The sequence below is a fragment of the Sulfitobacter sp. AS92 genome (assembly GCF_038900015.1).
GTDB lineage: Bacteria > Pseudomonadota > Alphaproteobacteria > Rhodobacterales > Rhodobacteraceae > Sulfitobacter.
This window is the reverse complement of record NZ_JBBMQL010000003.1, coordinates 1-55,298: the sequence shown is the minus strand read 5'-3', so window position 1 is coordinate 55,298 and position 55,298 is coordinate 1. Positions and strand designations below refer to the sequence as shown.

The following is a 55,298-nucleotide window of genomic DNA, read 5'->3' as shown; positions in this document are numbered from 1 at the left end:
ACTGGGGGCGCGGACGCTTTGAAGAGAGAGCCGATCGGAACCACGGAAAAGGCCGGAGATGCCGATAGCGCGGGGCAACATGAGGCCATAAGGGTTACTGACCTGCACAAGTCCTTCGGCACGCTGGAGGTTCTTAAAGGCGTCTCTCTCACGGCGCAAAAGGGCGATGTTGTTGCTATTATCGGCGGCAGCGGCTCGGGGAAATCGACCTTCCTGCGGTGTATCAATTTTCTAGAAACCCCAAGCGCGGGTCAGATCGTCGTCAACGGCGAAGAGATCAAGATGCGCCAAGACGGCACACCCGTCGACCGACGACAGATCGAACGCATCCGAACCCGCCTTGGCATGGTATTCCAAGCCTTCAACCTTTGGACCCACCGCACCCTGCTAGAGAACGTCATAGAGGTGCCGGTCTATGTGCTTAAGGTGCCACGGAGTGAAGCGATCAAGCGCGCGCGGGTGCTGCTTGAGCGGGTCGGTCTGGGCGACAAGGCGGATACCTTTCCAGCGTTTCTATCCGGCGGCCAGCAGCAGCGCGCGGCCATTGCCCGCGCCCTCGCGGTGGAACCCAGTGTGATGCTCTTTGACGAGCCGACCAGCGCGCTCGACCCCGAGTTGGTGGGCGAAGTGCTCACGGTCATCCGTGATCTGGCCGCCGAAGGGCGCACCATGCTGCTTGTGACCCATGAGATGAAATTCGCCCGCGAGGTGGCGACCCACGTCGTCTACCTTTTCGAGGGCCGCATCGAAGAACAGGGGCCGCCGGAAGAGCTTTTCGGCAACCCTCAATCCGCCCGGCTTCAGCAGTTTTTGCAGACAGTCGGTTAAACCACCAAAAACAAAACAGGGAGACTAATCATGACACTCAAGAAACTTATGACGACCGCACTCGCGACAGCAATCGTCAGCGCAGGTGCCGTGGCCGCCGAAGAGGTGAAGATCGGCATCGCCGCAGAGCCATATCCCCCCTTTGCCTCCCTCAACGCTTCTGGCGAATGGGAAGGTTGGGAAGTTGAGGTTATCAACGCGGTTTGCGCCGCGGCCGAACTGGATTGCGTGATCACGCCCGTCGCATGGGATGGCATCATCCCCTCGCTGACTGGCCAGCAGGTCGATGCAATCATGGCCTCCATGTCGATCACCGAAGAGCGCCAGCAGACGATCGATTTCTCCGATCCCTACTACAATACGCCTGCAGTGATCGTGGCGGATAAGTCGATGGACATTGAGCCTACGCCCGAGTCCCTCGCGGGCAAGATCGTCGGTATCCAAGCCTCAACAATTCACCAAGCCTATGCCAACGAATATTTCGGCGATGCGGCAGAGATCCGGGTGTATCAGACGCAGGACGAAGCCAATCAGGATCTCGTCTCGGGTCGGATCGACGCCACACAGGCCGACAGCATCGCGATGGCGGATTTCGTCAACTCCGACATCGGCACCTGCTGCGAGATCAAGGGGCCAGTAAAGAATGACGAGGCCATCTTGGGCAAAGGTGTCGGCGCCGGGGTGCGCAAAGGCGATGATGCGCTGCGCGAAAGCTTGAACAAGGGCATCGCGAAAATCCTCGAAGATGGCACCCACGAAGAGATCACCGGGCGCTATTTCGATACAAGCATCTACGCTGAGTAAGCCTGTATCGTGGAGTTCTTCTTCGAAACGCTCGGTCTGACCGAAAGTGCGAAACTCTTGTCCCTCAGCCCGCCGGGCTGGGGAGGCAACCTTCTGCGCGGGCTCGCGAACTCTTTGCAGATCGCGTTTGGCGCCTTCGGCTTTGGTCTGCTGATCGGGCTCTTTGGAGCATACGGCAAGCTCTATGGCGGGGTGGTCCTGCGCGACCTCCTCGCTGTCTACACGACTGTGATCCGGGCGGTGCCTGAACTGGTGCTGATCCTAATCCTCTATTACGTCGGTACCGACCTTATCAATCAGCTCTCGCAGGCGATGGGCTATGGTCGGGTTGAGATCAGCGGTGTCGTCGCCGGTATCTGGGTGCTCGGCGTGGTACAGGGTGCCTATGCCACCGAGGTGTTGCGCGGCGCGATCCAAGCCATTCCACCGGGCCAGATTGAGGCGGCGCGCGCTTATGGTATGCCGCCGCTGATGCTGATGCGCCGGGTTACGATCCCCGCGATGATGTCTTTTGCCACGCCGGGGCTGGCGAACCTTTGGCTTATTGCGACCAAGGATACCGCATTGCTGGCCATCGTCGGCTTTAGCGAGCTGACCCTCGAAACCCGACAGGCCGCTGCCAGCACCCGCGCCTATTTCACCTTCTTTCTCGCCGCGGGCGCGCTCTATCTAATTGTGACGCTTTGTTCGGGTGTGGTCTTTGCCCGGATCGAAAAATGGGCGCGGCGCGGCCAGCCGTCGCTGAAAGGAGCGAGCCGATGATCTCTTTTCGCGCTCTGATGCAGCCCCATCGCATTGTCATGTTGGCGCTTTTGCTGGGCGCGGTGATCTGGTGCGCCGTGGCGCTGCGGTGGGATTGGATACCGGAATACGCCCCACTGGCGTTGGAAGGCCTTTGGCGCACGATCTGGATTTTGGTCGTGACCTGTGTGCTGGGGTTTCTTTTGGCGATCCCGCTGGGCCTCGCGCAGGCCATCGGGCCTTGGTACCTATCCGTCCCTGCGCGGGTATTCTGCACCGTCATCCGTGGCACGCCACTGCTCTTGCAGATCTGGCTGCTCTACTACGGCCTCGGCTCGCTTTTCCCGCAAATCCCTTGGATTCGCGGCAGTGAACTATGGCCCTACCTGCGCCAAGCTTGGCCCTACGCGGTGCTGGCGCTGACGCTGTCTTATGCGGGCTACGAAGGCGAGGTCATGCGCGGCGCGTTCTCCAGTGTGAACAAGGGGCAGCTTGAGGCCGCAAACGCATTCGGGATGCCGCGTTTCACCATGTTCCGCCGCATCTGGCTGCCGCAGGCAATTCGCAACGTCCTGCCGACACTGGGCGGTGAAACCATTCTGCAACTCAAGGCCACACCTCTGGTCGCGACCATCACGGTTGTTGAGCTCTATGCCGTGTCTTCGCGCGTCCGGTCGGATACGTTTATCGTCTATGAGCCGCTGATCTTGCTGGCTGTGTTTTATATGATCATCGCCGGGGTTATCGCATTGATGTTTCGGCGGTTCGAAAACCGGGTGCCGGGATAAGAGACCGGGAGTTACCAATCAGTCAGCTCTCATATCCATTGGCGTCGTGCCAAACTGGGTCTTAAAAGCCCGTGTCATCGAACTTGCGTTTTCGTAACCGCATCGCGCGGCAATCTCCGCAATGGAAAGATCGGTGCTTTCGACCAAGCTTCTGACAGCGATCAGGCGTCTATGCCGATAGATTTGGCCCGGCGTCGCGTTCAAGCTGCGTGCGAACCGTCTTTGGAGGCTTTTCAGCGAACACCCTAAGTGACGTGCAATTGTCGGGATTGGCACAGGCGTTTCGATATTCTCATCCATAAGGACAAGGGCACGAGAAACCAGTTTGGAACGCACAGATTTTTTGTCCGCATCCCTAAACGGCTGTTCGGTTTCATGCAGAAACAGCGCTGCAACATCGAGACGTATGATCTCGCCACAGTGCGCCCCAATCAGGGTAAGCACCAAGTCGAAGGACGCCATGGCACCACCGCAGGTGATCCGGTTGCCATCTATCACAAACCGTTCTTGCTGGGCATCTACCTGCGTAAACGTCTCTGAAAAGCTTTCGAACAGATGCCCATGGATTGTCGCAGGCCTGTCGTTCAACTGCCCTGCCGCCGCCAACAGCCAAGCCCCCGTATCGAGCCCCACCAGACACTTTGCGTTTGCGCAAAGGGACCGGAGGGCGGTCAGGACCTGACTGCTACACAGTGCGAGGTGGCCATAGCTGGCTGTCACCATGAGGTAATCGCACGGCGGCTTCATCGCTGTGGCCATCTCGGTTTGAACCAGCATCCCACTTGAAGACCGCACAAGGCCGCCTTCGAGTGAAAGCAGTCGCCATTCATAGCGCGCTTGCCCGGTCATGGTGTTTGCAGCGCGAAACGGTTCCAGCGTGTTGGCCAGGCAATGGTTGGAAAATCCATCGAAAAGCAGCACGTCGATTTTTAAGGTTTCGAACGGCGATTTTGTCATTTCATGCATGGTTATGTCTAACACTGCACAGTCAATCTGATCAATCTGTGTAGTGTTCAGGTGAAATCTAAGAGGAAACCAAGATGCCCCTGCACATGACCCGTGATGTTTTCATCACCTGCGCCGTGACCGGATCAGGCAGCAGCCAAGATCGGTCGCCCCATGTTCCCCGCAGCCCCGAGCAGATTGCCAATTCGGCCATCGCCGCTGCCAAAGCGGGTGCCGCGATTGTGCATTGCCATGTACGCGACCCCGAAACCGGCGTTCCCTCACGTGATCCAAAACTCTACCGCGAAGTGACCGACCGCATCCGCGATGCCGAAGTCGACGTGGTGCTGAACCTGACCGCAGGCATGGGCGGCGACATGGTGTTTGGCCCGCCGTCCGCGCCGCTGCCGCTGAATGATGCCACCGATATGGTCAGCGCCGAAGAACGGCTGGCGCATATCGAAGACTGCCTTCCCGAGATTTGCACTCTCGACTGCGGCACGATGAACTTTGCCGAAGCCGATTATGTGATGACAAACACGCCCGGCATGCTGACGACAATGGGCGCGCGTATGGAAGCGCTTGGCGTTAAGCCGGAGATCGAGGCCTTTGATACCGGCCACCTTTGGTATGCGAAACAACTGGTTAAGGATGGCGTGCTGTCTTCGCCCGCGCTGGTGCAGCTGTGCATGGGCATTCCGTGGGGCGCACCCAATGACCTGAACACCTTTATGGCGATGGTTAACAATGTGCCTGACGACTGGAACTGGTCCGCGTTTTCAATCGGCCGTGACGAGATGCCCTATGTGGCCGCATCGGTCTTGGCAGGGGGCCATGTCCGCGTCGGGCTTGAAGACAACCTGTGGCTCAGCAAGGGCGAGCTTGCCACCAATGGGGCGCTTGTTTCGCGTGCCGTGTCGATCATCGAAAACATGGGGGCAACCATCATGGGCCCTGATGCCGTGCGCCAAAAACTTGGCCTGACAAAGCAGGCGCCACGATGACTAAAACAGCAGCAATCATCGGCGGTGGCGTCATTGGCGGCGGCTGGGCCGCGCGGTTTGCCTTGTCTGGATGGGACGTCGCGATTTTCGACCCTGATCCCGAAGCCGAACGCAAAATCAGCGAAGTCATGGCGAACGCGCGCCGGTCCTTGCCCGCCTTGTCCGAGGTCGCGTTGCCGCCCGAGGGGCAGGTTAAGATCGTCCCCACAATTGCCGAAGCCGTCGCAGGCGCAGACTGGATTCAGGAAAGCGCGCCGGAACGGCTTGAGATGAAGCACAAGATCTTCAACGACATTCAGACCCATTGCAGAGAAGACGCGCTGATCGGGTCTTCGACCTCGGGGTTCAAACCGTCCGAGCTTCAGCAAGGGGCGCTGCGCCCCAACCAGATTTTCGTCGCGCATCCGTTCAACCCGGTCTATTTGCTGCCGCTTATCGAACTGGTCGGTGACGACGCCACGACCACACGCGCACATGCGGTGCTCGCTGAAATCGGCATGAAGCCATTGAAAGTGCGCAAAGAAATCGACGCACATGTTGCCGATCGCTTTCTCGAAGCTGTCTGGCGCGAGGCGCTTTGGCTGATCAAGGACGGGATCGCCACAACCGAAGAAATTGATGACGCGATCCGGTTCGGCTTTGGGCTGCGTTGGGGGCAGATGGGCCTGTTCGAAACCTACCGCGTTGCGGGGGGTGAAGCCGGTATGGCCCATTTCATCGAACAGTTCGGGCCTTGCCTGCAATGGCCTTGGACCAAATTGATGGATGTGCCTGAACTGACCGACGAGTTGGTACAGATGATCGCCAGTCAATCGGACGCGCAATCAGGTGCACATACGATCCGCGAGCTTGAACGCATTCGCGACGACAATCTGGTGTCGATGATGCGATCCCTGAAAGGCCGCGACTGGGGTGCAGGTGCGTTGCTAAATGCACATGACGCCCGCCTCGAAGCCAAAGCCGAACCCGACTTCACCAAACCCATCATCACTGTCGCCCGCGCCATCCCGATTGATTGGACGGATTACAACGGGCACATGAACGAAAGCCGCTATGGGCAGCTGTGGTCGGATGCAGCCGACGCCCTCATGCGCATGATCGGGGCCGATGCCGCCTACATCAAAACCGGCTTCAGCTACTTTACCGCCGATACCCACACCAAGTTCCGCAATGAATGCCATGCCGGCGACAATGTCACAGTTGTCACAACCATTCTTGAGGGCGCAGGTAAAAAGCTGCGGCTGTTCCATGAATTAAAAAATACCGATGGCGATGTGGTGGCAACCTGCAATCAATTCCTGCTGCACGTCAGTTTGGAAACCCGCAAATCCTGTGACCCTGCGGCGCATATTAGTGACAAACTAACCTCGATCATCGCGGCCCAGGCCGCCCTGCCCAAGCCGGAGCTTACCTGATGCATTTTGGATTGACCGAAGAACAAGAGATGATCGTTTCCACCGTGCGGTCCTTTGTCGAAAACGAAATCTACCCCCACGAGGCCGAGGTAGAGCGCACAGGCGAAGTCCCCCATGACGTTGCGCAGGCGATCAAACAAAAGACCATAGATCTTGGTTTCTATGCCTGCAACTTTCCCGAAAGCGTTGGTGGAGCCGGTCTATCGCATCTTGAATTCGCGCTGGTAGAACGCGAATTGGGCCGCGGCTCTATGGCGCTGAACCACTTTTTCGGGCGGCCGCAGAATATCCTGATGGCCTGCAAGGACGATCAGATTGACCGCTATCTCACCCCCGCCATTCGCGGCGAAAAGATGGATGCCTTGGCCATGACCGAACCCGATGCCGGGTCTGATGTGCGGGGCATGAAATGTTCGGCCAAACGTGAAGGCGGTGATTGGGTTTTGAACGGGACCAAACATTTCATCTCTGGCGCGGATCACGCGGATTTTGTGATCGTCTTTGTGGCAACCGGCGAAGACGACACGCCGCGTGGCCCCAAAAAGCGCATCACAACCTTCTTGGTCGACCGCGGCACGCCCGGTTTCACCATCCGCGATGGCTACAAATCCGTCTCACACCGTGGCTACAAGAACATGATCCTCGAATTTGACAACTGCCGCCTGCCCGACGCTCAGGTTCTGGGCGAGGTGGATGGCGGCTTTGCGGTGATGAACGAATGGCTTTACGCCACGCGGATCACGGTCGCCACGATGTCTGTAGGGCGCGCCCGTCGTTGTTTTGACATGGCGTTGAATTACGCGGCCGAACGCAAACAGTTCGGGCAACAGATCGGTAAATATCAGGGCATCAGCTTTCAGCTTGCCGACATGATCACCGAAATCGATGCGGCAGAGCACCTGACATTGGCAGCGGCATGGCGGTTGGATCAAGGCCTGCCTGCCAACCGCGAAATCGCCAGTGCAAAGCTTTATGCGTCAGAAATGCTGGCGCGGGTGACGGATGCCACGCTGCAAATCTTTGGCGGTATGGGATTGATGGATGATTTCCCCATTGAGCGCTTCTGGCGTGATGCGCGGGTCGAGCGGATTTGGGACGGGACATCTGAGATCCAGCGCCACATCATCAGCCGCGATCTCTTGCGCCCCCTTGGCGCATAGGACCACGGGTATGAGTGATCTTGAACGGCTCCTGCGCCCACGATCCATTGCTGTGGTCGGTGGCGGGGCATGGTGTGACTCCGTGATCGAGCAGAACCAGAAAATTGGTTTCAAGGGCCATATTTGGCCCGTTCATCCCCAAAAGGACATTGTTGGTGGTTTGCCAGCCTTCAAAACGCTTGCTGATTTGCCGGACGCGCCAGATGCGACATTTATCGGTGTGAACCGCACCGCAACCATCGGTCTGGTCAGCGAATTGAACCAGATGGGTGCCGGTGGCGCTGTGTGTTTTGCCAGTGGCTTCAAAGAAACCGCCGACGGTGCGGATTTGCACGACCAATTGCTGGCCGCAGCAGGAGGAATGCCCATTCTGGGGCCAAATTGCTACGGGGTTCTGAATGCCGTGGATCGGGTGGCGCTTTGGCCGGATCAACATGGGCTGGTGCCCGTTGAACGCGGCGTGGCGATCCTTGCGCAGTCGTCCAATATCGCGATTAATCTCACGATGCAGCAACGCGGACTGCCGATTGCCTATACCATCACTGCGGGCAATCAGGCCCAACAAGGGCTTGCCAGTATCGCCCAAACTGTCATCCGCGACGACCGCGTGACGGCGCTTGGGCTTTACATCGAAAGCTTTGGCGACATCGCGGCCTTCGAAGAATTGGCGCAGCTTTCGCGTGCGCTAGGCAAACCGATCGTGGCGTTGAAAGTGGGCCGTTCGCAGGAATCTCAACTGGCGACCATTTCGCACACGGCCTCGCTCGCTGGCAGCAGCGCTGGTTCGGACGCGGTATTGGCGCGGCTTGGCATTGCGCGGGTCGGCTCCCCCGCAGCATTGCTTGAAACGTTGAAGCTGTTTCATTGCCATGGCCGCCTGTCCGGGACACGAATTGCGTCCTTAAGTTGTTCAGGCGGCGAGGCGAGCGTCATGGCAGATACCGCCGCGCAATATGGCCTGACGTTTCCACCGCTGACATCCCAGCAGACAGACACACTTTCGCAGCACCTCAGTTCACTGGTCAATCTGGCGAACCCTCTGGATTACCACACGCAAATTTGGCGCGATAAGGCGGCTATGACGGCGGTATTTGCGGCAATGACAGGCGATGATATTGATCTGGCGCTTGTGGTGCTCGATTTCCCACGCTTGGATAGCTGCACCGCTGATGACTGGATGATCGCGATCGAGGCGATTGAGGACGCGGCCATTCAAACGGGTCGCCCATTTGGCGTGGTTGGGTCGATCGTCGAAAACCTTCCCGAAGCTATCGCAAAACGGCTGCTCGGCGCGGGGATTGTGCCGCTGTGCGACTTTGGCACGACCTGTGAAGCGATCAGCGCCGCGTGCATGTCGCTGAACCAAGATCATCAGCCCCTGCTGCGCGCGCAAGGCTTTGCAACCACCACCACGGTTACCGAAGGCGATGCCAAACTGGCCCTTGCAACTTACGGCATGGACGTCCCTAAAAGCCGTGCAGGCGTAGGGCGCGCGGATGTGGTCGATTGCGCCGAAAAGATCGGTTTTCCCGTGGTCCTGAAGGGCGAAGGTGTCGCCCATAAAACGGAAGTCGGCGCGGTAAAGCTGCACCTCGCAGACGCAGCGCAGGTCAGAGCGGCAGCGCAGGAGATGCAGGCCGAAACCTTCCTTGTCGAAGAAATGATTACCGGCACCGTCGCAGAGCTTTTGATCGGCGTCGTCGCGGACCCCGCCCACGGGTTCGTCCTGACCTTGGCCGCGGGCGGTACGCTGACGGAAATTCTGGAGGACGGTCAATCCTTGCTGCTGCCCACGACGGATGCCGATATTCGCCACGCCCTGGGGCAGTTAAAAATAAACCCGCTATTGATCGGCTTTCGCGGTGGTGAACCAGCCAACACAGATGCCATTGTCGACGCGGTCTTAAGGCTGCAAAACTTTGTCACTGACCACGCCGACGAGATTACCGAAATCGAAATCAATCCACTCATCTGTACAAAAGACCGTGCGATCATCGCCGATGCGCTTTTGGTGAAAGGAACAACATGACAAGTCCCGTTAAAACGCGCCGCGAGGGTGCCGTTCTCGAAATCACTTTGGACCGCCCAAAGGCCAATGCCATTGATCTGCAAACCAGCCGTGTCCTGGGGGAAACCTTTGCTGCGTTTCGCGATGACCCTGATTTGCGCGTTGCGATTATCACAGGGGAAGGTTCGAAATTTTTCTGCCCGGGCTGGGATTTGAAAGCCGCCGCTGATGGCGATGAGGTTGATGGCGATTACGGCGTTGGCGGCTTTGGGGGCCTGCAGGAACTGCGCGACATGAACAAACCGGTGATCGCGGCAGTGAACGGTATTTGTTGTGGCGGCGGACTTGAATTGGCCCTGTCAGCCGACATTATCTTGGCGGCAGATCATGCAAGTTTCGCGCTGCCCGAAATCACCTCTGGCACCGTCGCCGACGCCGCGTCGATCAAACTGCCAAAGCGCATCCCATACCACATCGCAATGGAAATGCTGTTTACAGGCCGCTGGCTGGACGCCGAAGAAGCCCACCGCTGGGGGTTTGTGAACCGCATCCACGCTGCGGATGATCTGATGGCACAGGCGTGGGATATGGCCCGCAAGTTGGCATCGGGTCCGCCGCTGGTCTTTGCCGCAATCAAAGAAATTGTGCGCGATTCAGAGGATAGCAAATTTCAGGATGCCATGAACCGGATCACCAAACGCCAGCTAAAAACTGTCGATGTCCTTTACGGGTCCGAGGATAACGCCGAGGGCGCGCGCGCCTTTACGGAGAAACGGGATCCGGTTTGGAAAGGGCGCTGATATCGCGGTTTAAACGGCGTTGGCTGTCACAAGCGCCTTATTGAGCTGGATCAGGTCGACAGAGCCTTCGGGACAAACTTTGACTGAAACGTTCGCGGTTATTACTCCCGCGGCACATCGACAGGGCATCACAGTGACCGGCCCCACGGTCGCGGATGCGTTTGAAGATTTCGACTTATTTGAGAACGCAGAGAGGAGACATCACGCACCCGGCGCCCCCTTCCCCTTTGATAAGCGCCTGAGCGCACCGAAGTAAGCCGCAGACGGCACGACGAGCCATTGCAACATTGGCGTTAGGCCCGCGTCGATGAACGGGATGAGGGTTTGGCGCCGCGAGGGCATAGGGATCGCGAATGAGGGCCGGTTTGCTTTTGAGAGTTGGGTCACTGTTGGGTTCATCCCTTTGTGATGACGCGTTGGATTTGGGAAATGGCCGCCGGGCTGTCCCACGCGGCGGGGCCGACCTTGCGGGCAACCTCGCGGCCTTGGGGGTTAACCAGCAACGTCGTGGGCAGGCCGACAATGCCAAAGGCCATCATCCCCCGCAACTGGTCTGCCAGATAAAGGTCGAGATGCGTGATGCCGATCTCTGCATAGAAGGCGCGCACAGCGTCGAACCCGCCTTTATCGATTGAGAGCGCGAGAACGTGAAACTCCGCACCGCCCAATCGCGCTTGCAACCTGTCGAGGGTCGGCATTTCATCGCGGCAAGGCGGGCACCATGTCGCCCAGATATTGAGCAATACCGTTCGGCCACGAAAGTCCGCCAAAGTCAGGCTCCGCCCTGCCCCATCCGTGATGGGCGGCGACAGCATCGGCAGGGGTTTTTGATGCTCCGCCATGACAGTGCGCGCGGCGGCTGGCGAAGCCCCAAGCGCTAGCGCGCCGCCCAAGAAACCACGCCGCCTCATGCGTACTGCTCCTGTTGCAAACGCCGCACCACAGGAAGGATATCTTCCTCCAGAGAGCGGCGAATGAACGGGCCGACATCTTTGTAAGCGATGCGCCCTTTGGCACCGATCCGGCCATAAGGATCGCCAAGTTCCGCAAGGAACCTGCGGGCGGCGGCGGGCTTATCCTTGAGGTTGATGCCGTGGATCGGCACGCTGTCGGTTTGGGCCAGTTCCACCAACAGGGGCATCTCAACCCGACAAGGCACGCACCACGATGCCCAAACATTCACGAGAGACACTTCGCCGCGCTGATCAGCCGTCGTGAGCCCCTTCCTGCGCCCTTCGATGGGCGGCAGATCAAACTCGGAAATGTCCCGGCCAATCATCGTGCTGGGCAGGCCATCATCGTTGTTAAAAAGCCCCCAGAGAAACGCCGCCGCGATGGCCCCAAAGACCATCGCCGGAAGGGCCGCGATTAGTCGCGACCACCGTAGTTTGCGGACGGGCTGACCGTCCTTGCTCATGTCCCGCCCTCATCCTTGGCAGTGACTTCGGCCTGAAAGCCGCGCTCCCGCTCGGGCCAAGTGCTTTTGATATAGCCGAGGATGGCCGTGATCTCTGCATCGCTCAGGATCCCGTCGAACACCGGCATGTCACTCTCATAGCCGGGCACGACCGAAGCCAACCCGTTTTTGGTAATGTCGAAAAGCTGCTGATCGGCATGATGCCAAGTATGGCCCGTTTCATCATGCGGCGGCGCGGGCATGCGGCCATTGTCGAGCCGTTTGCGCCAGTCCGGCTGACCTTCAAGATCGGCGCCGTGGCAAGAGGCGCAGCTCTCGGCATAAAGACCCGCGCCAAGCTCGATCATCTCTGCGTCCACGGGCACGCCGAGCACGGCGAGCACCGGGGGGCTGTCCTCCTTCCCCCCGGCCCAGACAGCGACCGCCGCCGCGCCCCCGATGCCAATAGCGGCGGTCAGACCCAACCGGTTCATGCGGGCCGCCGCAGATATTTAACCAAGGCCAACACGCCCAGCACCAGCACTGCCAGCACCAAGAGGAAAAGCAGGCCACAGGCGATCATCATTCCGACCGACATCGGCCCATTCATCATAGTTCCGTTCATCATAGTTCCATTCATCATGTCCATCGTTCCAACCTCATTCATTTGAATACACGGCCACGCCGTCCTCACCGAAGGCGTAGGTTTTGAGCGTGCCGCTCTTGCCTGCCATGCCGGGCGCGTTCTGGGGCATACCGGGCAGCGTGATGCCGGTGATCTCGGGGCGCTCGGATGTCAGGCGCTGGATAATCTCCACGGGCACCAGACCGCTGACGTAGTAGCCATCGACCTCGGCAAGGTGGCACCCCAGCCCCTGTTCCGGCACGCCGACCTCAACCGAGCGTTTGTCGAAATCCCGGTCGTCGATGCGGGTGATGTGGTAGCCGTTCTCTTCGGCATAGTCGGCATAGGCGTCGCAGCAGCCACAGGACGGGTCGCGCCAGATGGTCATTTGGCGATCTGCCGGGACGGTGCTGGCTGCGGTATCGGCGGGCGGCATGTTGTAGCTTTCGGCCATGCCGAAGGTGGCGAAACCGATGATACCGGCAGCGGTCAGGGCAGCGGCCGCGCCGAGGGTGAATTTACTGTTCATGTCTGGTCTCCTTGAGGAATGTTAAGGGGGTCAAAGGTCAGGCCACCATCGCGGCTGACCGAAAGGGTGCCGTCGCGAACGGTGGCAAGGTGTTCAGGATCGGCAGGATCGACAGCCAGTGCGTCGATCTTTCCCGCCGCTGCGCGCGTCCAATTCACACCCGCGTCGGGCGAGGCCCAAAGGCCATTCGCCAGCCCAGCGTAAAGCCGTTCAGGCGCTTTGGGGGAGAGTGCCAGATGAGTGATCGGCTGGCCCTCGGGCAGAGGTTTGGCAGGTGGCGGCGTTTTGCCCGCAGCCAGCGCATCCATCGCGTCGCCCGCGGTCACATCCTGCCAGCGGCAAAAGCAATCCGGCACGCGGGTCAGCCCGGCGTCGGTCCCGGCATAGAGCCAGATGCCGCCCATGCCAGTCGGATTGCCCACCGAGACGAGCGTCAACACCTCACGTTCGGCCCCGCCAAGGTAGGGCCGGTCCATGACGAATTCCCAGCTTTCGCCCGCGTCTTGGCTGCGCCAAAGCCCGTCATCCGCAAAGGCGGCATAGAGCATATCTGGCTCAAGCGCGGCCTGAGTGAGCGCGGTGACGCGGGTCGCAGGCAGGCCCGCGCTGGCGTCTGCCCATGTGCGCCCCCCATCCCGGCTGCGCATAAGGCCGAAAGGATCAACTGCCGCGAACAAAGTGCCCGGAGTCTCTGGATGGCTGGTGATCGCGGTGATTGATCGCTCCAACGACACATGCTGGATGTCGCCTGGGGCGGGCATGCGCCAAAGCTTGCGCTTTGAAGCCGCGACGAGTGCATCGCCGTCATACTGAAGGGCAAGGATCGACTCCCCCGTTGTCATTGCAAGGGAGACATGAGGTAGGATCAGCGTCGCCCCAACTGCCGCAAGCCCGCCGGACAGCATACGCCTGCGCGACATATCGCGCGATGAATGAATAGACATAAAGGTCGTTCCCGAAAGTGACGGATAAGGTCGAGCGCGTTGTTGCCCAAAGGCATCAAGCGTCGCGAGACCGGGCCGTCACCCTTCGGTGCGGCCGGTCAACTTAGGGAGGTGGTTCGCGGCGGGTTCGGGTCGGACCCGAGGTTGACCCCAGCGAGGCCAAGATCACCCGGCACAGGCGCGAAGAAACGCTGCACGCTCTCGGGTTGGGACTGAAGCATCTGCGAGGCCACAAAGAGGGGTGCCGTGCAATCAATGTCACACACCATCTCACCCTGATCTTCTTGCAAACAAGCGGTGCAGTTATCGCCCTCTTCCATCGTCGCGGATGAAATGACACCTGACATCTGCAAGGACATGTTCGCCGCCGCCAAATTATGCGCCAATACGCCCGTCAAAAGAACGAGCGAGAGGCAGAATGTGGCAAGGCGAAGCAGGATGCGCATGGCTGAGATATAGGAACCCGATGCGGTAGTGTCGATCCCCTCACCAGAAAGTGAGGGTGAGCGATCCATTGCAGGCCCGCAGATCGGCAAGACACAGCGCATTGCGATGCGCCTCAGCGGTCATGCGACGCCCCATCGCGGTGCTCAGCGTCGTTGCCAGCGCGCGCCGGGCCGCCCTCATGCCCAAACAACGCGGCATCCTGATGGGCATTCGCAGAGGTTTCAAACTCAAGGCTTGAATGGGTGATGCCAAAGTCATCCGCGAGCGTTTTCTTGACTGCCTGCTTCACAGCATCAAGGTCCGCCCAATCCTGCCCCTCCAACACGACATGGCAATCAAGCGCCACCTCATGCTCTTGCATCTGCCAAAGATGAACATGGTGCACGTCCCTGACGCCAGCGACCTTGGTCATCGCCTCAACCACAGCGCCCGCATCCATGTCAGGCGGGCTGCCCAGCATCAGCATACGGATCGGACCGCCGATCTCAGTGAGTGCCAGATAGAGGATATAGACCGCGATACCGATGGTGATCGCCGGATCAACCCAACGCAGATCGTAAAGGATGATGAGCGTACCGCCGAAAATTACCGCGACCGAGGCCAGCGCATCTGACAGATTGTGCAAGAACAAAGCCCTGATATTCACGCTGCCCTTCTGCATCGAGTAGGTCAGCAGCGCCGTCAACGTATCGACGACAAGCGCGACCCCGCCCAGAATGACCACCGTCCAGCCCGCCACCGCAGGCGGATCAATCATGCGCATCCCGCCTTCGTAGATCAGGTATATCCCGACAAGAATGAGCGTGGTGTAGTTAATCAAAGCCGCAACGATTTCGATCCGGCCATAACCGAAGGTCATCCGCGCATCAGCCGGACGCCGCGCGATTTTACGGGCGACAAAGGCAATGACCAATGAGGCCATGTCCGAAAAATTGTGCAGCGCGTCCGCGATAAGGGCGAGCGACCCTGCAAAGACCCCGCCCACGATCTGCGCAACCGTCAGAAGCGCATTCGCCCAGATGGCCAGTGATAATCTGCGGTCCCCGCTTTCGGGGTCAATATGGGCGTGATCATGTGCCATCTGTGCTTCCTACCGGTTTGGGGTCAGAACCGCTGCGTTCCGTCAGAAGCAGAAATAAGACCTACAGCAACTGTAGCTTCAAGCGATTTGTCGACCTTTTTCTCTCTCGGTCAAGTTCCATGGCGATAGGCTGCGCGAATGGTCTTAAGGCGGACCGTGATACAGCGCGTTGCAGAATTCACAGGACGCGCTGTCACCCCATTCATAGGCTGCCAGCTTGCGCGACACCCTTCCAAAACCTACAGAGACTGTAGAATTGAAGGGATCAGACATGCTCCCCATCGGCACACTCGCAAAGCGCACTGGCACCAAAGTGCAGACGATCCGCTATTACGAGCAGATCGGCATTATGCCTGAACCCTGCCGGACCGAAGGCGGCCAGCGGCGCTATGGCGCTGCCGAGTTGGACCGCCTCTCCTTCATCCGCCATTCCCGCCAACTCGGCGTTTCGTTGGAGGCGATCCGAGAGTTGCTGGACCTTTCTGATACGCCCGACCGGTCCTGTGCGCAGGTCGATGCCATCGCCCAAAGGCAACTTCGCGAGGTCGAGGCACGGCTTGTGCGGCTCGAAGCCCTCCGCGTTGAATTGCAGCGCATGATCGGGGCGTGCAATGCGGATCGGGTTGCCGATTGTCGCATCCTTGAGGTGCTGCGCGATCATGAGGAATGTCTCGCTGACCACGGGGCCACCGCCTGATGCCCGCCGCCCTGCTCTATCCGCTTGCGGCATTGGCCGAGATCGTCGGGTGTTTCGCGGTTTGGGCGTGGTGGCGCGGCGCATCGCCGCTGTGGCTGGTGCCGGGGCTGCTGAGCTTGGCGCTGTTTGCGGGGTTGTTGGCCTTGGTCGAGGCCGGGTTCGCCGGGCGCGCATTTGCGGCCTATGGTGGCATCTATATCGCGGCATCGCTTGTGTGGATGTGGGCTGTAGAAAGGCAGCGGCCTGATCTTTGGGATGCTGCCGGGGCGGGCCTTTGTATTCTTGGCGCAGCGGTGATTATTCTCGCGCCCCGCGCCGGATAGGCTGCCGACCCTTCTAAAAAGGCCGGCAGCCACGCGGTTTAGCTGGCGTCTTTGCATTCGTCGTATTCGCCGCGCACCTGAACGGTCACCGTCACTTCGGTCTTGTCACGGTTGCGCCAGAACCAGCCGTGTTCACCTGCGAAACCGGCGGTGATTTCGCCCTCTTCACCGGTCGAGCCGCGGCCTTTGTAATAGGTTTCGGATTGGCCCGAACCATGACCGTGCAGATCAAAGTTCACACGCCCCCCGTCGACCAACATAGCGTATTGCGCGGTCTGGCCTTCTTCCATCACCAACTTCCACTCGGCAGACTCGCCGGGGGCCAGTGTAAATGTGATCTCATCGCGCCATTCTTGCACGGGTTCAAACGGCACCTCTTCGGCATGGGCGGCCCCGACGAAGACGCTGAAGATGTCGTTCATCAGGCTGGACTGCTCTTGGGTCACAAGCGCGCCCTGCTCTTCCAGTGCCTTGATACGGTCCGCTTCCGCCTCTGCGGCAAGCTGGCTCTTGATCTTACCCATTTTGGCCAGACCGAGCACGCCGCCGATCCCGGTGGGGTCGATGTCGTATTCGGCGGGCAGCACCACGGTCACGAGGATCGCGACAGCGCTGGCCGCTGCAATGGCGGTGGAGCGGATGAGCTGCGCGGAGGTGGGCAATTCGTTCAGGCTTGGTTTATCTGCGTTGAACATGTGGTTCTCCTATTTGCTTAAGCAGCTACGAAATAGCCGGTGATTTGAAGGCCCATGAGGATGAACCCCATAGCCATCATGATGACGTTTGCTGTGTAGGCCTGGCGGAAGAAGTTGGGTGATCTCCCCCAAAAGCCCATGGCGATAAGGATGACGGCGAGCGCCATCAGCTGGCCGATTTCGACGCCCACGTTGAACGCCAGAAGGTTGGCCAAAAGCCCGTCCGGGGCGATCTCGTAGTCGAGAAGTTTGGTGGCCAGACCGGTGCCGTGGAAGAAGCCAAAGATCAGCGTTGCGACTTTGGTATTGGGCTGCACGCCGAACCAGCGTTGATAGGCGCCAAGGTTATCGAGCGCCTTATAGACAACCGACAGGCCAATAATGGCATCAACGATATAGGCATTAATGCCCCAGCCGAACCAAACACCCGCCAGCATCGTGGTCGAATGCCCCACAGCAAAAATGCTGACATAGATGCCGACGTCTTTCATCTTGTAGAGGAAGAAGACGACGCCGAACAGAAACAGGATGTGGTCGTGACCCGTCACCATGTGTTTGGCACCGAGATACATGAAGGGAATGATGTTCACCCCCCAGATTTCCTGAATATAGCCCGCATCCCCGGGCGTGACGTTATGCGCCAATGCATAGCTTGCGCTCTGAATGAGCAAGGTAACTGTGACAAGGGACAGGATCGCGATCCGGCGTGCGCCAAAATCGGTCCAGCCCCGTGGGACTGTGTTCATGGATTGAACTCCGCGTATGTGGTTTGTGAGGAATGGAGCGCCAGTGGCGCGGCCAGTCACACGCGCGGCGGTCGTTCTATCAGGTAAACTCTTGAGGTATTTGCAGAAGCGGCACTGAGCCGCCATGCGGCCCTGAAGACATCGACGGGTTGCGCGGCCAAGGCGCGGCCAAACACGACGGCTTGGCTATGATCATGGTCCGCACTGTCGTGACTGTGCCCATGCATGGCCCAAGCAAGGTCTTCTTCTAACCCGTGAGAATGCCCGTGATCCGCAATCATCTGTTCATGTTCTTGAAGAACATTCAGCACCGCAGGAACATGGGAGGAGGTAGGCACCACAGACCAGACAAGCACGGCCACACAGAGAAGCATCGCAAAAGCGGCTTGCCCAGTTGTCCGTAGAAAAGTCATCTGTCCTGTCTGCCCTCTCGTCAATTGCGCGGCGCTCTTCGCCGTCTTGCTCTATCCCCCCTAGGGGGATACGGTCTTAGTATGTCAGACACCCATATTCATGCAAGTCATCCCGCCCTCGTCGCCCGGCTGAAACGTGCCGATGGGCATCTACGGGCGGTGATTGCGATGTTAGAGGCAGGCAAGCCTTGCGTCGACGTGGCGCAGCAGCTTCAGGCCGTTGAGAAGGCTGTGACCAACGCCAAACGCGTGTTGATCCATGACCACATTGACCATTGCCTTGAGGTCGATGGCTCCGAAAGTGACCGCGCCGAACTCAAAGCGATCACCCGTTACCTCTGAGGGCGCTATGCTGGCTGTTCTATCGGATCGCACCTACCGACATCTATTCTTTGCCCAAGTTGTCGCGCTACTTGGGACTGGCTTGTCAACGATGGCGCTTGGCCTGTTGGCCTATGATCTGGCCGGGGATTGGGCGGCTATGGTGTTGGGCACCGTCTTCACGATCAAGATGGTGGCCTATGTCGCCATCGCGCCCATTGCCGGCGCCTTTGCCGAGCGCCTGCCGCGCCGCGCTCTTTTGGTCACGTTGGACCTGGTGCGGGCTGCGGTGGCCTTGGCCCTCCCTTTTGTGACCGAGGTTTGGCAGATCTATATCCTGATTTTCTTCCTGCAATCGGCTTCAGCCGCCTTCACGCCGACCTTTCAGGCAACCATCCCTGACGTGCTGCCCGACGAGGCGCGCTATACCAGAGCGCTGTCCTTGTCCCGTTTGGCCTATGACCTGGAGAACATCATCTCCCCCGCGCTGGCCGCTGTGCTGCTGACAGTGATGAGCTACAACACCCTGTTTCTCGGGACGGTCGCAGGTTTCGGGGCCTCCGCGCTGCTGGTGCTGACGGTCGTTCTACCCGCTCCCAAAGCGACAGTCCCGCGCGGGATTTGTGACCGCACCACGCGGGGGCTCCGGATCTACCTCGCAACGCCCCGGTTGCGTGGACTACTGGGGTTAAACCTCGCTGTGTCGTCTGCAGGCGCGATGGTTCTGGTGAACTCGGTCGTGCTGGTGCGGGGGCACCTAGGGCTTGATGATGCGGCACTGGCTTGGTCGATGTTTGCCTTCGGGGCTGGCAGCATGAGCGCGGCGCTGGCTCTGCCCAGATTGCTGGACAAATTTCCAGACAGACCCGTCATGCTGACAGGGGCTTGGCTGATGATGCTTGCTCTGTTTGGGATCGCAGCGGGCATCATGGTTTTCGGCTTATCTTGGCCCCTCCTGCTGGCGATCTGGCTGCTGATTGGTTTGGGCAATTCTGCGGTTCTAACCCCATCTGGCCGTCTCTTGCGCCGCTCGGCTCAGCCAGAAGACCGGCCTGCTGTCTTTGCGGCGCAATTCGCGCTGTCTCATGCTTGTTGGCTGCTCACTTATCCACTGGCAGGTTGGAGCATGACCGCATTCGGTACGGTTCCAGCGCTGATACTGCTGGGTAGTTTGGCCGCGCTCGGGATCGTAGCAGCACTGCGCGTTTGGCCCGCTGATGTATCGGATAACATGGGAGCGTCTAGCACTCATTTTTGAATAGGACGGATCGCAGTGTGGTGGTCACCGAACCGGGTCTCTTGTCCTCACGCATTAGGCGTCTTTTCATCGGCGGGATTAAGGCGCCAACCAATAGCATCCGGATCAGCAGCTCGTGGACCACGGACGGGCGCCCGGTGTGGCTATAGAAATCAGCAAGATATATGCGGATATCACTCAAGGCATGAAGCGCTGAAAGCCTATGTGCGCATCGAAAGCGCGCTACGGGTCTGGCGTTCACAATAGAGAAATCGGAAATTCCTGACATAGGGCGGCGCAAGCCGCTCTTTTTTCTTGGAGCACACCAGAAAGCGTCAAGAGACCAATTCGACGAGTCACCGCGGGACGAACCCTCCAGAAACTCCCCGCCCCTGACAGCTCGCGCACCGTGGAATTTGAGGCGTCTGGCTTTAGGCTGACGACCGGAGCGACGCCAGTTGGAGAAAAACTCTTAAATCCGTTATTGAACGCCGCTTCATCGCCCCATGTCCTTCAGGACAAGGGCGAACCAGTGCGTATACCACTTGGTTCGCTAAAACGAGAAAATCGGGCGTGTCCGCCCGATTGAGCCTTAATGCTTGTAAATTGGCGACTTTAACCCGGCCGATGGCTATTAATTGGTAGTCAAATCATCTGAAAAGTCAGGCAATTCAAGCCCACCCAAAAGCCTAACCTATTGACTTTACTGGTTCGGAATTTCATTTAGGCCGCCAGATTTTCCACTATGCACAGTATATTTCTTCCTAAGAATTATAAAAAAACCTATAAAATAAGGCCGCCCGAAGGGCTGCCTTATTTAAATTACTCAAAGACTTTATTGAACTAGCTGGGAATGTCGGATCTTCGGTAAATATTACATCCGAGGATTGCTTTAGGCGCGACAACTTCCACTTCCAGATCTTTGAGCATTTTCCACGCAGTACGCGTCGCCAATCCCTGATTGTACTGGGTAACCTTTCAGTGAGATATACTCGCGATTGAATGCCCTCTCTCGCTGCAGGTACGCTTCGGTCAGTCGATTTCTACGCTCCCGCGCCCGCAGAGAAAATTTAACTCAACCCATCTTACGAAGGCGGTTTCCGGCCCCGTAGCTGCCGTCCGGGTCTTAGAAACTTGCTGCGCAACAGCATGCAGAAAGCCGACATTCCACTGCGGTCGGCGAACGTTCTGATCCTTTGGAATCCAAAGGGCAACCTTCGCGTGTTTGCCGCACTTTCAAACGCTGAACACAACAATCCTTCATGTCTCGACCAGTGCGGATCAATCTGTTTCGCCTACAGTCCCATCCGACAGCACCGTGAGGAGAGGACACTCTGGACTGTCCGAACCGCTGCACTTCGCAATCGTTTCCGCCAAGACGGCCTCGATGTTCTGAAGATCCATTATCTTTGCCCGCACAACATCGAGATGATGCCGCCCACGCTTCTCAACTTCCGCGCAGGTATGGCTGCCGCGATCTACCATGCTGAGCAGGCCTCGGATTTCCTCCATCGTAAAGCCCAGTTCACGCGCCCGCATGATAAAGCCAAGCCGCTCAACATGTGCCGCCCCATAGCGGCGGTGCCCGGCGGGGCTGCGCGGTGGGTCGGGCATCAGACCGACGCCTTCATAATAGCGGATGGTCTCAAGGTTGCAGCCAGTCAGGCGCGCAAGGTCAGAGCGTTTAAGGTCGCTCGCAATACCGTGATCATCAGACATGCGTTTTCTCCTTGATCCTGTAGTTGCTACAGACCCTATCTTGCCAGTCATCACAGGGCAATAAAGAGCAAAGCGATGACAGATCACACCCCCGCGACAACCAACCAGCACGAGGATCGATCTGGTTGGCTCGCCACAGGCGCTGGCGTGCTCGGCGCGCTCGCCATGACTTCCTGCTGCATCCTGCCGCTTGTTTTGGTCAGTCTGGGTGTGACCGGGGTCTTCATCGGTCAGCTTACCGCCCTTTATGCCTACAAGTGGGTGACATTGAGCTTCGCGGCAGCGGCGCTCGCCTATGGGTTCTGGAAAGCTTACCGCCCAGTCCTTACTGACGCCTGCGCGAACGGCACCTGTGCGCGCCCGATTGAGCGCGGGCTGCTCTGGGGCGCTTTGCTTGTCGTGCTTCTTGCTCTGGCCTTTCCGGCACTCTCGCCCTTCCTTTTGACATTCTGACCATGAGGTCTCCCATGAAACTTCTTATCTCCACCATTGCGCTCATCCTTTCAGCCAGCGCAGCAATGGCCGCAGAGGCCACCACACGCGTCGATGTTGAGGGGCTCACTTGCCCTTCGTGCAGCTACATCGTCGCCACCGCGATGAAGCGCGTGGAAAGCGTCGAAATCCTTGAGTTCATCGAGGGCGATACGGAAAACGGTCTTTATGTCCTGCGCTATGACGATGCGCTCACCGACCCTGAGGTCATCATCGCTGCCGTGACTGGCGTTGGCTATGGCGCGTCATTGGCCGCGGAGAGCGGATCGTGAAGGAGGCAAAGGCACCCGGCAACCAGAGCGGTCTGCTCAAGGTTGGTCTTATCGGCACGGTCATCGCCGCTCTCTGCTGCTTCACGCCTGTACTAGTAATCCTATTCAGTGCGGTCGGACTTTCGGCGTTGCTGGGTTGGCTCGACTACGTGCTGTTGCCCGCGCTCGCCATCTTTATCGGCATTACAATTTACGCGCTCTGGAAGCGCCGCAATTGGGAGAACCCCTCATGAACGATAGCAATTCACCCCAAAACGGCCCCTATGATCTCGCCGTGATCGGCGCCGGCTCCGCTGGCTTTTCCGCTGCCATCACCGCGGCCGAGGCCGGTGCGCGCGTGGCACTGATCGGCGCAGGCACCATCGGCGGCACCTGCGTTAACGTGGGCTGTGTGCCGTCCAAAGCCCTGATCCGCGCGGTCGAGAGCCTGCATCACGCGCGTGCGGCGGGTCGATTTGACGGAATAGAGGCCGAGGCCCGCGTGACTGACTGGGCGGCTACAGTTACGCAGAAACAGGCGCTGGTCGAAGAGTTGCGCCAAACGAAATACGCGGATGTGCTGCCCCGGCATGAGAATGTCGATTACGTTGAAGGCCGGGCGACATTCGATGATGAAGGCAAGTTGACGGTCGATGGCAGCCTCTTTCCGGCGGCAAAAGTCATCCTCGCCACTGGCTCCCGCCCACATGTGCCTGCGATCCCGGGGATTGAGGAGGTCGATACGCTCGACAGCACGTCAGCGCTGGAGTTGACCGCTCTGCCAGCCTCCATGCTAGTCCTCGGCGCGGGCTATATCGGTGTGGAACTGGCGCAGCTTTTCGCGCGGGCCGGTGTTGCCGTGACGCTGGTCAGCCGCCGCGGCGTGCTTCCCGAAGCGGAGCCTGAGGTTTCGGCAGCGCTGGAGGGCTACTTGGCCGACGAGGGCATCCGACTGGTGCGTGCAAAAGGCTATGATCGCATCTCGAAGCAAGACGCCGCCATCGCACTGCACCTCTCGGATGGCCAAGTGCTGACAGCAGAACGGCTCGTGCTCGCAACTGGCCGCGCGCCAAACAGTGACGGGCTGAACCTCGCTGCCGCCGGGATTACGGTGGATGCGCGCGGAGGCATCTCGACTGACAAACAGATGCGCACCACTAACCCCAACATCTGGGCGGCAGGTGATGTCACTGGCCGCGACCAGTTCGTCTATATGGCCGCCTATGGAGCCAAGATCGCCGCCCGGAATGCTGTGGCGGATGAGACACGCACCTACGACAACGCGACCATGCCTTGGGTCGTCTTTTCTGATCCGCAGGTGGCCGGTGTCGGGCTTAGTGAAGCGCAGGCCCGTGCCGCTGGCCTTGAGGTCGTGACCTCCGTGCTGCCACTTGACGCTGTGCCGCGTGCGCTGGCGGCCCGCGATACGCGCGGGTTGATCAAGCTGGTGGCCGAAGCCGGGAGCAAACGGCTGCTCGGCGCACAGATCCTCGCGCCGGAGGGGGCCGACAGCATCCAAACCGCGGCCTTGGCGCTGAAAGCCGGGCTGACTTACGAGGAACTCGGCGATACGATCATGCCCTATCTCACCACGGTCGAAGGGCTGAAACTGGCGGCACTGACTTTCGAGAAGGACGTGGCCGCCCTGTCTTGCTGTGCGGGGTGAAGACATGACAGATCACTCTAACCACGATTGGCTGAGCACCCGGCGCGACAGCCTGCTTGCTTGGTGGCTCCCCATCGGCGCGATGCTTCTGGCGATTCCGTTTGCCGATGGCCCCAAAACCGCGATCTGGGTCGCCGCACTTGCTTGGATGGGCATCGCCTGTCTGCGCAATGCCCATCGCTGTGGCCGTGTGCACTGCCGCTACACCGGGCCGTTCCTGCTGGCGATGACGCTGCCGGTGCTTGCGTACGGGGCTGGCGTGTTGCCGCTGGGCGGCGACGGTTGGCGCTGGCTTGGGCTCTCGATCGGTCTCGGCGTGCCTGGGATCTGGTGGCTTAGTGAACGAATGCTCGGCCGATATCGTTGAGCCTGCAACAGACGCCTTCCGAACTCTCGACTTTAAGGAAATTTCATGACTGAAACACTTGACCTGATTGTCATCGGCGCCGGCATGGCCGGGGTCAACGCTGCGAAAAAGGCTGCGCGCGCAGGCTGGTCCGTCGCCATTGTGGACGAGTTGCCCTACGGCGGCACCTGTGCCCTGCGGGGCTGCGATCCAAAGAAGATGTTGCGCGCCGGGGCCGAGGCGGTCGACGCCGCGCGGCTGCTGAGCGGCAAGGGAGTGGCCGGTGACACGCGGATCGACTGGCCAGCCCTGATGAAGCACAAGGAAAGTTTTACGGACCCGGTGCCGGAGAACATGGAGGACGGGCTGAAGAAGGCCGGTGTGCAAACCTTGCATGGATCAGCCCGCTTTACCGCAGCGGATCGGATCGAAATCGATGGCCACGGCGCAATCACATTCGGTCACGCGCTGATCGCCACTGGCGCGAAACCGCGTCCGCTGGATTTTCCCGGTGCCGAGCGCCTGATCGACAGCACAGACTTTTTGAACCTGCCGGAACTGCCAAAGCGCATCGTCTTCGTTGGGGGCGGTTACATTTCCTTCGAGTTTGCTCATATCGCCGCACGAGCGGGCGCCGAGGTCACGATCCTTGACCACGGCGCAGGGCAGCTCAAGATGTTCGACCCTGATCTTGTCGATATGCTGCTGGAGCGCAGCCGCGCGGTGGGGATCGAAATTATTTCCGAAGCTAAGCCCGAACGGATTGAAGCTGCAAGCAAGGCGCAGCGCATTTTCTACAGCAAAGACGGTAATACTCATGTTAAAGAGGCCGACCTCATGGTTCACGGCGCAGGTCGCGTGCCGGCCGTCGATGAGTTGAATCTAAGCGCTGCTGGAATCGAAACTGAGCATGGCGGTGTGAAGGTTAGCCCTTGGCTGCAATCCACCTCCAACCCCCGCGTCTACGCAGCAGGAGACGCCGCGGCCTCCCCGGGCAAGCCCCTAACCCCAGTGGCCGTCTTCGAAGGCAAGATCGCCACTTCCAACATGCTGAAAGGCAAGCAGACCGAGCCGGATTACACAGGCGTGCCCAGCGTGGTGTTCACCATCCCCGAACTCGCACGGGTCGGCATGTTGGAAGAGGAAGCGCGCGAGACCGGCGATGTGGAGGTATCATTCACAGATACTTCCGGCTGGTTCTCCCAGAAACGTCTGGGCGAGACCCATGCAGGCGCTAAGATAATCTCGAATGCAGAGGGCAAGATCTTGGGCGCGCATATGTTCGGTCCGGACTACGCGGAACTCATCAATATCTTTTCACTGGCGATTAAGCTGGGGCTCACGGTTGATCAGATCAAGGCGATGCCCGCGGCATATCCAACGGGGGCGTCGGACATCGGTTCGATGCTCTAAGGTCGCCAAGTTGCTGCCAACCCCCGCTTCGAGAGCATGCGACGCGGCACCCTAACATGACCACAAGGACGTCATAAACAAGTATGTCAGATGCATTGCGCGAGCGTCTGCTCTTAATGTCGCGGGGGGCTCTCTTGCGCCCCTTAGAGAATGGCCGATGTCCGCCCTTGGTGCAGATCAGCACGAACGGCCCTCTCCGGACATTCGCCAAGCTGGCCATCGCTGCGCCGCAGCTTCTCCGAAATGGTCCTTGAAGGCAACGCGCAGCATCATCTCCAGTCCGAGGTCGGCAGAATGGGACAATGCACCATTTAGCTGCAGTTGCGCCAGGGTCCGCTTCGGTGATCAGAGCCGGTCAAAAACGGTCGTTTTCGCCAGTGGCAGAACGTATGAGTTTTTCGCCGCCAGGTGCTCCGAGGTGTAGCTAGCGCGCGCGCTGCGCCCCCTTGATCTTATGCATCCAAGACGGCGGCAGCTTTCATAGTGTTTTCCAGCCGCGCGATGAAGCTTTGGGACGTCAGCCCTTTCAAAAGCGTTTCACGCGCAGTGTGCCTGATTTGGTCGCGCTGTTCCGTGCTCTGCAGCACTCCGGTGCAGACTTCTTCAAGGTTGCTGTAATCCCAGGCCACCGGAAGATAGGTTTCACCAGGTATAAATATATCCGGATAAGTAACCACATGGGACATATCCGGTTTTACCAGAATGCTGCCACAGAGGATGGCTTCAAAGTCCCGCCAACACAGTTCACCATAGCCAAACGGGCTAAGCGTAAGCCAAGAACTGAGCATCTCACTGTAATAATCTTGCTGGGGCACTCGGTTGTTGGGCGCATGCACGCGCATCTTACCCTCGAGGGCGCGCATGGCCTCTACTGCACCATTGCGCATACCGTAGATCCAATTATCGGGCGTGACGCTGGCGCGGCAGGAGATGTCGATCGTCTTAGGTTTGCTAAGACTATCTGCGGAGATATCTCGAGAAAGGTCGTAGATTTTGTCATCCAGCCCAATGTTCCAACCCAATATGATCTTTGCGATTTGATCGTCGTTGAGGGCGGCAGTCTCGGAGATGATGTTGGCGCTAAAGTCCACACCGAAAGTCTGATGTGCGTAGTCGGTCAAGTTGGTCTTACCGTGGTAGCTGCGCTTATACGCTTTCACGTCAGAAAACTGGTGTTTTTTGATATAGGTATCACAGGCATCTATTACTTGCGGCCAGATCACACATTGATCGTCATCGCCGTCAAAAACCAAGCATTTCGCGCCCGCCGCGCGTGCCGCGGCAAACAAGCTTTGTGCAAGCGCTGCCGCCCTGTCGGCGGGCGTGTCAAAGGCCAGCTTCAATCCAACGGCGGCATAGCCAGACAGTTGTTCCTTGCTGATCGACGCAATTCGGTCTGTGGAACCGAACTCAAAAATCAGGCCTAGTTCGACCGCAATTGTCTGACGGAAACGGCGCAGGGGGGCAAATTGTTGTTCGCTGGTCACCTTCATTCCGTCACTGAGAAGTAGAACTCTGCGGGATTTGCGCCCAGACACAGAGGCCCGTTTAGCAGCAATGCGTGTGGCAACCCCTGTATTTAGCAAAGAACGTATCGCACGCCTTGATTTGCGCACAAGTGGCGAAGGCACGCCAGCGTCTGAGCTTAAGGTAAGTTTGGACATATCTGCCTCTGATCGGAATAAAGGGCATTGGCACATAGAAAACCATGCTAGGCAACTTTAAGCTGTGTAGGCTACACACTGTTGTGGGGCTAGGGAGTTTATTCATATGCACATTGGAATGGCAGGGGCAGGATTATCCTGCGCCGTGATTGGGCGGAGCCTTGCTGAGAGTGGTCATAAGATCACGATGTTTGAATCGCGCTCTCATATTGCTGGAAATTGTCACACGGAGCGAGACCCAAAATCTGGCGTGATGGTGCACGCCTATGGCCCTCACATCTTCCATACAAATGATGATGAAGTCTGGGAGTACGTCAACCAGTTCATGAGCTTCAAACCCTATGTAAACCGGGTTAAAGCGACGACAAAGGGCAAGGTATTTTCGCTCCCGATCAATCTGCTGACGATTAACCAATTTTTTGGCTCCACGATGTCGCCCAAAGAAGCACGTGAATTCATCGAAGAACGTGCTGACACATCCATCGAAGAGCCACAGAACTTTGAAGAACAAGCCCTGAAGTTCATCGGGCCGGAACTCTATGAAGCCTTCTTTTTAGGGTACACGCGTAAGCAATGGGGCAAGGAACCCACAGAAATTCCAGCCTCAATCTTAAAGCGGCTGCCGGTGCGGTTCAACTATGACGACAATTACTTCGCCCACCGTCACCAAGGCATGCCCGAGCATGGCTATACGGCAATGGTCGAGAATATCCTCAATCACCCCAACATCGAGGTGAACCTGAACACGAAGCTAGACCCCTCGGATGTCGAAGATTATGACCACGTTTTCTGGTCGGGCCCGCTAGACGCCTATTTCAAGCACAGGTTCGGGCGTTTGCAGTACCGCACACTGGACTTCGAACGCATCGAGAAAAGCGGCGATGCCCAAGGCTGCGCGGTAATGAATTATACCGATGAAGACGTGCCTTGGACTCGGATCACAGAGCATAAGCATTTCAGTCCGTGGGAGGCGCATGACGAAACAGTTCTTTTCCGCGAATATAGCCGTTCCTGTGAACCCGACGACATCCCGTATTATCCGATCCACCGCACCGATGGAGATACGCTATTAGAACAGTACCAAGAGGCCGCCGCCGCAGAGGAAGGCGTAACCTTCATAGGCCGGTTGGGGACCTATCGGTATATGGATATGGATGTCACGATCCGTGCGGCCTTGGACACTTTGGCAGAATGGCGCGGTGCCCACTCCAGCTAAGGCGCATGAGTTTCAGCACCATGGAATATTCCAAGAGAACTCGCGGCAGGTGAACACGACATGTCTTCGGTCTTCGATACGTCAAAGCAGGCCTCAGGAGTGTTTGCCTCTCCCTCAACAATCTGATTATTAATACTTATCTTACGCAATAAATTTCTAATACCACAAAAAATACCACTCCTTGTAAGAGCCAGCTCCTGCGGTAAATGTTGATAGGGCTCTGGAACATCCCTGATGTGACGTGCTTTTGTAATTGTTTCCACCCGAAAATTTCTTCGAATGTGGCATAGCGTTTTGGATGCAGACGTTGTTGTGGCACTGGGCAACGACCGACAGCGGACAAAGTGAGCTTTCGCTGCGGATGCTCCACTGTCCGCTTTGAAACAAGGCGAAATCAGACAATTCCCGCTAGATCAGTATATTTTAGGTGCACCTGTTCCAAGTTGAGCGGCGGCTTTTTCAAGGCTGTTATTCGCTGTCTCTGGTGAATTCTTATTGGGCATACCAGTTGATCGAACCTCTCGGCTGATTGGCTTGGGAGGTGACTGCAACTACGTGGATTGCCTTATGATCAAAAACGTATCTATGAGATAAGGCTCCGGTAAAACTTGGTGCTCTACCCATTCAAAGACCGCATCAGCGGTTCGAATACCCATTTCGACCGCAGGCAACTGAATGGTTGTGATAGAGGGAAAGGCGCTGGCCGATGATGGCAAGTCATCAATACCTATCAGTGACATTTCATCCGGAATCCGGACGTTACGTCGGTGAAGCTCGAACAAGGCACCAAGGGCGAGGACATCGGAGAGGCAAAGAATCGCAGTGATATGCGGTGCGGACTGAAAAAGCTCGTAGACCGCCTTAGCTGCCCCTTCGAAGGTCAGGTCGGTTTCGAAGTTGTGAAGTTCGCCCTGTCCATGCAACCCCGACAAACGCGCGCGCATCCTGTCGTGGCGCTCGATCGGGCCGTGAAACACTGCAATATGCTGATGGTTCTTGCTGATCAGAAATTCCAACGCTTTTCGGGATGCAGCAGTATTGTCATACCCAATTGTCGGGTAGCGATAGTCTGCGTCAAAGAACGAGGTCGCAACAGTTGGCATGCGTGTAAGGGCAACAAGCCGGTCAAATTCGGGACTACGGGTGACCCCCGAGACAATGAGTGCTTCGGCACCAATGTTTACCAACCTTTGTGCCTTCTGCGTCTCAACATCTGGGTCGCCATCGGTTGTCGCGATCACGAGCGACAGTCCATGCGCGCCTAGCCGGGATTCCAGGGCACCCAAAAAGCTGGAAAAGATCGCATTGTCCAGGGTCGGCACCAAAGCGCCAACGACATGGGTGCGGCCGGAATTGATAGAACGCGCCGCGGCGCTTGGAACAAAGTGCAAGGCATCAATGGCTGCCTGCACAGCCTGACGGGTCGAGGCCGTGACAAGATCCGGCGTGTTGAGAACCCGAGACACGGTCGCCACCGAAACGCCCGATGCGCTGGCGACATCACGCAGGTTGGCCCTTTTTCTGCTATTTTTTGAAGCCATTGTTTGTTCCTAGCCCAGAGATTTCCGAGAAGTTCTCAGAATCATTGACACATGAAACCGGTTACAGCAACGATGTAACTGGTTTCATTGAAGGGCGCTTCAGAAATGTATGGCTATCAACTCATCCACGCCTGCGACAACAGGGGCCTCATCTCGCCCCAACGCTCCTTTCCTGGTTACGCAAAAAACACCACTGCACAGGCCCATTCCATCGCGCCGCGCGAGGTAAAGCGTATTGAGATGAAAACGGGCGATCTGGTCAGCATTCCGCAGTCGTCCCATGGCGGCAGCTTGCATATCTTGGCTTTTGATCCGCATGGCGGAAATGCGCTTCAGGGCTTGGGGCTGCAGGGGACGCAAGCGCTCGACATGACGCAAATTGATGCACAGGCCCTTGCCGGATGGGTGTCTGCCAAAGGCGGCGACGAAACGGCCGCTATCCCCGTAGCCGTATTGAATGACGTCTCGGATCAGGTGGTCCTTAAGGCCCGGATGGATCTTGCCCTTTGGATTGCGCGTCCGATTGACCGGTCAACCTTTGTTGCCGGCAGCGCTTGCGGGCCGACTACTGTGACGCACCAACCTGCAAACCCAAGCAGCGTCATTCTGCCCCCAGAGCTTGGCGAAGTCCGTGAGGAATTCACAATCCCGCGTGGAACGGGCATCGCCTATGAGCTCAAGAAAGGCGAATATTTCCAGATTATAGACGTCGAAGGGCAGCAATGCTCTGACTTCGTGGCGTTTCGGTCGGACGGTTTGGATCGAGGCGAAGAATGGATGATCGACGGCACCGCCTCGCGTTCAATGTCGCGGCGGGCGTTCCCGACACCCGGCTTGTTTGACAAGTTTTTCGACCAGGATGCGCGCCCACTCATCAATGTGGTGCAGGACACATGCGGGCGACATGATACTTTTGGCCTCGCCTGTACGGCACGGGTTTACGAAGAACGCGGTTTCCCCGGGCACGTGAACTGTTCGGACAACATTTCAGATGCGCTTGATCCATTTGGGGTAAGAAAGCGGCCTGCCTGGCCCGCGATCAATTTCTTCTGGAACACCTGGATCGATCAGAACTCGCATGAGTACATGACCGAGGAGAGCTATTCGCGCGCAGGCGACTATGTGGTGATGCGTGCGATGGACAACCTGGTTTGCGCTTCCACCGCTTGTCCGGACGAAATTGATCCCGTGAACGGGTGGAACCCCACAGACATTCACGTGCGCATCTATCGGTCTGACGCACCGATCCGCCGCGCCGTAGCTTACCGAGAGAAGGAAGATTCGCTCATGTCTATCAGTCAGGAGTCTGCGTTTCATGAGCGATTGGCGCCCTTGACCAACCATTTCTCTCCTGCACGCGACCTGTGGGCGCCGGTCAGCTTTCCAACGACCGGCATGTTGGGGGAATATTGGGCCTGTCGGAATGCTGTCGCCGTTCAGGATATGAGCGGGTTGCGCAAATACGACGTGGTTGGGCCCGACGCCGAAAAACTGCTGCAACTTGCGACCACACGCAATGTCGCCAAGCTGCCGGTATGGCGCGGTTCCTACACGCTTATGTGCGATGAGACAGGTGCCGTAGTCGACGACGGAACCCTGTTCCGCCTGGGAGAGCACCTTTTCCGGTGGTGCTGTGGAACCGAAGAAAGTGGGCGCGTCCTGGGGGCCCTTGCTGCTGAACACAATTTCCAGGTGCGTGTGCATGCGCTGCAAAACGCGATGCCCAATCTTGCCATTCAAGGTCCGAAATCGCGTGATCTGCTGAAGAAGATCGTCTTCACGCAGCCCCACCTTCCGGCTTTGGAGCAACTCAAATGGTTTGGCGCGACTGTCGCACGCCTGAACGATCGTGACGGTGCGCCCTTCATGTTGACGCGGTCGGGGTACACGGGCGAACTGGGCTATGAAATCTTCTGCGCAAAGGCAGATGCCCTGACGATCTGGGATGCTATCATGGCGGCCGGCGAAGAGTTTGGCGTCTTGCCGATGGGAACCGCGGCACTTGCCACCATTCGCATCGAGGCAGGACTTGCGGCGGCGGGTGCGGAATTTGCCCCCGGCGTTGACGCATTCGAGGCGGGCCTCGGCTTTGCCGTCGATATGACGAAGGCGGAATTCACCGGCAAAGCGGCGCTTGAGCGCAATGTGAAAGACCCCCGCCGGGCCACCAAAGGTCTGCTTTTGAACGGCGACGATGTTCCGGCACATGGTGCGCCGGTTTGGGCGGGCGAGCGGCAAGTCGGCGTAGTGACCTCTGCTACACGTTCGCCAACGCTGGAACATGCAATCGCGATCGCTCGGATTTCCGTCGAATACGCGGACAACGGAACACAGCTGGAAATCGGCCAACTGGATGGGCACATGAAGCGTTTGGGCGCACGCGTCGCAGACATTCCCTTTATCGATCCGCAACGCAAGCGGGCACGTGCTTAGACACACAACTCAACCAACAAGGAGACAAAGCAAGATGAAAACACTTAAAAATCTGACAGTTACATTGACCATGGCCCTTGCGGGCAATGGTGCAATGGCACAAGAGAAAGTCATGGTGGGCGAGCCAGGTTGGCCCGGCGCAAAGATCATGGCAAGCATTATCGGCAACGTGATCGAAACCCGCCTGGGTGTGGAAGTCGGCTATGCGCCGGGAACAAATGCGGTGATTTTCGCTGCTATGGATGGCGGGCGGGGCGACATTGACGTGCATCCCGACGTTTGGTTGCCAAACCAGGCATCTTTTACGAATGAGTTCGTGGACGAAAAAGGCACCGTCAGCCTGGCATCGGGCAGCTATGAGGGCCGCGCCGGCGTATGTGTTCCCACCTACATGGTCGAAGAGCACAACATCAAATCAATCTATGACCTTGCGACGCCGGATGCGCAGGTACTGTTTGATTCCGATGGCGACGGCATGGGCGAGATCTGGATCGGATCACCGGGCGCTGCCTCATTGAATACTTTCGCAGTGCGGGTGCGCGATTATGGCATCGAGCCATTCCTCACCCCGACAACCGAAGACGAAACCATCTTCTTCTCCCGTCTGAAAGATCTCATCGCAGAGCGGAAAGGCGCCGCATTCTACTGCTATACCCCGCATTATGTGCATGCGCTTTACGATGTCACAATGCTTGAAGAGCCAGAGCACAACCCGGACACCTACGTCATGGTGCAGCCGAACGAAGATGCCGACTGGTTTGCAAAGTCCCACGTCGATAGCGCCGAACTCGTCAAGTCCGTGACTGTCGCCTATTCCAACTCGCTCAAGGAACGCCGCCCGGCTGCGGCGTCCTTCCTGGCGAACATCGACATGGATGCAGAACAACTCTCCCAGCTTACTTACGACGTTGTCGTGGAAGGCGGGGAAATCTCTGCGGTGGCCGAAAAATGGGTTTCTGAAAACGGCGCGACGGTCGATACTTGGCTAGGTCTCAACTGAATTCCTGAAAACTGAAATCAGGTTCGGCGGCTCTTGTCGCCGAACAAACCAAATCGGTGGTGGCGGGATGACTCAGGAAATTGCAATCGACGCACGCGGCGTTTGGAAGGTCTTCGGGGCGCGCGCCAAAGAGGCGCTGGCGGCGATTCATGCCGAGGGCCTCGGCAAGTCCGAGGTGTTGGAACGTTTTAACTGTGTCATCGGTGTTGCCGATGCAAGCTTCCAAATCGAACGCGGCGAACTGTTTTGCGTCATGGGATTATCCGGCTCGGGAAAATCGACTCTCGTTCGCCATGTGAACCGACTGCTAGAGCCAACGGCCGGGGAAATTCTGATCGGTGGCGAAAATGTCATGGATTTGAACGCGCAGGGCCTGCGCGATCTGCGGAACCGTCGTGTCGCCATGGTGTTCCAGAATTTCGGTCTGATGCCCCACCGCTCGGTGCGCGATAACGTGGCTATGCCACTTGAAATTCGCGGTACTGGAAAGGCGCGCCGTTGGGAAGAGGCGGACCGCGTTCTGGAACTCGTGGAGCTCAAAGGTTGGGAAGACAAATACGCGCATGAGCTGTCGGGCGGCATGCAGCAGCGCGTTGGCTTGGCGCGCGCAATAGCCTCTGACCCGGAAATCCTTCTCATGGACGAGCCGTTCTCTGCGCTCGACCCACTTATTCGCAAGCAGCTTCAAGACCAGTTCATGGAACTCAGCCGAGAGTTGAACAAGACAACGATGTTCATCACGCATGATCTTGATGAGGCCATTCGAATTGGTCACCGGATTGCGATCATGAAAGACGGACGCATTGTGCAGATCGGAACGCCTGAAGAAATTATCTTGAACCCGGTCGATGAGTATGTCTCTGATTTTGTTGCAGGTATATCCAAGTTACACTTGATCTTTGCCCACTCGGTTATGACGCCTGTCGCAGAATACGAGGCAGCGCACGGACCTGTTCCCGCTGACGCCAAAGTCGCGCATCCGCAGATGGATCTGGACAGCCTAATGACGCTTTGTGTCGAAGGGCATGGCATCTTGACAGTTGTCGAGGATGGCAAAGCCGTTGGCATCATCAACCGCAAGGGCCTTATCCGTGCCATCCAGAGCCATCAGGCGTAAGGAGTTCGACATGTCAAATATCAAGCCCGCAACAGCCGAGCGGATCGGAAATCTGGTTGAAGAGTTTGTCGGCCAAGGTTCTCCGTATTACCGCAAGACTTTTGCATACATGATGCAAGCGCCCGGCTACCGTTTTACGTTCAACATCGCCGCAGCCTTGCTGGGGCCCGTCTGGTTCGGGGCACGCGGTCTATGGTCCTGGTTCCTGGGCTTCATGCTTCTGGAAACCTTTGCCTTCATCCAGATCGGCACCGGCCTGTTCGGAGACCTTGGCCGCGAAGCGCGGCTTCGGGCAGGGCAAATCGGTGAAACTCTCAACCTTCGCCGTCAACAAATCGAAGCAGCCGAACAATCTGGCGCCTCCTCGCTGGAGTCATTGAAGCGCGCAACAGAATCGCTGGAAGGTGCATTCAGCAAGGCACAGGAAGCGGCGGTACAGGCAGATGCAAGCGGTGTGACCTACATCCTGTTCGGTCTCGCATTGCTGATAGCCTTCAAGCTTGTCACAGGGGCGATTGCCAACTGGACATTGGAGGGGCAATTCGTCCGCTGGCGTTCCGATCCATCGGTCGCGAGCGGTTGGTCATTAGCTCGCAGCGTTCTTGCGACCGCCATCTTTGTCGGCATCGTGCTGATGTCCACCATAAGGTTTGCGCAACCCGACGCCTTCTCGATCCTGAACGCCTTCCCGACAAACCGGAACTGGCGCCTTAACGTCGGGGATGGCGTGCAAGCCGGTTTTGACTGGATCAAGACCAATGGTCGCGGTTTCTTCGATAGCATCACATTCGGCATGCGAACGCTGCTGGATTGGATAGAGGTCGTTCTGGTGCAAACTCCCTGGCCTGTTGTGGGCCTGGTGATCGCCCTTCTGGCTTACTTCAGTGCAGGCCCGCGTGTGGCCATCTTCACCTGCGCCGCATTGGCTTACTTGGGTCTACTCGACTTCTGGGAAAAAGCGATGACGACAATCGCCTTGCTCGGCGCTGCGGCACTGATCTCCATTTCACTTGGTATTCCGCTTGGTATTTTTTGTGCGCGCCGCCCAAAGGCCTTCGCAGTCGTGCGTCCTATCCTGGACTTCATGCAATCTATGCCAAGCTTCGTATACTTGATCCCGGTTGTGGCGTTCATTGGCGCAGGCAAGCCCGCAGGCGTTGTTGCAACAATGATCTTCGGCAGCCCGCCTGTCATCCGCTTCACTGTCCTCGGCTTGCAACAGGTGCCGGAAACCGTCCGCGAAGCGGCTCTCGCCTTTGGTGCCACGCCACGCTACCTTCTGTGGCGCGTCGACCTGCCCCTGGCCTCAAGGACAATCATGGCCGGCGTCAACCAGACGATCCTGATGTCCCTCGCGATGGTGGTGGTGGCGTCGCTCATCGGCGCCAAAGGTCTTGGGGAAGACGTTCTCGAAGCACTGCAATACGCTGCAGCGGGTCAAGGCATCCTGGCTGGCCTGGCGATCCTCTTTTGCGCCTTGATCCTTGACCGGATTGTTGCAGGCAAGCAATAAATTTAGGTTGAGACGTCAATGATTTTCGTTTGATGTCCGCGCTGCGATCCTCGGCGTACTTGCGCAGACGTGACGCAAAGCGACTAATTTCGACAATCACTCTCGCGGGTGATTGATGTCGAGACCAAAGAAAGCAGACCTTTGTTCATCTTGCAGCATTTGTCAAAGTGGGCTCGTTCCTGCCGTTAGCTCCATTGAGCACTGAGGTCTGCTTGGCTGACAAAGTGAGCCTTAGCTGCGGTTACTTCAACGGCCGCATTCGGCAGTTTAACAAAAAGGGTCGGCTCCGCCGGTGACCATAACGGCTGAGTTTGATCGTTGCAGGCATTATGACCAGTTTTTATTGCCTTTGCCTGTCAGCAAGGTGGTCTGTTTCGGTTGCCTTGTGTTCGGGAAAAACCTTTAGATCGTCGCTCCAAGCTCAATCACATCGCCCACTGCGGCACTGCCAATACGAGATGCGTGATTGCCGCGTCCAGCGTATAGAAGCCCCAATGAAGACAGTAAGCCCAGCGAAATCCGTGACGCGTGCGGAGGTAGAGCAAGGGGATCACCAGACCGAAGACGGACGCGGCGACTGTGAACCGCGCCACATAGAGCGACGTGAACCCATTAAGCGCGAGCGTCAGGTGAAAGCCGCCAAATAGGACGGCCATCAACAGACAGATCATCCGAAGCGGGATGCGGGCACGGTGCGCGCGCATGACCATGGCGGCGACGAGAACCTGCTGGAACAGGATGTCGGCGGATTTGGGCAGGTAATACCAGGCGCTTGCGAACATAAATTCCGGTGGGTTCGGCGGCGCGCGATAGATCGAGACATCCGGCAAGAGCGGAATAGCAAGTGCGACGAACGCGCCATAGGCAACGAGGATTGGCGCAAGTGCCACGGCATGATCAAACAGCGCGGTTCGGCTGAGTTGCTTCGCGAAGGCGTTGCGAAAAGCCAGCAAGCCTATTCCGGCCCAGCAGACGTAGTAGCCCGCAAAGAGGATCGGGGCATCGTCGTAGCCATTCTCCAAGGCCAGAGCATCAACCAGCGCATAGTATCCCCAACTCGATATCGACCAGAAGGCTGCCACCAGCGCGAGTGTCGGCAGCATCGTGCGCAGGACAAGACCGGCTTGAAACTGCATGACCGCAGTCGTTTGTTGGGTCTGCCTGTTCACCAAGATCATTTCCGATCGCTCAAAATCGCCTACCCCGAGAAGACGGCGGTTGTCATTTGTTATTGGTTAGCATACTAACCGTTAGCATGACAACCGACTCATGCACCCTTCATTTCCTGTTGCATTCGGCCTCCCTTGTGGAGGAGCGATTGCGCGAGCGCCTCGCCGAAATCGGTATCAGGCCAAGACAGGCTCGGATCATCCAGGCTCTCTCTGAAAAGGAATCTGCGTCGCAGGCCGCGCTCGCACGGGCGTTCGACGTCACCCCTGCCAGCATGAGCACGATGACCGTCCGGCTGATCGAGGCGGGGTTCATCTCACGCGAAGCCCATCCTGACGAGGCGCGCAGCAACGTCCTGCGCCTGACCGAACGCGGACGCGCCTTGTTGTCGGACATCCACGCCGCTTGGCGCGACATGGATGCGTTGATCGCTGAACAGATCGGGCCGACTGAAACCGAAACGCTGGCGCGTTTGACACGAGCTCTCCGCGACAGCCTCGGCGGTCGCGCCCCCGGCGCAAACACCTCGACTATCCGAAAGGAAACGACATGAACCCCGCACTTCGAAACCTGCCGCTTGCCGCTTGTGCCTATCTTGCACTTGCAGGCCTGGTTCTTGCGCATCCGGACACTGACGCGTTCGTGCAATCCGCCTTCCTTCAAGCTCCGGAAATTGTGGACTGCACGCTGGAAGACGGCACCGAAACGCAATGCCACCAGATCACGGTCGGCTACCTCCCGGACGGGCTGGAGACCGGACCGTTCTGCCCGGCCACGCTCGATGATGCGGGTGGCATCTGGGATTGGACCGGGGAGAATTCCGGGCTCTATCGCATCGACGGCAACTTCCTGAGGATGCTCGACGGGCTGGGCTATCGCTTTTTCGACGACGACGGGAACGTCTATTCCGTCGACAACGCAACCGAGCGGCCCACGGTCGATCACGCCTGCATAAACGTGTCGGTTGACGAAAGCGTCGAGATCACGATGCTTTTGCCGGTCGAGCCGGTTATGGCCGACGCGCCGACGCAGCTTGGCACCGTGGGCAAGGTCGGCGTGGCGCTCGACGGGGTGCCGATTTTTTCGGATGCGCCGGAAGTTCAGGTCACGGGCCACATGCCTGCGTTGGATACCTGCGGCGGACACATCGACCCCGGTGGCTGGTATCACTGGCACGCGACGTCCACGGACATGACGACGACGTTTCTAGCCGAGGGTGTCGATGCGGACTGCGCTCTGGAACAGGATGCCAGGGCTCAATTTGGCTACGCTTTCGACGGTTTCGCTCTTTTCGGCAGCCTTGAGGCGGATGGATTGCAACCGGTCGGGCTCGACCAATGCAACGGTCATATCGGTGAAGATGGCGCCTATCACTACCACGCCAGCGCGGATTTTCCGAACCTGCCGCCCTGTCTTGTCGGCATGCAGGCACAGGACAACTTCACCACGACCGCGACCGCCGGGGTCGGTGCGCAACGCGCCGGGGAAGACGGCCGCAACGAGGCGCCGCGCCCCGAAGGAGGTGGCCCCGGCGGGATGTCTCCGGGATTTGAAGAAGCCGCAGCTGAGCTGGGTGTCGAACCGCAGGCGCTGATGGAAGCGCTCGGCGGTCCGGGTCAGCAACCCGACCTTGCCGCCGCCGCCGCAACACTGGGCGTCAGCGAAGCGTCCTTACGTGCCGCGTTGCCGCCGCCACCCAACCAGTAACCCAATTTGCCAGATCGGATCACGACATGAAGACGATGACCCTCACCGCGTTCCTGCTCGCATTCAGCGTCACAACCGCAGTCGCTCAGACCGACGACCGCCTCGCTCACATCGCGGAGTTCTTCTCGGTGGCGGACGTGCGGGCCGGTCCCGAAGTCGTGGACTGCACCCTGTCCGGCGGCGCACAGACGACGTGTTTCTCGATCACTCTGGCCGCCAATCCGCAGAGCTACACCCCCGGCCCGTGGTGCCCGACCCACGTGTCGCAAGGGGCGGAGGCGGGTGGTATTTGGTTTCTTGACGGGGAGGCCGTGGATGTTGACGGCGACTTCATCACCCGTCTTGCCGACATTTATGGCGACACCAACTGGCAACTCTTTGACGAGGCATCGGGCGACATCCGCTACACCGGCACGCTGGAGGAATGTCAGGCGGCGGCCCGGCCCGACGTGGACCCGGCCTACCAGAACTACTGCGTCCAGTGCCTGCCCGAAACGCTCCCCAAAGAGGCGGTCTTGACCTATGTGATCCCCTTCGAGCCGGTCGCGGCGGACGAGGTTGCGCGCACCGGGGAGAACGGCTCGGGCGTCGCATACAACGGCGTGCGGCTGGACGGCCCCGCGCCGGTCGATGCGATCCTCGGGGCCTATACCATCGCACCATTCGACGATTGCGGCGGACATGTGAATCCGCATGTCGGCTATCACTATCACGCAGTGACCAATTGCCTTGATGCGGCGCCGGGTGCTGCCGAAGCAGGCGAGGACAGCGCACCCATCGGCATCGCGATGGATGGTCACCTCATTTATCCGCATCTCATGGCGGACGGCTCCCAACCCGACAACCTCGACGCCTGCAATGGCCGCGTCGGCGAGGATGGCACGTATCGCTATCACGCGGGCGAGGCCGGATCGAACGCGATCCTCGGCTGCCTGACCGCGCAGACAGGCTGCACGCTGGATGATGCGGACGGCACCTGCGACGCTTCGGTCCGAAGGGGGCGACCGTAACCGAAATCAAACCCGAGGATCACCCTATGGCGATCCCAACTTCAACAGGAGACGGGTTCGACACGCTCGACATCTTCGACGTCGCTCCGGCCGAGATCCCCAGGCCACTTTCCGAACCGACCGATTGATCCTGAAAGGATACAAGATGAAACACCTTATCCCCGCATTGGCCCTCGCAAGTCTACTTCCCGCGGCGCTCGCAGCGGAAACCTTCTCCGCCGACGTTTGGGCCGACAACTGGTTCGAGATGCGCATCGACGGGGTGCAAGTCGCGGAAGATAGCGTGCCGATCACGACCGAGCGATCCTTCAACGCCGAGAGCTTCACTTTCGAGGCCGAGCGCCCCTTCGTCATCGGCCTCGTCGCCATGGACTTCAAGGAGAACGACACCGGCCTCGAATACATCGGCACCAACCGTCAGCAGATGGGCGACGGCGGCGTGATCGTGCAGATCAGGGATGCCGCTGGCACCACTGTCGCCGTCAGCGATTCCGGTTGGCAATGTCAGGTGATCCACACAGCCCCGCTCGACAAGTCCTGCGAAGACGAGGCGAACCCCGTCGCGGGTGAAGGGGGCTGCGGATTTGAGACATCGAAGGAACCTGACGGCTGGGATGCCGCCGGTTTCGATGCGTCCGACTGGCCGCAGGCATCCGTTTACACCGAAGGTCAGGTCGACCCGAAAATGGGCTACGACGAAATCACCTGGGCAGAGGATGCCGAACTGATCTGGGGGCCGGACCTTGAGCAAAGCAACACGGTCCTGTGCCGTCTGACGGTGGAGTAGGCCATGAGGTATCTCGTCTTACTTATGGCACTTGCATCAACTCCGGCTGGCGCTCACGAGGATCATTGTGCGGAGGTCGAGACTTCGGTTTCAGAGGCCGGATTCTCCGACAGCGTGTCGGTGACCTGTTCTGACACCCACGCGACGATCACGTCTGACACATATCCTGACCACGAGCTGATGACCGGGATCACCGGCACGAATGAACAGGTGCCCGTTCCTGCCGAATACGACGCACCTGTTATCCTGTCGCCGACGCTGGACGCCACGCCCCTCACCCGCGATGCAGCGCTTGGCGTCGCGGTGAACGGCGTTCCGATCTACGACTACACCGGGGGCGGTGAGATGACAGAGGCCGATCTTGCCCACCATCAGACGCAGCACGACACGTTGCAGACCGGACAGCTCGACATGTGCGGCGGACATGCGGGGCGTGGGGATGACTATCATTACCACGTAAAGCCCACCTGCATGATCGAGCAGATGCCCAACAGGGAGGCGAACCCGATCATCGGCTGGGCCTTCGATGGCTTCCCGATCTACGGTGACGACATCCCCGATGGCAGCACGATCGCGGCGGGCGACTTGAGTGTCTGCAACGGACAGCCGGACGACATATTCGGCTACCGCTATCATACATCGGAAGGTCCGCCGTATATCATACAATGCCTGATGGGCGACGTCCCTGATTTCGACAGATTACCCCGCGTAAAGCCCCTCGAAGCGTCTGATGGGACAGGTGCTGCGCCGGGAAGGCCGCCCCAAGGCGGCGTGGAAAACCTGGTCTACACACAAGATCCGAACAGTGGCGGGAACATGATCTACACTTACCGGGGAGAGGATTTCTACATTCGTTACGCCCCGACTGAGACGTCTGACTGCTATGCCTTCGAGAAACGCACCGTCACCAATAATGGATCACTGCAAAAGGGCGAATACTGCCGCTAACGCCCCATGCACGAGCGACGAGCCAGTCCCAAACAAAGGGAAATGGCCAATGACCACAATCATCACATCTACCGTTGCAGTGCTGACGCTTACAGCCACCGGTGCCTTCGCCGAAAATGTCGAAATCTATGCGACCGACATCCTCGACAATACGCAGGATGGATATTGCGTAGACATTTCTGGTGCACAAGGCGATCAAGCCGATCCCGCCGACGGACTTCAGGGCCACAGGTGCTACAGCCCCTCGGGCGAGATTTACGTCGATCAGGCTTTCGATTCAGAAGAGTTCGCTGATGGTGTTCTTTACATGCCAGAGTTCGCCGTCTGCGCGCAGGCCGCATCTATGGACACGGGTGCTGAAATAGATCTCATGGACTGCGACGGATCGGACGCGCAGAACTTCATCTTCACCGGAAAAGGAACGATCTCGCTGGCCGCAGCACCCGGCATGTGCCTGACGCTGGGCGAAAACACACGCCCGGGCCGTAGTGATACCAACCAGATCAAAGAGTTGACGCTGGAGGAGTGTTCCGACGACGCGGCGAACTATCAAAGCTGGGGCAACCGCACCGCCGACTAAGTCGGCATAGGCATAGGTTACTCGAGCGGTGTCTTTACAGCCACCGACGATAGCAGACATTCGGACATCGTGCAGCATCGATGACTCTTGGCTCAGTGCCGACCTCGGATGCAACGCAGCATCATATGATATGATGCCCTGTCAACGTCGGGTTGTCGGTGTGGAAGGGTGTGGTGGATCGGAGGATCTATCATGGGAACGCCAAACTTACCCGCCATCCGCGCACTGGGCCCAGCTTGGAACAAAGGCCGGATCGTCTGCCAGAAACGGCCACTCTAGCCCAAACACGTCTGGGCAATAAGGGTGCGGTCGAACTGGCCGAGAACTATCGTGATCTGGCCCTTTTCAATCTTGCAATCGATAGCAAGCTGCGCGGCTGCGATCTAGTAAAAATGAAGGTGGTCGATGTCATGGCTTCAGGTCAGATTAAGGAGCGCGCATCGGTGCTGCAGAGCAAGACCCAGAAGCCTGTGCGCTTTGAAATCTCTGAAGGCACCCATGCATCACTGGCGCGGTGGATGCGGGAGCCGCTCATGATCGGGTCTGAACACCTTTGGCCTGGGCGTTTTCACGAACGGCTCCATTTCCCGACCCGGCAGTACGCGCGGATTGTGCGAGAATGGGTGAAACCCATTGGCCTGGAAGTCAGCGCATGCGGCGCACAAAGGTCACGCAGATCTACAAGAAGACGGGCAACCCGCGGACGGTCCAACTTCTGTTGGGGCATACCAAGATGGACAGCACTGTTAGATACCTCGGCGTTGAACTTGAAGATGCGCTGGCTATCGCCGAAGCTATCGAAATTTAAACGACTGGGCCGTCTTCACGGACGGCCCATTGCGGACTCTCGTCGACCGATCGGAATCTGCATCGCAGCGTTGCGGAAGCGGTCACTCGCGCTTCGCGCCGCATTTAAGGTGATTTAGCTGCAAAAGCCTAAATGTGACTTTGCCGCGTAGCGATACTGGAATTGTCCTATTGGCGCCCTGTGATATCGATCTTGCCTCTAACTTTGGCGCCGCTTTCTGTTGCCATCACCTTGGCCACGACATCAGCCTGAACCCGTGAGGTCGATGCAAGCTTTAGATCGTCGCACTTCAAACTGCCGGTGTGGCTGCCTACAACGACGATCTTTCTTGCCGACATTGCCCCGTCAACTGAGCCGCTCAACTGAATAGTAATCATCTCAACGCTGACATCCCCAATCACGCGACCTTTGATGTCGACACTGCCCTCGCTTGATCTGATGTTACCTTCGATGATCAGATCTTCTTCAATAATTGAGCTCGGCACATTGAAACCCCTTGGATGAAAGATTGGCGACCATAGAATGAAAACCGGGATTTGAACACCGTCGTAGAAGGTGGTCTCGAGCGAGTGCAAGCGCAGGAAGTTACCAAGCGCGTATGTGATGCAGCGTTGGCTTGTCACGGGGGCCTGGTCATGCGCGGGTACGCCCCTTGGCTGCCATCGATCAACGCAGTCGGCGCCGCGATGCGGCTTTCCGAATGCGGATGTAGCGTTGCCGCTTAACCCCAATTGTCCCTACCATCGGGGGGCTTTTAGCGTATTGGGAGAGAAACTCTTAGAAGGACAAACAATGGCAAGCTCACAGCCCCTAACGGAACTGGTTCACACAGCGCAGAGCACGGCGAAGACGTCCCTGGACCGGATGTCAGAAATTTTGAAACGTTCCGAAGGCCAAACCCTGTCGGACGCACAAATCAAAGAAATCGCATCTGAAACGGATGCGATTACATTGGTTGCAGTGGATATTTTTGCCGTATTTGAAGCACGGATGCAGCGCCATTTCAAACGCGGCCCGCTGTCACGTAAAGTAGAGGCTGCGCTTTTGGCGGCTGGCCATGCCGACCTCGCCGATCGACTTCACCAGTACTATTTAGCGATCAATGTTTTGAAGCACGGCCGGGGCGCGAGCCACCGCGAGCTGCTAAACAACAAGAGTGCGATGTTGGTAGACACGCAGGACGAAGAAGGGGGAGCGAAATCACAGAGCACGCCCACGGGTTTGATCGATGTCGCCTCACCGCACTTCTTTGACGGACTGACAGCAACCATTCTTGACGCCTACCAATTTCTTGAAAGAAGACAAAATTAGCTGCCTGATCGGCCCAAAGCCGACGTTTAACACGATGTCACTTGCGACAGATCAATCACGGGAGCAATCATTCGCTGCGCTTCCAAAGGTGGGCGCTTAGCGGGTTAAACCTCGGCCGCCATCGCGCGTTGATAATCAGGTCGGCCCGGCGGACGTAGCTCGTCGACCCGCGCTGTCACGCCGCTGCTGTGACGGCCGGACGTGGTCGGGACGGTCAGATCGTGCGATACTCTACGCACTATCTTGATCTGAGGAGACACGACCTATGGCGGAAGAGATTTCGGCGCAGTGTTGCATCGTGGGCGGCGGACCGGCCGGACTAACGCTCGGTTTCCTATTGGCCCGCGCCGGCATCGACGTTGTCGTCCTCGAAAAACATGGCGATTTCCTGCGCGACTTCCGCGGCGACACGATTCACCCATCGACCATGGAGCTGATGCACGATCTCGGCCTTCTGCCCGAATTCCTGGACCTGCCTCATCAGCGGGTGCCGAAGCTCTTCGGGCAAGTCGGGCCGGACCGGGTGAAGATTGCAGATTTCTCCGGCCTGCCGGTTCATGCCCCTTTCATCGCGATGATGCCGCAATGGGACTTCCTGTGCTTTCTGGCGGAGAAGGCGAAGGAATATCCCTGCTTCCGCCTGTGCATGGGCGCCGAGGGCCGCGCCTTGTTGACCGAGGACGGGAACGTAACGGGCGTCCGTGCCGAGACACGCGAGGGCATGATCGATATCAAGGCGCCGTTGACGGTCGCGGCCGACGGGCGTGGGTCGCGCTTCCGGGCGGACGCGGGCCTGACGGTGAGAGATCTCGGCGCACCGATCGACGTGCTCTGGTTCCGGCTGTCGCGCCTCGATTCCGATACGGATGAAACGCAGGGCCGCTTCGACGCCGGTCAAATATTCATCATGATCAATCGTGGTGATTATTGGCAATGCGCCTACGTCATTCCCAAGGGTGGCTTCGAGAAGAAGAAGACAGCGGGAATCAGAGCATTCTGCGCGGAGCTGGCAAAAGTTGCTCCGTTCGAGGCCGATCGCGTCCATGAATTGGAGAGCTGGGAGCAGGTGAAAATCCTAAGTGTGCAGGTGAACCGGTTGGAGACCTGGTGGCGGCCTGGGCTGCTTTGCATTGGCGATGCGGCTCATGCCATGTCGCCGGTGGGCGGCGTCGGCGTGAACCTCGCGGTGCAGGATGCGGTGGCCTCAGCCAACGTTCTGGCGACGCCGTTGCGGCGCGGCACGCCGTTAGGGGACGAGCTGGCAGCAGTCCAGCGCCGTCGCGAATGGCCAACGCGCGCAACCCAGCGGCTGCAAGTCCTGATCCAGAATCGCGTTCTTCTGAAGGCACTGCGCAGCGGGTCGGATTTTCGCGCACCATTTCTATTGCGGATGATGACACGCGTGCCGTTGCTCCGAAACCTGCCTGGCCGGATCGTCGGATTGGGATTACGACCAGAGCGCCTAAATCCGGAACTCTATCGTTGAGCGGTGAATCGCCTTCAAACAAGATCGGAAGGCGGGGAGTGTAAGTTCGGCCCTTTCCGTACCTTTATGGAAGTGGTTCGCTTTGCAGCGCAGCGTCACCGAACCGGTCTTTGGTCCTTCGCGCAGCGTTCGCGCGGATCGTATGACCGATATGCGTGGTGGTTTCGACGGATCGACACATCACATGCATTAAACCGTTCTGCTGGGGCTTGGTAACTCAATGTTATTCGAAGTCGTTCGTTCAGTTGTCTTGCGACAGCGCTGAGTCTTGCCGGACTGATGGCGGTCACTAAAAGATGACAAGATAGAGGTTAGATTTGTCGAAGGTTATTGAAGTAATAGACATGGGATTTTTGAGCGTAATTCGGCTATTAGCTTTAAGGGACAAGATGCCCGTTCGCGAGATTTCACGGCGTACTCGGCTGTCTCGCAATACCATCAGGAAGTATCTTCGGGCTGATATCGAAGAACCCAACCTCCGCACGGCTACGCGGCCAAATGGGGTTAACCTGCTCTCGATAATGGCTTCGATTTTCGCAAACCCATTCGGGACTGGCTGAGCTACGTTAGATAAGCCTGCTCAAGATTCTTACTGTAGAAAAGGCGCGGCGTGATCGCCTCGGCAAAAATCATATTTTTACGCAACCCTACCGCTGCGACGTCTTCATCCTCTGGTGCGCGGCGAAGGCTTTGGCCAGCGTTACTGCCGTGACACCGTGCAGCAAGGCACTGATCCAAACTGTGTTGATAGCTAAATGAAGAACGAGTCCCCCAAGCTCAGGTGCGAATTTTTCAACCACCAGTAACGCAAAAAGCGCAGTAGCCAATCCGCGCGGGCCAAACCAACCGATAAACAATCTGGTAAACAGATCTGCATCCGAACCGATGAGAGATATCCAAATGGCCAGAGGTCGAACGACGACAAGGCTGAGAGCTATGGCGGCAGCCATCGGAAAGTTGAGGCTGGCGATAGCATCGGGCACGAGCAACGCTCCGATGCCTAAGAACGCCGCCCAAGAAAGTAGCTGGCCCTCGCTCTCGCTAAAGTCATACACGAACTGGCAGCGGTCCCTGACAATGCAGGCGAACCCGATACCCGCTGCAAACGCGGAGATGAACCCGTTACCGCCTACTGCAGTCGCTGCGAAATAGGCCGCGGCGGCAAGCGACAGTGTAGCGATCCCTTCATACAATGGCGATGTCAGGTCGCGCTCTTGCGCCGCAAGCAACCCGATCCCCCCCAACGCACCCAGTCCAGCACCGACCAACGGACCGAGCGTCACCTGCAATACGGCGTAATATACCCAACCACCGAAGGGTGCCGAAGCTGTCGAAGCGCTTAGCGCCGCCAACATTAAGATCATCGGCAAGGCGATCCCGTCGTTAAGCCCGCTTTCGATGGTGATTGCCCGACGCTGGCGTTCTGGAACGTCTTCGTTTGTCACGACCGGTTGGCCAAGGGCCGCATCGGTCGGAACAAGAATTGCCCCAATCAATGCGGCAACGGCGAGTGGCCATTCAGGAAAGAGCAGCCAAATCACTGCGGTGCCCCCTAAGAAGGCCAGCGGCATGCCGAGAAGTAGGGTCCGTAATGGCCAGCGATGGCGCTTAAGCAGGCTTTGAATATCAATACGGGCGGCATCCAAGAAAAGCAAAATGACCAGCGCGATCTCGGCCAGCCCATGCAAGTGCGCCTTGGAAATTTGTTCAGGGACAAGCCCTCCCCAGGCCAAAAACGCCCCGAACCCCAGTGCAAGCATTGGGGCCGTGACAATTGTTCGGGCAAACCATCTGCCCAGCAGGCAGAATGCCATGAGGAAAACGGCAATAAAGAGGAGCGGTAGCTGTTCCAATCAGCGCGACTGCTTTTTGTGAGTGTCCAACACAGGCAGACTCATACCCTGTGCTCGGGATTTTCGTAATCGAAACGGCAGCCTGCCTTCCAGGCGTTACGGTCGTTGCCGTGATTAGGCAACCCGCCTGTATCTTTCAGCATGCGCGCCGTGTGCATAAGGTTCCACGTCATGATCGTGGCATTTCGCTGTGTGAAATCGTTGTCGAAGCCTGCAGGGCCGCCTTCGATTTCATCGCCATACGAGGCGCCGGGTCCAGCCTCACCGATCCAGCCACAGTCAGCTTGCGGCGGGATCATATACCCCAGATGGCCAAGCGCATAGAGGATCGACATAGCGCAGTGCTTGATTCCATCCCCGTTGCCGGTAATGACCGCACTACCGGTTTTGCCGTAGAAGATGCTTTGGCCCTTATCGTTCAGCATCCCCGACATACCGTAAAGGCGCTCAATCAGCACACGACAAAGGGAGCTCTCCTCGCCTAACCAGATCGGTGTTCCGATGATCAGGATGTCTGCAGCGGCGACTTTTTCCCAAAGTGTGGGCCAGTCGTCCCTGTCCCAGCCATGCTCGGTCATGTCCGGATAAACACCGTAGGCGATTTGGTGCGAGGCCGCGTGGATATGATCCACGCTGACCCCGTTGCGCGACATGATATCGCCCGCAACAGAGAGAAGCAGCTTGGTATGCGATTTCGCTTCTTCGCGTTTCAGACTTGTGTTGAAGACGACTGCCTTTAGGTCCGAAAAGTCGGTCTGGTTATCATCGCACAGCTTTGACTGGATATCGTTCAAGGTCATGTTAGAGATATTTCTTTAATTTAATCTGAAACTGGTTTGAGTTCAGGCAGCCTGCCCTGTCGCGGGGAGAGCCGCATAGACCTTCCCAAGGACGGCCCCGAAGATGACATGCAATACCAGCGTCATGATCGGTGCCATGATGCCAAAGTTCATGCCAAACAGACCTGCACCAGTCATGGGCATGACCACGATCATCATGCCCAGCCAAGCAGCGATACCAAATGCGATACCTTTGATAGCCGCGCTATTGCCGGGAATTGCGTTATAGAGAACAGTGAACCCGCCCCCCCAAGCCAGCGTACCGATCATGAAATGGACGGTCCAACCTACTATAATTTGAGCTCCCACCATCGAGGCGAGCATCGCTGCTACATCAAGCTCGGGCATCACACCCATCATTCCTTTTGCAACCATCAGCACCGAAAGTACTACAGTTGCTGCGAAACCGGCCACGAAGCCGCTTTTAAGATTTGTCATTATTCTGTCCCTTACATCGGTCGTCTTTACGCACAGATCGGATCCATCGCCCTCACCACGCATCTCCGATCTTGTTTTGTGTCGATCAGGATGCGTGTGGGGCGTCGAACCTACCGTAACGGATAGTCGAAACCCCGGTCTGCGCGATCAGCAAGCGCTCCATCAAGCGATGGGGCACCGCACCATTTAACCATGTTTCATTGTTTCGATAATCTCGGCGGTAGTTTTGACACCGTTGGCTATATAGCGAAAATTAGTCATGGCTGCTTCATATCCATCACCCATATCCGGGTGCTGTGTTGCGGCAGTTGCATCACTGACTACGAGGACTTTAAAGCCTTGCTCGAGCAGTTCTCGCAGGTGAGACTCGACACATAGGTTTGCCGACATCCCGGCGAGTATCACAGTGTCAATGCCACGTTTGCGAAGTTGTAAAACCAGATCGTTGCTCTGCGGTCCGTAAACTTTGTGGGGGCTCACCATCACCGTATCTGCATGATCAATAACGGGCTTGTATTGCTCAACCCAATCGGCACCAGAGCCGTCTAAATCTTCGACTGAAAGAGGCCCCTTTCTATCAAACATACCGATTTCGTGCATTTTCTCCTCAAGCGCTCCACCAAACTCCCACTTATGGTCAAAAGGGTAATAGTAGTGTGGCGAAATGAATATTAGAAAGCTGTTTGCCCTTGCAACTTCAAGCAATTGACCAAGGTGCTCGACGGTTCCGTTTTCTTGGACGCTTTTGCCGACTAAATCCCATGCAACGCCCGTTTCAGAAAGAAAATCATTCTGTGGGTCTATCACAACTAAGGCGGCGTTTTTTTTGTCGATTTTCATAAGAAGGCCTTTCTTTTGAACCTGATGTTTTCATGGCAGTGGAACCGAAAGGGCACGCGCGATGAGGCGGATTGAAGTCTTGTAAACGTTTCCGAAATGGCAAGAAAACGAGCGCCGATGTTTGCTTTGCGCTCCGCACGGCTTGGAATATCTTAGCGGCCCAGAACCTTAACCCCTAATGATACTTACATTGGGATATGATGTGTCTTCACCCGTGAATTAGCCTGCAACCTTGCGTCGAGCTTCACGGTAATCGTTCTCACGATCCAGATTGCGACAGCCACTGCGCAAAGCGGCAAAACCGCCGTAATGTTTGGCGCTTCTTAAAATTGCTGCACGGGCATTTTTTGAGATTTTGCTCATTGGAAATTTCACTGATATTTTCCTCGCTATTATTCTAAGTCACGCGATTAACCAACGATACAACTGTGACCATGTTCCAATGCACTATTCACGATGAACACAAAAATCTGTGAGGTTCCGAAATCAGATGTAGAAAATGGCCGACCTAATTATCAAAGTGAAATTCGCTAAGTCAGTTCGAAGAAATCACTTAGATCAATGTCGAACGCGGTTGCGATGGTTGTCACATCATATTCTATGACCATGGTTATAGCATCATAATCCTTCTTGGCTCTCAGCAGTCGGTCGACAGAAGGGTCCGCACCTTTCGGCCCGGACCCTTTGGGTATCGCGCTGAAGCTGGGAGATAGGTCAGCGCGAGTCGTTGCCCTCGCCAAAGCCGCCGTAGGCGAAACCTTCGCCATTGCTGCTGACTGCGCTGCGGGTGGAGAGGTTGGGCGTTGGGTAATTGCCCCGCGCAAAGGTTTCGAGACGTAGGTCGCCGTGGCGGCTATCGGGTCGAGTAGCGCCGGCGCCTTCGGCATGGACCACGCTGGCAGTAACGGAGGTATCAAGGCGGAGGTCTTCGTAACGGGTAGAGTTGCCTGCAAAGCCAACGGTGGCGATGAGTGTGACGGCAGCGGTTGTGATGAAGTGTTTCATGTCGTTTCCTTTCAAGGTTTGACCTGAGTTCTCGCTGCAATTCCGTTTGGCAATAGTAGGCTGATCGTGAGCGGGAATAACGGAGAACTTTGGTTGCTATACATCTAAGATTAAGGCCTGATACGGCTTCTGACAAAGCAACTTGGCTCACCGGTCCGTGTCGCTCCGAGACCGGAAGAGATGAGAGTGTAACAATTCAGCCTGATCTCATTATTTTATTATTATTCAATATCTTAACCGCAAATTTGAAGCACCTTTAGCGCCAACCATTTCGTGCAATCCGCACTTCCAAGCCGATATGGATTTTGTCGCGTAATCGTGACCGGCCACAGCGCCGCGCAAGCCTCTTGTACGTGTATTTTGTTACAGTGAAGAGGGTGTCAGTCGGTCGACAAAATGGGCGTTTTCCGCGTGAAATGTTTGGCGTGATTTACTGAAGATGCGGCTGATGAAAGATTAGCCAATATGGATTGCTCGGCCCATCTGCGCGTAGCCCCCGTTCGCTTAAGCTGCCGGAGCCGCGTCAGCCTGCGCAGACGAACCCGCATCATCGGACCATTTTAAAAGGTGAGGATCAAACCCCTCGTTCAGGCGTGGTTTGACGATCTGGAAATAGGGGGATAGGTCGAAATCTCGCGGTGCAAATAGCGAGTGGTGCCGGATATGCAGGACCTCCTTGTGGGCGAACCGCGATCCTTGGCGCGCCTTTATGGTGCGCGCGTCGGGCAAGATCGGATAGCGGACGGATTGAAACGCCTGCGCGATCAGCGACGAACAGATGGCCCGCGTCGGGTCACCCGACCCGAACGCCAGCAAGCGTCTGCGCCACCTAACCGGAACTGGCGGGGTCGGAAAGAAGTAGCGCAAGAGATCAAAGATGTGGCGCAAGTCGTACTTCATCCCCACACGCGCTTTCATAAAATCGGTAACCGCGCGGCACTCCTGCGGTGTCAGACCAACGGGACGGCAAATTCGGGTATTGAAGCGCGCGTATTTCGATATCGGCGCAGTGACACATACTTCGCCGAGATTGACCTCAATCAGCCGATGGGATTCCGCGTCATCGGAAGGGGTATCAAGGCTGTCCCCGATGTACATCGCCGCATGAGACCAAGTGGATTGTGTCAGATACTTGATTGCATTTGAAACGCGTTCCTGCCCTTCCACCAGCAGCACATCCCCAGGACGCAAAAATTGGCACAGGGTTTTGAAATCAGACGGAGTAAAAGGAGCATAGCCGACGCTCGGCCGGTTCAAAGCCCGCGCCATGCGTCGTCCAACCCGGCTGAGCAACCTGTCGCAGCGATCTTTCAGCATGAATGGCATCAAGGTTCTCCGGTTACAGGTGGGGGTTGGCTCTCATCCCTATGAGAAAGAGCGCCCCGCGCCGGTCAGACGCAGGACCCCCTGTCCACTGCTGGGAAGCAATGGCTCAGTCAGCGTGGTGGTCGGAAGTAAAAACCATATCCTCCCCTGCCGACTGGTGGCAGGCGATACAGCCCTCATCCATTCCCTTAGCCACCTGCCCGGCCATCGCAACACCATCAGGGGTTTGATCGAGTGCGCCATCGGGCAGGTATTTAACCCAGTACCAATCTGCGTTCTCGGGGTCATAGCCTGCGGTGCGACGGAACATGACTGTATAGGCAGCCAAGTGCTCTTCCGGGTTGCGCAGAACTTCGTCTTCAGTGACCCCTTCGGGGCCAAAGTTCCGTTTTACGATGAGGTCGCCCTCGTGGCCGTCGATCTCTGCGGTAGTGTAGAAGGTCTCAAGCATCATGCCATGTGGATCAGTGCCCTCATAGGGTGTGGCACGGATCATGCCCGGCCCAGCGAGTTTACTTTCTTCCAGGTAAGTCCAAATTTGGGCAGCGAAGTCCACATCTTCTTCTGAGCCGAAAGGCATGCCCTGCGCGACCGTCCCCGTAGCAGTCAAAGACAGAACCAACGTGCCGATCATCATTGATCGTTTCATTTGTCATTCTCCTTGTTGTCGTAGATGGGTCACACCTGAACAGACCGAACGTTTCACCATGGGGCTACACCATTCCGTGAGGACAGGGAGACAAACGCCAATCCTCCTCGTTCAACGGCAGGCTTTCCCGATAGGACAGTGTTTGCCTTCGCTGACCGGATTGCGGCCCAAAATGATAGCAAAGAGGGAGATCACCCGTGCGGCGTATGACCTATACCAAACCTACCGATTGCCACGTCACCTTGAAGCAAAATGGGTAGGCCCTCCGACCTCCCCCCGGCCAGCCGACGCGTGCGGTTGGTTTGGTTGGGCCTGCGCCTGATCCTCTTGGTACTGTTGGTTTTTGGCATTCACTTACTGGTCGACTGGTTCCTTGCCCGGACGGCCGAGATCCATCCTGGGGTGCAGATCAGCATGCTGGTCGGCGTCTTGCTGGTCTATGCGCTGTTAATCGCTATCCCCTTCGTGCCGGGGATCGAGATCGGTCTAATGATGTTTGCGGCTCTCGGATCGTGGATCGCGCCTTGGATCTATCTGGCGTCGATTGCAGGGCTTTTCATCGCCTATAGCGCAGGCGAATGGATGCCCTATGGACGGCTCCGCAGAATTTTCGATGATCTGCGATTGCGTCGCGCCTCAGACCTGCTTGATAGAATGCATCAGATGACCCGCGAAGAGCAGGTCTCGATGCTCTGTGAGCGTGCGCCGAGGTGGTTGCGACCTGTCATATCGCGGTATCGGTATCTATTCCTCGCGGCGCTCATCAATCTGCCCGGCAATGCGGTCATCGGAGGCGGAGGCGGCATCCTATTTCTTGCAGGGCTCAGCCGCCTCTTCCGACCGTTCGGTGTCGCCCTGACCCTCGCTTTGGCGGTTTTGCCCGTGCCGCTGGCAGTCTGGGGGTTCGGACTGAGTTTACTACCTTGAACGGATCAGCCGTTCTTTTGTGAGGCTTCCCCGTGAAATTGGGAAAGAATTGAATTGATATGGGTCTCGTTGGTCCCCCTCAGCGCAGGCGCCGCGCAAACTCGTTCGGTTAAATCTCGGGTCGTCCTTAACTGGACGACAAACGCGGCGCAGCCTTTGCACATGGATAGGTGCAGCTTCATTTGAAGGCGCTGCCAGACGGTCAAATCTCTATCGATTAGGGCGCTGGTACGTATTGCCACTTCCTTGCACGTCAACAACTGATGGTCTCCTTTCCATTGGACTTGCATGAAGAGGACAAACGACCGCTCAAAGCGTTACAGGTAAACTGCAAAAAATCTTTGCTCGGCGTTGGCTCACATCAAGCCATCCAGTGCGGCACGCACACCTAAACGCGCCCGATGGAGCAGAACGCGCATGTTGCTTTCGGTAATGCCAAGCAGGCCGCATACCTCCTGCGCCGCCAACCCATGTTGCGCGCGAAGAATGATGACCGCACGCTGGCCGGACGGTAGGGCCTCAATCGCAGTGTCTACGTGTTCCATGACGCGACGCCCTTGCAGAATGCGTTCAGGGGTCAAGGTTTCCCATAGTTCGGGCATGTCCCTCCACCGCCCCCGCCCGTCAAAGGCCGCCGCAAGGGTGTCATCCTCGCCCGGCCCCTCGAACGAAACGATGCGCCCTTCGCGCTTGGCTCGACTCCGAGATTTGTTGATCAGGATTGAGAAGATCCAACTGGCCAGCGACGAACGTCCTTCAAACCCCGAAATGCTTCTTAGGACCGCAAGCCAGGTTTCCTGAGTGACCTCTTCGGCAGTCGCGCGGCTATGGACGATGCCGGTTGCGACACGGATCAGGGACGCGTTGTGTTGGGTATAGATTTGCTCGAACGCGGAGCGCTCACCGAGGGCAAGCCGTCGAACAAGATCTGCCTCCGTCGCACCAGCCGTGGGCATCTGATCCCCCTAATTGGTTCTCCCGTCCCATATGCAGACCAGGCATTTTGCAAGTCCAGTATGATGAACCGAAAACAAGGGATCGTGAACGCAGTCCTCCCTCAAGCTTGTGTCCGGGCTATTAGTTGGACTGTCGTTCTTTAGAAATTGCCGTAATTCTGTCCCGTGGAACGTCCGCGTTCAGCATCCTGGGAAAATGGCTCGCGCAAGCAGCAAAGGGCTGCTAACCGCCCTTGTTGAAGGCAGCGCCCGGCCCAGAGCTGCCGTTCGCCTCGTGGCTGAGCGCTGCGGTGCAGCTTCACCACAGCGGCCATTCGTTCGTCGTGCAGCATTCTTGGGA

60 protein-coding genes and 2 pseudogenes are annotated in these 55,298 nt (G+C 57.7%); 35 read left to right on the top strand and 27 right to left on the bottom strand.

The window, feature by feature from the left end:
- Positions 1-33 precede the first annotated feature (33 nt).
- The 4 genes from WNY61_RS06430 to WNY61_RS06415 are packed head-to-tail and all read left to right on the top strand — an operon-like array spanning position 34 to position 3,161.
- A complete protein-coding gene (locus tag WNY61_RS06430) occupies positions 34-828 on the top strand; it encodes an ATP-binding cassette domain-containing protein (RefSeq protein ID WP_342851102.1) in 795 nt (264 codons plus the stop codon).
- Between the two features lie 30 nt (positions 829-858).
- Positions 859-1,632, top strand: coding sequence for a transporter substrate-binding domain-containing protein (locus tag WNY61_RS06425; protein ID WP_342850642.1), 774 nt, complete (start codon positions 859-861; stop codon positions 1,630-1,632).
- A 9-nt stretch (positions 1,633-1,641) separates the two neighbouring features.
- Positions 1,642-2,394: an ABC transporter permease gene (locus WNY61_RS06420; RefSeq protein WP_007117764.1), complete on the top strand. Its 753-nt coding sequence runs from the start codon at positions 1,642-1,644 to the stop codon at positions 2,392-2,394.
- Complete coding sequence (locus WNY61_RS06415) at positions 2,391-3,161, top strand: ABC transporter permease (RefSeq protein ID WP_342850641.1); 771 nt, start codon at positions 2,391-2,393, stop codon at positions 3,159-3,161. The genes WNY61_RS06420 and WNY61_RS06415 overlap by 4 nt, the downstream gene beginning before the upstream one ends.
- A gap of 18 nt (positions 3,162-3,179) precedes the next feature.
- Here the strand turns inward: WNY61_RS06415 and WNY61_RS06410 are convergent, their stop codons facing one another.
- Entirely contained in the window at positions 3,180-4,127 is a 948-nt protein-coding gene (locus WNY61_RS06410; protein ID WP_342850640.1) for a GlxA family transcriptional regulator, read from the bottom strand.
- Between the two features lie 74 nt (positions 4,128-4,201).
- Between WNY61_RS06410 and WNY61_RS06405 the strand changes: the two genes are divergently transcribed.
- The 5 genes from WNY61_RS06405 to WNY61_RS06385 are packed head-to-tail and all read left to right on the top strand — an operon-like array spanning position 4,202 to position 10,493.
- Positions 4,202-5,110, top strand: coding sequence for a 3-keto-5-aminohexanoate cleavage protein (locus WNY61_RS06405; protein WP_342850639.1), 909 nt, complete (start codon positions 4,202-4,204; stop codon positions 5,108-5,110).
- Positions 5,107-6,525: a carnitine 3-dehydrogenase gene (locus WNY61_RS06400; protein WP_342850638.1), complete on the top strand. Its 1,419-nt coding sequence runs from the start codon at positions 5,107-5,109 to the stop codon at positions 6,523-6,525. The genes WNY61_RS06405 and WNY61_RS06400 overlap by 4 nt, the downstream gene beginning before the upstream one ends.
- Positions 6,525-7,685, top strand: coding sequence for an acyl-CoA dehydrogenase family protein (locus WNY61_RS06395; protein WP_342850637.1), 1,161 nt, complete (start codon positions 6,525-6,527; stop codon positions 7,683-7,685). Before WNY61_RS06400 ends, WNY61_RS06395 begins: the two co-directional genes overlap by 1 nt.
- Before the next feature lie 10 nt (positions 7,686-7,695).
- Positions 7,696-9,714, top strand: a complete 2,019-nt coding sequence (locus WNY61_RS06390; RefSeq protein ID WP_342850636.1) for an acetate--CoA ligase family protein — start codon at positions 7,696-7,698, stop codon at positions 9,712-9,714.
- Positions 9,711-10,493, top strand: coding sequence for a carnitinyl-CoA dehydratase (locus WNY61_RS06385; RefSeq protein ID WP_342850634.1), 783 nt, complete (start codon positions 9,711-9,713; stop codon positions 10,491-10,493). The genes WNY61_RS06390 and WNY61_RS06385 overlap by 4 nt, the downstream gene beginning before the upstream one ends.
- Positions 10,494-10,888: 395 nt before the next feature.
- Here the strand turns inward: WNY61_RS06385 and WNY61_RS06380 are convergent, their stop codons facing one another.
- The 8 genes from WNY61_RS06380 to WNY61_RS06345 all read right to left on the bottom strand — a co-directional run bounded on the left by WNY61_RS06380 (position 10,889) and on the right by WNY61_RS06345 (position 15,515).
- The gene (locus WNY61_RS06380) at positions 10,889-11,404 is read right to left on the bottom strand and encodes a TlpA disulfide reductase family protein (protein ID WP_342850633.1); all 516 of its coding nucleotides are present in this window, start codon (positions 11,402-11,404) and stop codon (positions 10,889-10,891) included.
- Positions 11,401-11,910: a redoxin family protein gene (locus WNY61_RS06375; protein WP_342850632.1), complete on the bottom strand. Its 510-nt coding sequence runs from the start codon at positions 11,908-11,910 to the stop codon at positions 11,401-11,403. Before WNY61_RS06375 ends, WNY61_RS06380 begins: the two co-directional genes overlap by 4 nt.
- Positions 11,907-12,383: a cytochrome c gene (locus tag WNY61_RS06370; RefSeq protein WP_342850631.1), complete on the bottom strand. Its 477-nt coding sequence runs from the start codon at positions 12,381-12,383 to the stop codon at positions 11,907-11,909. Before WNY61_RS06370 ends, WNY61_RS06375 begins: the two co-directional genes overlap by 4 nt.
- Entirely contained in the window at positions 12,380-12,514 is a 135-nt protein-coding gene (locus WNY61_RS06365) for a hypothetical protein (RefSeq protein ID WP_342850630.1), read from the bottom strand. Before WNY61_RS06365 ends, WNY61_RS06370 begins: the two co-directional genes overlap by 4 nt.
- 34 nt (positions 12,515-12,548) lie before the next feature.
- Positions 12,549-13,043: a DUF411 domain-containing protein gene (locus WNY61_RS06360; protein WP_342850629.1), complete on the bottom strand. Its 495-nt coding sequence runs from the start codon at positions 13,041-13,043 to the stop codon at positions 12,549-12,551.
- Positions 13,040-13,987, bottom strand: a complete 948-nt coding sequence (locus WNY61_RS06355) for an exo-alpha-sialidase (RefSeq protein ID WP_342850628.1) — start codon at positions 13,985-13,987, stop codon at positions 13,040-13,042. The genes WNY61_RS06360 and WNY61_RS06355 overlap by 4 nt, the downstream gene beginning before the upstream one ends.
- Positions 13,988-14,085: 98 nt before the next feature.
- Complete coding sequence (locus tag WNY61_RS06350; RefSeq protein ID WP_342850627.1) at positions 14,086-14,502, bottom strand: hypothetical protein; 417 nt, start codon at positions 14,500-14,502, stop codon at positions 14,086-14,088.
- Positions 14,503-14,546: 44 nt separating this feature from the next.
- A complete protein-coding gene (locus tag WNY61_RS06345; protein WP_342850626.1) occupies positions 14,547-15,515 on the bottom strand; it encodes a cation diffusion facilitator family transporter in 969 nt (322 codons plus the stop codon).
- 271 nt (positions 15,516-15,786) lie between these two features.
- Between WNY61_RS06345 and WNY61_RS06340 the strand changes: the two genes are divergently transcribed.
- Both WNY61_RS06340 and WNY61_RS06335 read left to right on the top strand, forming a co-directional pair.
- Complete coding sequence (locus tag WNY61_RS06340) at positions 15,787-16,212, top strand: helix-turn-helix domain-containing protein (protein ID WP_342850625.1); 426 nt, start codon at positions 15,787-15,789, stop codon at positions 16,210-16,212.
- A complete protein-coding gene (locus WNY61_RS06335; protein ID WP_342850624.1) occupies positions 16,212-16,535 on the top strand; it encodes a YnfA family protein in 324 nt (107 codons plus the stop codon). Before WNY61_RS06340 ends, WNY61_RS06335 begins: the two co-directional genes overlap by 1 nt.
- A gap of 38 nt (positions 16,536-16,573) precedes the next feature.
- Here the strand turns inward: WNY61_RS06335 and WNY61_RS06330 are convergent, their stop codons facing one another.
- Genes WNY61_RS06330 through WNY61_RS06320 form a run of 3 tightly spaced genes read right to left on the bottom strand, consistent with a single transcriptional unit; the run spans position 16,574 to position 18,389 of the window.
- The gene (locus WNY61_RS06330) at positions 16,574-17,230 is read right to left on the bottom strand and encodes a transmembrane anchor protein (protein WP_342850623.1); all 657 of its coding nucleotides are present in this window, start codon (positions 17,228-17,230) and stop codon (positions 16,574-16,576) included.
- 17 nt (positions 17,231-17,247) lie between these two features.
- Positions 17,248-17,976 (bottom strand): HupE/UreJ family protein, encoded by a 729-nt coding sequence (locus WNY61_RS06325; RefSeq protein WP_342850622.1) that lies wholly within the window; start codon positions 17,974-17,976, stop codon positions 17,248-17,250.
- Between the two features lie 56 nt (positions 17,977-18,032).
- On the bottom strand, positions 18,033-18,389 hold the full coding sequence (locus tag WNY61_RS06320; RefSeq protein ID WP_342850621.1) for a hypothetical protein: 357 nt from the start codon (positions 18,387-18,389) through the stop codon (positions 18,033-18,035).
- 81 nt (positions 18,390-18,470) lie between these two features.
- On the opposite strand from WNY61_RS06320, the gene WNY61_RS06315 reads away from it, so the two are divergent.
- Positions 18,471-18,731: a metal-sensing transcriptional repressor gene (locus tag WNY61_RS06315; protein WP_342850620.1), complete on the top strand. Its 261-nt coding sequence runs from the start codon at positions 18,471-18,473 to the stop codon at positions 18,729-18,731.
- A gap of 7 nt (positions 18,732-18,738) precedes the next feature.
- Positions 18,739-19,968: an MFS transporter gene (locus WNY61_RS06310; RefSeq protein ID WP_342850618.1), complete on the top strand. Its 1,230-nt coding sequence runs from the start codon at positions 18,739-18,741 to the stop codon at positions 19,966-19,968.
- 1,260 nt (positions 19,969-21,228) lie between these two features.
- Here WNY61_RS06310 and WNY61_RS06305 read toward each other — a convergent pair.
- The gene (locus tag WNY61_RS06305) at positions 21,229-21,666 is read right to left on the bottom strand and encodes a helix-turn-helix domain-containing protein (protein WP_342850617.1); all 438 of its coding nucleotides are present in this window, start codon (positions 21,664-21,666) and stop codon (positions 21,229-21,231) included.
- Between the two features lie 75 nt (positions 21,667-21,741).
- On the opposite strand from WNY61_RS06305, the gene WNY61_RS06300 reads away from it, so the two are divergent.
- From WNY61_RS06300 to WNY61_RS06275, 6 genes are read left to right on the top strand one after another with little or no spacing between them, the layout of a single operon-like run.
- Complete coding sequence (locus tag WNY61_RS06300) at positions 21,742-22,119, top strand: mercuric transporter MerT family protein (RefSeq protein ID WP_342850616.1); 378 nt, start codon at positions 21,742-21,744, stop codon at positions 22,117-22,119.
- 14 nt (positions 22,120-22,133) lie between these two features.
- Positions 22,134-22,430, top strand: coding sequence for a cation transporter (locus WNY61_RS06295; protein ID WP_342850615.1), 297 nt, complete (start codon positions 22,134-22,136; stop codon positions 22,428-22,430).
- Positions 22,427-22,663 carry a mercury resistance system transport protein MerF gene (gene merF, locus WNY61_RS06290; protein WP_342850614.1) on the top strand — a complete coding sequence of 79 codons (237 nt, stop codon included), beginning with the start codon at positions 22,427-22,429 and terminating at the stop codon, positions 22,661-22,663. Before WNY61_RS06295 ends, merF begins: the two co-directional genes overlap by 4 nt.
- Positions 22,660-24,075 carry a mercury(II) reductase gene (gene merA, locus WNY61_RS06285; protein ID WP_342850613.1) on the top strand — a complete coding sequence of 472 codons (1,416 nt, stop codon included), beginning with the start codon at positions 22,660-22,662 and terminating at the stop codon, positions 24,073-24,075. Before merF ends, merA begins: the two co-directional genes overlap by 4 nt.
- Before the next feature lie 4 nt (positions 24,076-24,079).
- Entirely contained in the window at positions 24,080-24,442 is a 363-nt protein-coding gene (locus WNY61_RS06280; protein WP_342850612.1) for a hypothetical protein, read from the top strand.
- Between the two features lie 45 nt (positions 24,443-24,487).
- On the top strand, positions 24,488-25,834 hold the full coding sequence (locus tag WNY61_RS06275) for an NAD(P)/FAD-dependent oxidoreductase (protein ID WP_342850611.1): 1,347 nt from the start codon (positions 24,488-24,490) through the stop codon (positions 25,832-25,834).
- Between the two features lie 452 nt (positions 25,835-26,286).
- On the opposite strand, the gene WNY61_RS06270 is transcribed toward WNY61_RS06275, so the two are convergent.
- Positions 26,287-27,327: a glycosyltransferase gene (locus tag WNY61_RS06270; RefSeq protein ID WP_342850610.1), complete on the bottom strand. Its 1,041-nt coding sequence runs from the start codon at positions 27,325-27,327 to the stop codon at positions 26,287-26,289.
- A 277-nt stretch (positions 27,328-27,604) separates the two neighbouring features.
- Here WNY61_RS06270 and glf point away from each other — a divergent pair, with 277 nt between their 5' ends.
- Positions 27,605-28,714: a UDP-galactopyranose mutase gene (glf, locus tag WNY61_RS06265; RefSeq protein ID WP_342850609.1), complete on the top strand. Its 1,110-nt coding sequence runs from the start codon at positions 27,605-27,607 to the stop codon at positions 28,712-28,714.
- 551 nt (positions 28,715-29,265) lie between these two features.
- On the opposite strand, the gene WNY61_RS06260 is transcribed toward glf, so the two are convergent.
- Positions 29,266-30,255, bottom strand: a complete 990-nt coding sequence (locus WNY61_RS06260) for a LacI family DNA-binding transcriptional regulator (protein WP_342850608.1) — start codon at positions 30,253-30,255, stop codon at positions 29,266-29,268.
- Between the two features lie 105 nt (positions 30,256-30,360).
- Between WNY61_RS06260 and WNY61_RS06255 the strand changes: the two genes are divergently transcribed.
- From WNY61_RS06255 to WNY61_RS06240, 4 genes are all read left to right on the top strand, one after another.
- Positions 30,361-32,688 carry a DUF1989 domain-containing protein gene (locus tag WNY61_RS06255; RefSeq protein WP_342850607.1) on the top strand — a complete coding sequence of 776 codons (2,328 nt, stop codon included), beginning with the start codon at positions 30,361-30,363 and terminating at the stop codon, positions 32,686-32,688.
- A 34-nt stretch (positions 32,689-32,722) separates the two neighbouring features.
- Complete coding sequence (locus WNY61_RS06250; protein WP_342850605.1) at positions 32,723-33,688, top strand: glycine betaine ABC transporter substrate-binding protein; 966 nt, start codon at positions 32,723-32,725, stop codon at positions 33,686-33,688.
- A 67-nt stretch (positions 33,689-33,755) separates the two neighbouring features.
- A complete protein-coding gene (locus tag WNY61_RS06245; RefSeq protein ID WP_342850604.1) occupies positions 33,756-34,805 on the top strand; it encodes a betaine/proline/choline family ABC transporter ATP-binding protein in 1,050 nt (349 codons plus the stop codon).
- A gap of 10 nt (positions 34,806-34,815) precedes the next feature.
- Positions 34,816-36,318, top strand: a complete 1,503-nt coding sequence (locus WNY61_RS06240) for an ABC transporter permease subunit (protein ID WP_342850603.1) — start codon at positions 34,816-34,818, stop codon at positions 36,316-36,318.
- A gap of 425 nt (positions 36,319-36,743) precedes the next feature.
- On the opposite strand, the gene WNY61_RS06235 is transcribed toward WNY61_RS06240, so the two are convergent.
- Positions 36,744-37,487: a hypothetical protein gene (locus WNY61_RS06235; RefSeq protein WP_342850602.1), complete on the bottom strand. Its 744-nt coding sequence runs from the start codon at positions 37,485-37,487 to the stop codon at positions 36,744-36,746.
- 149 nt (positions 37,488-37,636) lie between these two features.
- Here WNY61_RS06235 and WNY61_RS06230 point away from each other — a divergent pair, with 149 nt between their 5' ends.
- The 7 genes and pseudogenes from WNY61_RS06230 to WNY61_RS06200 all read left to right on the top strand — a co-directional run bounded on the left by WNY61_RS06230 (position 37,637) and on the right by WNY61_RS06200 (position 43,328).
- Positions 37,637-38,041, top strand: coding sequence for a MarR family winged helix-turn-helix transcriptional regulator (locus tag WNY61_RS06230; protein ID WP_342850601.1), 405 nt, complete (start codon positions 37,637-37,639; stop codon positions 38,039-38,041).
- Positions 38,038-39,195: a YHYH protein gene (locus tag WNY61_RS06225; protein WP_342850600.1), complete on the top strand. Its 1,158-nt coding sequence runs from the start codon at positions 38,038-38,040 to the stop codon at positions 39,193-39,195. The genes WNY61_RS06230 and WNY61_RS06225 overlap by 4 nt, the downstream gene beginning before the upstream one ends.
- Before the next feature lie 26 nt (positions 39,196-39,221).
- Positions 39,222-40,205, top strand: a complete 984-nt coding sequence (locus WNY61_RS06220; RefSeq protein WP_342850599.1) for a YHYH protein — start codon at positions 39,222-39,224, stop codon at positions 40,203-40,205.
- 145 nt (positions 40,206-40,350) lie between these two features.
- A complete protein-coding gene (locus WNY61_RS06215) occupies positions 40,351-40,992 on the top strand; it encodes a PEBP family protein (RefSeq protein WP_342850598.1) in 642 nt (213 codons plus the stop codon).
- A 3-nt stretch (positions 40,993-40,995) separates the two neighbouring features.
- Positions 40,996-41,940, top strand: coding sequence for a YHYH protein (locus WNY61_RS06210; protein WP_342850597.1), 945 nt, complete (start codon positions 40,996-40,998; stop codon positions 41,938-41,940).
- 49 nt (positions 41,941-41,989) lie between these two features.
- Positions 41,990-42,520, top strand: coding sequence for a ricin-type beta-trefoil lectin domain protein (locus tag WNY61_RS06205; RefSeq protein ID WP_342850596.1), 531 nt, complete (start codon positions 41,990-41,992; stop codon positions 42,518-42,520).
- A gap of 297 nt (positions 42,521-42,817) precedes the next feature.
- A pseudogene (locus WNY61_RS06200) lies at positions 42,818-43,328 on the top strand (tyrosine-type recombinase/integrase).
- 167 nt (positions 43,329-43,495) lie between these two features.
- On the opposite strand, the gene WNY61_RS06195 reads toward WNY61_RS06200, so the two are convergent.
- Complete coding sequence (locus tag WNY61_RS06195) at positions 43,496-43,951, bottom strand: polymer-forming cytoskeletal protein (protein WP_342850595.1); 456 nt, start codon at positions 43,949-43,951, stop codon at positions 43,496-43,498.
- 169 nt (positions 43,952-44,120) lie between these two features.
- On the opposite strand from WNY61_RS06195, the gene WNY61_RS06190 reads away from it, so the two are divergent.
- From WNY61_RS06190 to WNY61_RS06180, 3 genes and pseudogenes are all read left to right on the top strand, one after another.
- Positions 44,121-44,639 (top strand): hypothetical protein, encoded by a 519-nt coding sequence (locus tag WNY61_RS06190; protein WP_342850594.1) that lies wholly within the window; start codon positions 44,121-44,123, stop codon positions 44,637-44,639.
- Between the two features lie 265 nt (positions 44,640-44,904).
- On the top strand, positions 44,905-46,125 hold the full coding sequence (locus WNY61_RS06185; RefSeq protein WP_342850593.1) for an FAD-dependent oxidoreductase: 1,221 nt from the start codon (positions 44,905-44,907) through the stop codon (positions 46,123-46,125).
- 344 nt (positions 46,126-46,469) lie between these two features.
- Positions 46,470-46,625 (top strand): annotated as a pseudogene (locus tag WNY61_RS06180) (IS21 family transposase); the annotation flags it as partial.
- 147 nt (positions 46,626-46,772) lie between these two features.
- Here WNY61_RS06180 and WNY61_RS06175 read toward each other — a convergent pair.
- The 8 genes from WNY61_RS06175 to WNY61_RS06140 form a co-directional block, all read right to left on the bottom strand.
- Positions 46,773-47,978, bottom strand: a complete 1,206-nt coding sequence (locus tag WNY61_RS06175; RefSeq protein WP_342850592.1) for a cation:proton antiporter — start codon at positions 47,976-47,978, stop codon at positions 46,773-46,775.
- Positions 47,979-48,019: 41 nt separating this feature from the next.
- Complete coding sequence (locus WNY61_RS06170) at positions 48,020-48,778, bottom strand: NAD(P)H-dependent oxidoreductase (RefSeq protein WP_342850591.1); 759 nt, start codon at positions 48,776-48,778, stop codon at positions 48,020-48,022.
- Between the two features lie 42 nt (positions 48,779-48,820).
- Entirely contained in the window at positions 48,821-49,255 is a 435-nt protein-coding gene (locus WNY61_RS06165; protein ID WP_342850590.1) for a DUF6789 family protein, read from the bottom strand.
- Positions 49,256-49,441: 186 nt separating this feature from the next.
- Positions 49,442-50,095: a cysteine hydrolase gene (locus WNY61_RS06160; RefSeq protein ID WP_342850589.1), complete on the bottom strand. Its 654-nt coding sequence runs from the start codon at positions 50,093-50,095 to the stop codon at positions 49,442-49,444.
- Positions 50,096-50,314: 219 nt separating this feature from the next.
- A complete protein-coding gene (locus WNY61_RS06155; protein ID WP_342850588.1) occupies positions 50,315-50,470 on the bottom strand; it encodes a hypothetical protein in 156 nt (51 codons plus the stop codon).
- A 339-nt stretch (positions 50,471-50,809) separates the two neighbouring features.
- Positions 50,810-51,100 (bottom strand): hypothetical protein, encoded by a 291-nt coding sequence (locus WNY61_RS06150; RefSeq protein ID WP_342850587.1) that lies wholly within the window; start codon positions 51,098-51,100, stop codon positions 50,810-50,812.
- Between the two features lie 504 nt (positions 51,101-51,604).
- The gene (locus WNY61_RS06145; RefSeq protein WP_342850586.1) at positions 51,605-52,426 is read right to left on the bottom strand and encodes a lipo-like protein; all 822 of its coding nucleotides are present in this window, start codon (positions 52,424-52,426) and stop codon (positions 51,605-51,607) included.
- 106 nt (positions 52,427-52,532) lie between these two features.
- Positions 52,533-53,075, bottom strand: a complete 543-nt coding sequence (locus tag WNY61_RS06140) for a cytochrome P460 family protein (RefSeq protein WP_342850585.1) — start codon at positions 53,073-53,075, stop codon at positions 52,533-52,535.
- Positions 53,076-53,327: 252 nt separating this feature from the next.
- On the opposite strand from WNY61_RS06140, the gene WNY61_RS06135 reads away from it, so the two are divergent.
- Positions 53,328-54,002, top strand: coding sequence for a hypothetical protein (locus tag WNY61_RS06135; protein ID WP_342850584.1), 675 nt, complete (start codon positions 53,328-53,330; stop codon positions 54,000-54,002).
- A gap of 356 nt (positions 54,003-54,358) precedes the next feature.
- Here WNY61_RS06135 and WNY61_RS06130 read toward each other — a convergent pair whose 3' ends face one another.
- Positions 54,359-54,958 carry a sigma-70 family RNA polymerase sigma factor gene (locus WNY61_RS06130; protein WP_342850583.1) on the bottom strand — a complete coding sequence of 200 codons (600 nt, stop codon included), beginning with the start codon at positions 54,956-54,958 and terminating at the stop codon, positions 54,359-54,361.
- A 140-nt stretch (positions 54,959-55,098) separates the two neighbouring features.
- Positions 55,099-55,298 (bottom strand): hypothetical protein (locus tag WNY61_RS06125; protein ID WP_342850582.1); only part of this gene is annotated, 200 nt, incomplete at its 5' end.

What these genes read in the sequence shown, in the direction of transcription:
- WNY61_RS06425 (WP_342850642.1), top strand. Translation starts at nt 859, where the DNA reads ATGACACTCAAGAAACTTATGACGACCGCACTCGCGACAGCAATCGTC.
- WNY61_RS06415 (WP_342850641.1), top strand. Translation starts at nt 2,391, where the DNA reads ATGATCTCTTTTCGCGCTCTGATGCAGCCCCATCGCATTGTCATGTTG.
- WNY61_RS06410 (WP_342850640.1), bottom strand. Translation starts at nt 4,127, where the DNA reads ATGCATGAAATGACAAAATCGCCGTTCGAAACCTTAAAAATCGACGTG.
- WNY61_RS06405 (WP_342850639.1), top strand. Translation starts at nt 4,202, where the DNA reads ATGCCCCTGCACATGACCCGTGATGTTTTCATCACCTGCGCCGTGACC.
- WNY61_RS06400 (WP_342850638.1), top strand. Translation starts at nt 5,107, where the DNA reads ATGACTAAAACAGCAGCAATCATCGGCGGTGGCGTCATTGGCGGCGGC.
- WNY61_RS06395 (WP_342850637.1), top strand. Translation starts at nt 6,525, where the DNA reads ATGCATTTTGGATTGACCGAAGAACAAGAGATGATCGTTTCCACCGTG.
- WNY61_RS06390 (WP_342850636.1), top strand. Translation starts at nt 7,696, where the DNA reads ATGAGTGATCTTGAACGGCTCCTGCGCCCACGATCCATTGCTGTGGTC.
- WNY61_RS06385 (WP_342850634.1), top strand. Translation starts at nt 9,711, where the DNA reads ATGACAAGTCCCGTTAAAACGCGCCGCGAGGGTGCCGTTCTCGAAATC.
- WNY61_RS06380 (WP_342850633.1), bottom strand. Translation starts at nt 11,404, where the DNA reads ATGAGGCGGCGTGGTTTCTTGGGCGGCGCGCTAGCGCTTGGGGCTTCG.
- WNY61_RS06375 (WP_342850632.1), bottom strand. Translation starts at nt 11,910, where the DNA reads ATGAGCAAGGACGGTCAGCCCGTCCGCAAACTACGGTGGTCGCGACTA.
- WNY61_RS06370 (WP_342850631.1), bottom strand. Translation starts at nt 12,383, where the DNA reads ATGAACCGGTTGGGTCTGACCGCCGCTATTGGCATCGGGGGCGCGGCG.
- WNY61_RS06365 (WP_342850630.1), bottom strand. Translation starts at nt 12,514, where the DNA reads ATGAACGGAACTATGATGAATGGGCCGATGTCGGTCGGAATGATGATC.
- WNY61_RS06360 (WP_342850629.1), bottom strand. Translation starts at nt 13,043, where the DNA reads ATGAACAGTAAATTCACCCTCGGCGCGGCCGCTGCCCTGACCGCTGCC.
- WNY61_RS06355 (WP_342850628.1), bottom strand. Translation starts at nt 13,987, where the DNA reads ATGTCTATTCATTCATCGCGCGATATGTCGCGCAGGCGTATGCTGTCC.
- WNY61_RS06350 (WP_342850627.1), bottom strand. Translation starts at nt 14,502, where the DNA reads ATGGATCGCTCACCCTCACTTTCTGGTGAGGGGATCGACACTACCGCA.
- WNY61_RS06345 (WP_342850626.1), bottom strand. Translation starts at nt 15,515, where the DNA reads ATGGCACATGATCACGCCCATATTGACCCCGAAAGCGGGGACCGCAGA.
- WNY61_RS06340 (WP_342850625.1), top strand. Translation starts at nt 15,787, where the DNA reads ATGCTCCCCATCGGCACACTCGCAAAGCGCACTGGCACCAAAGTGCAG.
- WNY61_RS06335 (WP_342850624.1), top strand. Translation starts at nt 16,212, where the DNA reads ATGCCCGCCGCCCTGCTCTATCCGCTTGCGGCATTGGCCGAGATCGTC.
- WNY61_RS06330 (WP_342850623.1), bottom strand. Translation starts at nt 17,230, where the DNA reads ATGTTCAACGCAGATAAACCAAGCCTGAACGAATTGCCCACCTCCGCG.
- WNY61_RS06325 (WP_342850622.1), bottom strand. Translation starts at nt 17,976, where the DNA reads ATGAACACAGTCCCACGGGGCTGGACCGATTTTGGCGCACGCCGGATC.
- WNY61_RS06320 (WP_342850621.1), bottom strand. Translation starts at nt 18,389, where the DNA reads ATGACTTTTCTACGGACAACTGGGCAAGCCGCTTTTGCGATGCTTCTC.
- WNY61_RS06315 (WP_342850620.1), top strand. Translation starts at nt 18,471, where the DNA reads ATGTCAGACACCCATATTCATGCAAGTCATCCCGCCCTCGTCGCCCGG.
- WNY61_RS06310 (WP_342850618.1), top strand. Translation starts at nt 18,739, where the DNA reads ATGCTGGCTGTTCTATCGGATCGCACCTACCGACATCTATTCTTTGCC.
- WNY61_RS06305 (WP_342850617.1), bottom strand. Translation starts at nt 21,666, where the DNA reads ATGTCTGATGATCACGGTATTGCGAGCGACCTTAAACGCTCTGACCTT.
- WNY61_RS06300 (WP_342850616.1), top strand. Translation starts at nt 21,742, where the DNA reads ATGACAGATCACACCCCCGCGACAACCAACCAGCACGAGGATCGATCT.
- WNY61_RS06295 (WP_342850615.1), top strand. Translation starts at nt 22,134, where the DNA reads ATGAAACTTCTTATCTCCACCATTGCGCTCATCCTTTCAGCCAGCGCA.
- merA (WP_342850613.1), top strand. Translation starts at nt 22,660, where the DNA reads ATGAACGATAGCAATTCACCCCAAAACGGCCCCTATGATCTCGCCGTG.
- WNY61_RS06280 (WP_342850612.1), top strand. Translation starts at nt 24,080, where the DNA reads ATGACAGATCACTCTAACCACGATTGGCTGAGCACCCGGCGCGACAGC.
- WNY61_RS06275 (WP_342850611.1), top strand. Translation starts at nt 24,488, where the DNA reads ATGACTGAAACACTTGACCTGATTGTCATCGGCGCCGGCATGGCCGGG.
- WNY61_RS06270 (WP_342850610.1), bottom strand. Translation starts at nt 27,327, where the DNA reads ATGAAGGTGACCAGCGAACAACAATTTGCCCCCCTGCGCCGTTTCCGT.
- glf (WP_342850609.1), top strand. Translation starts at nt 27,605, where the DNA reads ATGCACATTGGAATGGCAGGGGCAGGATTATCCTGCGCCGTGATTGGG.
- WNY61_RS06260 (WP_342850608.1), bottom strand. Translation starts at nt 30,255, where the DNA reads ATGGCTTCAAAAAATAGCAGAAAAAGGGCCAACCTGCGTGATGTCGCC.
- WNY61_RS06255 (WP_342850607.1), top strand. Translation starts at nt 30,361, where the DNA reads ATGTATGGCTATCAACTCATCCACGCCTGCGACAACAGGGGCCTCATC.
- WNY61_RS06250 (WP_342850605.1), top strand. Translation starts at nt 32,723, where the DNA reads ATGAAAACACTTAAAAATCTGACAGTTACATTGACCATGGCCCTTGCG.
- WNY61_RS06245 (WP_342850604.1), top strand. Translation starts at nt 33,756, where the DNA reads ATGACTCAGGAAATTGCAATCGACGCACGCGGCGTTTGGAAGGTCTTC.
- WNY61_RS06240 (WP_342850603.1), top strand. Translation starts at nt 34,816, where the DNA reads ATGTCAAATATCAAGCCCGCAACAGCCGAGCGGATCGGAAATCTGGTT.
- WNY61_RS06225 (WP_342850600.1), top strand. Translation starts at nt 38,038, where the DNA reads ATGAACCCCGCACTTCGAAACCTGCCGCTTGCCGCTTGTGCCTATCTT.
- WNY61_RS06220 (WP_342850599.1), top strand. Translation starts at nt 39,222, where the DNA reads ATGAAGACGATGACCCTCACCGCGTTCCTGCTCGCATTCAGCGTCACA.
- WNY61_RS06215 (WP_342850598.1), top strand. Translation starts at nt 40,351, where the DNA reads ATGAAACACCTTATCCCCGCATTGGCCCTCGCAAGTCTACTTCCCGCG.
- WNY61_RS06210 (WP_342850597.1), top strand. Translation starts at nt 40,996, where the DNA reads ATGAGGTATCTCGTCTTACTTATGGCACTTGCATCAACTCCGGCTGGC.
- WNY61_RS06205 (WP_342850596.1), top strand. Translation starts at nt 41,990, where the DNA reads ATGACCACAATCATCACATCTACCGTTGCAGTGCTGACGCTTACAGCC.
- WNY61_RS06190 (WP_342850594.1), top strand. Translation starts at nt 44,121, where the DNA reads ATGGCAAGCTCACAGCCCCTAACGGAACTGGTTCACACAGCGCAGAGC.
- WNY61_RS06185 (WP_342850593.1), top strand. Translation starts at nt 44,905, where the DNA reads ATGGCGGAAGAGATTTCGGCGCAGTGTTGCATCGTGGGCGGCGGACCG.
- WNY61_RS06170 (WP_342850591.1), bottom strand. Translation starts at nt 48,778, where the DNA reads ATGACCTTGAACGATATCCAGTCAAAGCTGTGCGATGATAACCAGACC.
- WNY61_RS06165 (WP_342850590.1), bottom strand. Translation starts at nt 49,255, where the DNA reads ATGACAAATCTTAAAAGCGGCTTCGTGGCCGGTTTCGCAGCAACTGTA.
- WNY61_RS06160 (WP_342850589.1), bottom strand. Translation starts at nt 50,095, where the DNA reads ATGAAAATCGACAAAAAAAACGCCGCCTTAGTTGTGATAGACCCACAG.
- WNY61_RS06150 (WP_342850587.1), bottom strand. Translation starts at nt 51,100, where the DNA reads ATGAAACACTTCATCACAACCGCTGCCGTCACACTCATCGCCACCGTT.
- WNY61_RS06145 (WP_342850586.1), bottom strand. Translation starts at nt 52,426, where the DNA reads ATGCCATTCATGCTGAAAGATCGCTGCGACAGGTTGCTCAGCCGGGTT.
- WNY61_RS06140 (WP_342850585.1), bottom strand. Translation starts at nt 53,075, where the DNA reads ATGAAACGATCAATGATGATCGGCACGTTGGTTCTGTCTTTGACTGCT.
- WNY61_RS06135 (WP_342850584.1), top strand. Translation starts at nt 53,328, where the DNA reads ATGGGTAGGCCCTCCGACCTCCCCCCGGCCAGCCGACGCGTGCGGTTG.
- WNY61_RS06130 (WP_342850583.1), bottom strand. Translation starts at nt 54,958, where the DNA reads ATGCCCACGGCTGGTGCGACGGAGGCAGATCTTGTTCGACGGCTTGCC.